Raw genomic sequence first — 57223 nt, 5'->3', positions numbered from 1 at the left:
GCATCCCTTCCCACCTCCGCCGCGCCGCGCGGGACACCTGGCTGGGCCTCCGGCACCGCGACCACGTCGCGTACTACCGCGCCGTCATGGCCTCCGACACCGCGCGCAGCCCCGAGCGTGCCGTCGGCAGCGGATCGGAGGCCGGCTGGCTGGCACTCGGGCAGATGCAGTTCGACTACCTGCTCGGACACGGGCTGAAGCCGCAGGACCGGATGCTGGAGATCGGCTGCGGGAACCTGCGTGCGGGGTGGCGGTTCATCGGCTACCTCGACCCCGGTCACTACTACGGGATCGACATCTCGCCGGACATCCTCCTCGAGGCGCAGCGCACCCTCGTCCGCCGGGGCCTGCAGGACCGCCTCGCCCATCTGGTCCTCGTCGAGAACCTGAAGCTCGACTTCCTGCCCTCGGGCTGGTTCACCGTGGTGCACGCCCACAGCGTCTTCTCGCACTCGCCGCTGGAGGTGATCGAGGAGTGCCTGACCAACGTCGGGAGGGTGCTGGCCCCCGGCGGCTTCTTCGACTTCACCTACGACCGCACGGAGGGCCCCGAGCACCAGGTGCTCCGCGAGGACTTCTACTACCGCACCGAAACCCTCCTTTCGCTGGCCGAGCGGCACGGCTTGACCGCCCGCTTCATGGACGACTGGGAGCGGCGCCCGCACGGCCAGTCGAAGATCCGGGTCACGCACGAGGTGGCGGTGTAGCGGTTCAGCGACACCCATCGGTCTCCATGCGTCCGCATTTGGCGAGCAGATGCATCAGACCTGGTGAGAGGCCAGTAAAACCGAGTCCCTCGGCACAGTGCACGACAGGCAGGCGCGCGCCTCGCACCCACAGGCACCCTGACAAACACGCGCCGTCCCGGCGTCGCAGCGAGAACGCCCGCGTAGTGGAACTCCCGCATCCTCGCGGTACGGGTCCGGCCGACCGGGGCGCGGCCGCGTCGGCCGGTGCAGGCAGCCGCGGTGGCCGGGCACGGCCGGTGGGACGGCGTCCTGCCCGAGGCGCGAATGCTGGCCGAATGGCCGAATGGCCGGACGGCGAGGACGAGCCGACCCGGCTCTGGCTGTGCGATGTGCGATGTGCGATGTGCGATGTGCGATGTGCGATGTGCCCGAGGACACCCCGATCTCGGCCGATCCGGCGGTGGAGTCATGAGGTGGTCCCCAGGCAGCTCTCGAATGGTTCTACGGTGAGCTCGAACAACTCGGCGTCGCTGCCCCACACGTCAGGTGAGTCGAAGCGCACCGAGTAGACGTACTGCGGGTTTTCGCCCAGGAAGTGCGCGTTGGTGTCCGGCAGCACGCCGGCTCCTCCTGCTCGCCGCGGAGGTTGTGGGCGCGGGCGTTACCGCGCCAGGTGCCAGGACGGAGCTGTCGAGGAGTCTCAGCTCTCCGGCGTTGAGCCGGCGCCCGTCGTAGCCGTCGTCGATGTAGTGCGGTGAGAGGAGTTGCGTGTGGGTGGTATCTCTGGCGTCACGGTGTGAGCCGCGCTGCAAGCCCCTGGTTGCGGTGCCTGCCGCGGATGCGTCGGGCTCATTGCCCCGCGTGCCCGCAAGTGGCGGCGGGGCGGCGAGCGGGCCAGGCCTTGGACGCATGCCGATCTCTTCGCCGGCAGCAGCATGTCGTCGACCGCCGTGGACGGACTCACCCGGATCACTGCCCGCGCGGATCCGATCGTCTCAGGGGCAGCGTTCCCTGGGGTGGTCGGTCCGGGGGCTGGACGTCACCCCGGTTGCGTCCTGGTCGTGCGGGCCGCAGGCTGCCCGCATGGACTACAGCGGGGAAGCAGGCGTGCGGCCCATTCTGGTGACCGGCGCTGCGGGCAGCGTCGGGGCTGTCGGCAGGACCGTGGTCCAAGGCCTTCGGCGCCGGGGCCTCCAGGTCCGTGCTCTGGTGCGCCGGGATGACGACCGTGCCCAGGCGCTGCGCGCGACGGGCGCCGAAGTCGTGGTCGGAGATCTGACGCGTGCCCGTGATGTCGCCGACGCCCTCGACGGCTGCGGGCGGGTGTATTTCGGCATGGCCGTGTCGGCACAGTATCTGCTCGCCGCCGTGACCACAGCCGCGGTCGCGCGCGCCTACGGAGGGCTGGAGGTGTTCGTGAACATGTCGCAGCTGACCGTCTCCGAGATGGACGCCACCAGCGGCTCCGAGTCGCATCAGCATCGTCAGCAGTGGCTGGTCGAGCAGGTCCTCGACTGGTCAGGCCTGCCCGTGGTCCAGGTCAGGCCCACCGTCTTCATGGAGAACCCGCTCTTCCGGACCGCGTTTTCCTCGATCGCCGAGGACGGCGCCATCAGGTGGCCCTTCGGCAAGGCGAAAACCTCCCCGATCGCGGCCGGTGACGTGGCCGCGGTCGTCGAGGAGATCCTGGCCGATCCGGCCCGGCACATCGGCCGCATCTATGAACTGACCGGTCCCCGATCACAGGACGTCGCCGCTTTGGCCGCGGAGATTTCCGATGCCTTGCACCGCACGGTCGGCTACACCGACGTCCCGTTGCAGGAGTGGCTCGACAACGATCTCGGAGCGCTGGGACTGCCGGACCATGTCTTCCAGCACATCTCCACCATGGCTCGCCTACACGTGGCCGGCCGCTATGACCGCCAGGCAGACGGCATGGCAGAGGTCACCGGGCGGTCCGCTGCAGGAGTGGCCGATTTCGTCCGCAAGAACCCCGAGCTGTTCACTCGCTGATGCGCTTGACCTGCCAGGCCGTTTGGTGATGGCGATATCTGAATCTTGAATCCGGCTCTGTCCGCAGCTCCGTGAATCCCCAGGTCACTGAGGTTTTCTCAGAGGCCACTGAAATTGAATTCGTGATGTCGGCCTTGCAGGGCCAAGCAGCGTCACTCAACTCTGGGGGGTCGGACGCCTTCGCGGGTCATGTCCCCTCATCCCGGCCGGCCGTGGGGCCCGGGCCCTCCTCGAGGTTTGCGCGAAGGATGGCCAGGGTTGAGGCGATGCGGGCCAGGTCGTCGGGGGGAACCGCCGCGGTCAGTGAGATGAGCTCGCTTTCGACAATGGGGCGGGAAGCGGACAGCTGCTTCTCACCCGCGGATGTGAGGCGGAGGACGGACGAGCGGCGGTCCTGGGGGTGTGCGACCCGCAGGCACCAGCCCGCAGCCACCAGCCGGTCGACCGCCTTGCTGACGGCCCCCACGGTGATCGCCAGTTCGCCGACGATGTCGAGCACGCGGCACCCCGGCACGCGGTCGATGATCTCCAAGAGCTCGAACTGTCCCAGCCCCAGGCCTTGTTCGGCGCGCAACCGGGCGCTCACCGCGTTGTAGAGCCGGGTCTCGACGCGGACCAGATCGGAGAAGATCGGGGTGATGTGGCTCACATTAGCTCCAGTAGATTCCCGGGAATCATCTTCCTTGGAATCCGGTTGGGGGCAGGCAGATGGATTCCAAGGAATCCATCCTCGCACCCCGACCCATGGAGGCCCCGCATGTCCCGACAGCAGCGCGACGCCCTGGACGCCATACTCCGTTCCGCCCCTCGCAGCGAGATACGGCCCACTCCCGAGGAGCAGCGCAGTGGTTTCGCCGCGGCTGTCACCCGCCCCGCGCCGCAGGGCGTGGTCACCCGCAGGACCGTCCTGGGCGGGCGGCCGGCCCTGGAGCTGGAGCCGGCCGAAGCCTCCGGCCGCGGCCGACTGCTCTACCTGCACGGCGGCGGCTACGTCATCGGCTCACCGGACACCCACGCAGGGCTGGTCGGTGAACTGGCCCGCCGCGCCGGGCTGCACGCGACGTCGGTGGAATACCGGCTGGCGCCCGAGCACCCTTTCCCCGCGGCTGTCGACGACGGGCTCGCGGCCTACCGCGAGCTGCTGGCGTCCGGCACCGACCCACGGAACCTCGTCATGGCCGGTGACTCCGCCGGTGGCGGATTGAGCATCGCCACGCTGCTCGCCGCCCGGGAGGCCGGGCTGCCGCAACCTGCCGCCGTGGTCGTCTTCTCCCCCTGGGCCGACCTCACCCTCGCTGGAGGAAGCATCCGTTCCAAGGAGAGCGCCGACCCCATTTTCACAGAGGCCGACTTGCGCGCCTACACCGATCTCTACGTCGGCGCAGGCGACAGGGCGCATCCCCTGGCCAGCCCGGTCTTCGCCGACCTCACCGGACTGCCCCCACTCCTCGTCCAGGTCGGGGCGAACGAAGTGCTCCTCGACGACGCGGTCCGGCTGGCCGGCCGCGCGGGCGCCGACGACGTCGAGGTCACGCTCGAAGTCGGCCCCGGCCTCCCCCACGTCTTCCAGCACCACTACGGCCGCCTCGACGAGGCGGACGCCGCACTCGACCGCGCCGCCCGCTTCCTCACCGCCCACCTGAGCGCCGGGCGCCCGGGCGCCGACCATCTCGAACCGCTCCGCTGACACCGACCCGGCGGCCTCCACATGATGGCGACGACCGCCGCAGGAGCACCATCCACCGCCTTCACGCGGCGACGTCGGCGGCCAGGAACGGCTGGATCAGGGCGAGCAGGGCCTCAGGGCGGTCCAGCGGGATGATGTGACCGCAGTCCTCGATGACATGGCCGGTCAGGTCGTCGGCGATCGGGCGCAACTGCTGTTCGAGCGCGGCACCGACAGGGTGCGCCCCGATGGCCATGGTGGGCATCGTGAGCCGGGCGGTCATGGTGGCATCCCTGATCTGCCGGGCGCTGCCCGGCAGGGCGCGGTAGTAGGAGAAGGCGCGGCGCAAGGCGTCCTCGCCGGTGTAGGCGGCGATGAACGCCTCACGGAGCGCGCCGGGAACGCCGCGACCGAGCGTGCCGTTGTCGAGGAACCAGCCGATGTACCGGTCCTCGTGGCCGGTCAGCACGGATTCCGCGAGACCGGGCTCGGAATGGAATCCGAACCACCATCGGGGTCCGCCCGCCGTGGTCTGCCCGCCGCCCGGCAGGCCGCCGAGAAGCGCCTCCATCAGCACCAGGCGCCGGACGAGGCCGGGACGCCGCAGGGCGAGCAGGAAGGCGGGAGGGGCTCCCGCGTCGATGCCGGCCACCGCGGCGTCCGTCACGCCGAGCGCCTCCAGCAGGCATTCGGCGTCCCGCGCGAGCGTCGCGGCGTCGTAACCCTCTGCCGTGGGCTCCGTGACGGACGCAGCCTTGTCGGTGCGCAGCCACCGCATGTCCGGCGCGATCACCCGGTGGTGCCGGGCCAGCGGGCCGATGACCGCCCGCCACACTTCCCAGGTGTGCGGGAAACCGTGCAGCAGCAGGAGAGCGGGGCCTTCGCCGGCGAGGGCCACCTCAAGGGTCATGCCGCCCGCCGTGACGGTCCGTATCTCCACGTCCGGATCGAGGTCTGGACCGGTGGTACGGCGGGCGGGCGAGGACGTGTGAGGTGTCACATCTGCTCCCTTGCAGTAACTATTGGTTACAAGATGAAAGTAGGTGACTACACTCGACGTACCAAGACGGCACTTTCCCGTAAGGTGGTGAGCTCCGGGTGACCACCCCACCCACGGGCCCCGTCGCCGCACGCGGGGACCTCTTCGATCCGAACTGCCCGACGCGTCGGCTGCTCGACAGGGTCGGTACGAAGTGGACGTCCATGGCGATCAAGGTGCTGTCCGAGGCCGCTCCGCAGGAGGTGCGGTTCGCCGAGTTGCAGCGCAGGATGCCCGGCGTGTCGCAGAAGATGCTGTCGGCCACCCTGCGGAGCCTCACCCACGACGGCCTGGTCTCCCGCCGTGTCGAGCCGACCGTCCCGCCGCGCGTGCACTACCGGATCACCCCACTGGGGCTGTCTCTGGAGGTGCCGCTCGCCGCGCTCCGCTCCTGGGCTGAGGAGCACATGGCCGAGATCGACGCCAACCGACGTACCGAGACGGACGGAACCGGCGAGGGCTGAACCGGTTCCGTCTCACGACGGGTTCCGCGGTGTGACGGCACCCTCCCTGCCGAGGCTCGGGCGCTTCGCCGCCTGCGCTTCAGCATCGGGGCCGCGGTCCCCCGGAAGAACCGCGCTAAGACGTGGTCGAAGTCCCCTGAGGGAAGGGACTCGGCCGGGTCGGGGCGCTGCCAGGCGATCCGCGACCGAGCAGCGTCCATCGGCGTATCCGATGACGCGGTGTCCCCTGGTCAGCGCCATGCGTCCGCAGTGCGGGGCGCATGGCTGGCCGGGCCGTCTCTGTCGCCCTCTCCCCCCGGCGGTGTCAGGCCGTGTGCTGGTAGGCCGGATAGGTGAGGTAGCCCATGTCGCCGCCCTGGTAGTACGTGGCCTCGTCGGCGGGGGCGATCGGCAGGCCGGTGCGGAGACGTTCGACGAGGTCGGGGTTGGCCAGGAAGCCACGGCCGAAGCTGATCAGGTCGGCGCCCAGGCCCAGCCAGTGGTCGGCTTCCGCCCGGCCGGTCTGCTTGGGGCCCATCGGGAGGACCGGATTGACGATCAGGGTGCCGGGCCAGGCGCGGCGCAGGCCGATGAGCACCTCCTCGTCCACGGTCATTTCCAGGTGGACGTAGGCGAGTTGGAGCCGGGCCAGTTCGGTCAGCAGCGCGGTGTTGAGGGCGAGTGCGTCGCTCTCCTCGACGTCCCAGAAGCCGCCCCCCGGGGAGAGGCGGATGCCCGTCCTGGCCGCGCCGATCGCGTCCACGGTCGCGGCCACGGCCTCCACGGCGAACCGGATCCGGCCCGCGATCGTGCCGCCGTAGCGGTCCGTGCGCCGGTTGGCGTTGGAGGAGAGGAACTGGGAGATCAAGTAGCCGTTGGCGCCGTGGAGTTCGACTCCGTCGAAGCCCGCGTCGATCGCGTGGCGAGCGGCCTCGGCGTAGGCGTGGGCGTGCTGGGGCACCTCGGCGGTGTCCAGTGCGCGGGGCGTGGGTGCGGGCTGCGGGCCGGTCGGGGTGAAGACGTCGCCCACTGCGGCGATCGCCGAGGGGCCGACGGGCTGGTGGCCGGTCGTGTCGGGGTGCGAGACCCGGCCGCCGTGCATGAGCTGGGCGAAGATCCGTCCGCCGTTGATGTGTACGGCGTCGGTCACGGCGCGCCATGAGGCGGCCTGCTCCTCGGTGTGCAGTCCGGGCGTGCCCGGGTTGGACTGCCCGACGAGGCTGGGCTGCACGCCCTCGGACACGATCAGTCCGGCCGTCGCGCGTTGCGCGTAGTACGCCGCCATGGACGGTGTGGCGAGGCCGCCGGCCGCGGCCCTGACGCGGGTCATCGGGGCCATCACCATCCGGTTGGGCAGGGTCAGGTCGCCGAGTCGGTAGCTGCTGAACAACGTCGTCACGTCGGGCTCCTCCGTCCGTATCGCGTACCCGGATGCCGGGCACAGCGCTACGCTAAAACCTGACATGGATGTCAGGGGCAAGCGATGTGGCGTGGTTCACCACGGGAGGCAGTCGTGCGGATCGGCGAGCTCGCGGCGCGTACCGACGTCAGCGTCCGGTCGCTGCGCTACTACGAGGAGCAGGGGCTGCTGACCAGTAGCCGTAGCGCCAGTGGCCAGCGGCATTACACGGAGGCCGAGGTGGAGCGGGTGCGATTCATCCAGCGCCTGTACGCGGCGGGTCTGTCCAGCCGCACGATTTCCGAGCTGCTGCCCTGCGTCGACGCGCCCAGCGAGGGCAACTCCGATGCCGCTCTCGAGCGGATGGCGCAGGAGCGCGACCGGCTTTCCGAGCACATCGACGAACTCGTGCGGACCCGGGCCGCATTGGACGTCCTGATGGCCACGGCCCGGGCCCATCGGGACAGCGAGGCACGCGCGCAAAGTGTCCGAGCGCGCCATGGGTCAGGTGAGGGGACGAGCGCGCCACGCGTCCTGGAGAGCTGACCGCACGCCTTCCCCAAGAACGGGACGGCCGACCAGGGTGGGCGCCCCCCGAAGGCCGCGTGTGCCGGCAGGACGTTTTAGGCAGTGGCACAAAGGGTCCACTACGCAGGCGGTGCGAGGGCTCCGTGCAGGCACAAGTATGGATGCCGTGTTTCTCATTCATGCTCGCTTCAGGAATGTCCGTGACGGCCTCCCTCCTCCGGAGGGACTGACCGTACTCCTCAGGGCGTGCGCCCGGCCGGACGATGGTCTCGAGCACGCGGTGCTCCACCGGGTCGGCGTGGGCCGGGAGTTCGTGGTGGGGCTGTATCTGGTGGCGGAATCGCTCGCCCGAGCCGAGCAGGTTGCGGCCGAGGTGGTCGCACGTGCCCTGAGCAGTGGTTCCGAGACGGCGGACATCGCGCTCGTCGAGTGCGGCGCCGTACTGCCGTTGCCGGCGTTCGAGAGTCTCGCCGCCCGGCGCCCGTGCGACCCGGAGTGAACCCCACACAGGCCGCTTTATGCCAGGGACGCTTTAGTCCAGCCGAATTGGCTTCCCGCCCGACGGGCGCCCCGGAATCATCTGTGGCACGGAGGCGACCAGCTGTTGCGCTGATGCGGCGGAACGAATCAGAGAGGGCTTTCCCATGCGCGTCAACCGTATTCTCGCGATCCTCACCGGCGCTCTTGCCCTGGCGGTCCTCGCGGGTGCCCACGCCGGCACGGCCGCGCCGCGTCCGCCGGCGGCCGGTTCCGGTGCCCTGGTCCAGGCCGGCACGGTGAGCCTCGACGATCTGACCTGGGGTCAGTAGTGGAGGCCGAGAACGCGGTGCTGTCCCGGCTGTCCGGGAACTGGCACCGGCGGGCGGCGGTGCGACGGGACGAACCACCGCTGGATGCCTTCTACGAGGTGGGACGCCCGGACTACCCCCTCTCGCTGACCCCCTTCCACCGCCACCCCGGGGTGTCCGACATCGACCCCGTCGCCCTGGACAAGGCGCTGTTCCTCGCGGGTCTGGCCTTCCACCGGCACACCATGGTCATCGAGCAGTACATCGTCGGACCGACGTTCCAGCGCGCCCTCGACCGTTGGTTCTCGGGCGCGGACGGCTCGGTGTTCCAGAGCACCGTGCTGCAGGCGGCCGTGGACGAGCAGTACCACACGCTGATGCACTTCAACGCCGCGACGACCATGCGGCGCAACCGGGCGTGGCACGTCCGGGACAGCGACATCCCGCTGCCGCAGCTGATCGCCCGCCACCGCGAGCACCGCGAGGCCCACCCGCTCCCCTGGCAGCGGGACCTGGTGAGCCTCGCGTTCACCACCGCGGTGGAGATCTCCATCGCCACCCGGCTGGGGGTCTCCCCACGCACCGCACGACGGCTGGCCGCCGAACTGATGGACCGCCTCGACGCCCGCAGCCGCTTCGAAGCCGGTGTCCACGCCGTCCAGCGAGGCTGGCTTCCCCCACGGGACTGACTCGAGTCGACCCCGGGCCAGGCGGCCCGACCACGTGTCACCACTCGACGCCTTCATGCCACTGCACGGCCGGCCCCAGGTACCGGGACGGCCGCGGGCCCGCCCACCACGGCCCCGGGTCGTAGGGCCTGACGCCGCTCGTCGGTCCGCGCGACGTCCCTGTCGGCCACGGTCTGTTCTCCTGGGCGTGTGGTGGCGGTCGCGCGGGAAGATGCGGGCTGGACGCGGAAGGTTCACCGGGCCGAACGTTCCCTGCCGTCGGGTCATCCGGTGTTGCAACCGCCTTTCCGGGTGCTGCGTCTCCTCGGCTGCGAGGACTCGGCGTGCCGGACGGAACGGGAAGAGCGGTCGATGTCGAACGGAACTACGGGCGCGGTGCTGTGCGCTGCGGCGGCCGTGCTGCTCTTCGCCGTCGCGTGGCGGGAGGCGGCTGTGGTGCGGCGGCTGCGGCGGGACGGCATTCACACGCGAGGCGTCGTGGTCACCAACACGCAGGTGGCCGAGGACGACGGGCACATCTGGGTGCCGGTCATCGCCTTCCACGACCAGCAGGGACACCGCGTGGAGTTCTCACCCCGGATGCGGGGGACCGGAATGGGCCTGGAGACCGGGCGTGAGGTTCCGGTGGTGTATGAAGGTCGGCATCCCCAGACGGCACGGGTGCACATGTGGCGGCACATGATGGGGACGGCGGTGTCCCTGCTGTTGGGCGGAATGGCCTTTCTCGGGGCCGGCGTACTGATCGTCCTGACGACGTGAGCGCGTCATCCGGGCAGCGGCCGACGGCGGTGCCGCGTGCGGCCCCGGTGTCCTCTGGCGACCCCCTTCCTCTCCGGCCGTGAAGCGCCGCGTCAAACCAGGGCAGTCGAGTCGCCCGGATCGCTGTCGGCGTCCGCGGCGGGTCATGCCCCCTCCTATCTGGAGCTTGTCGACCATGCGTAATCAGATCTTTCCCCGTCGCTCCGCTGTGGCTTGCGCGGTGTCGGCCGCCGTCGCCTCGTTCCTCGCCACTGCTTGTTCGCACGGCGAGGATACGGAGCAGGCGGTTTCCTCTTCCGCGACCGCGTCGACCGGGACCGACGCGGCGTCGGGGAACGCGGTCGAGGGATCGTCCAAGGTGATGCTTCCGCCTGTGCGCGCGGGCTTCGACTACCAGCTCGGCGGTCCCTACACCCCGCCGGCCGGGGTGTCCGTCGTCGTCCGTGACCACACGGCGCCGCCCGCACCGGGGCTCTACAACATCTGCTACGTCAACGCCTTCCAGGCCCAGCCGGGCGCGGAGAAGGAGTGGGATGCCGATCTGCTGCTCCGGGACAGGGCGGGCAAGGTCGTCATGGACAAGGACTGGGGGGAGGCCATGCTGGACGTTCACACCGACGCCAAGCGCAAGCGGATCGCGCGGAAGGTGAACGCCTGGATCGACGCATGCGCTGCCAAGGGCTACAAGGCCATCGATCCCGACAACTACGACAGCTACACACGCGTGCCCCACGGACTGCTCACCGCGAACGACGCGAAGGCGTTCCTGTCCCTGCTCGCCGCCCACGCGCACGCGCGGGGCCTGGCCATCGGTCAGAAGAACACGGCGGCGCTGGCTCCGTACCGCAAGCAGGTCGGTGTCGACTTCGCCGTGGTGGAGGAGTGCGGCCAGTACGACGAATGCGAGGACTACGCCGCCGCGTTCGGCAACCACATGATGGTGATCGAGTACACCGAGCAGGGCATGAAGAAGGCGTGCCGGGGCTGGGGCGACACGATCAGCATCGTCCGGCGGGACCTGGACCTCGTGCCCGTCGGCCACAAGGACTACCACCGGGAAACCTGCGGCGAGTCCTGACGCACCGGCATTCGCCGCCCGGCTCGATCCATGCCTGCCGGCCGCACTTCGGCAAGCGCCTGCGGGCCGACGCGTTCGCCATGACCGGGAACCATCACGGCGAACTGCCTGGCGAACGGCCCGTCGGCGTCCGGCACTTCGACCACCTGGTCGCCCTCGCCGACGGACACGGTGCCGGCCGCGTGGTGGGCGCGGGAACGAGGGCGCCGCGAACCCGCTGACTGCGACGGCAGTCTCCCCGGACTGAGCCTGACGCCCTCCTCATCCGCGGGCTGCGGCGACCGCCTCGTCGAAGGCCCGCTCCATGTCGATCGTGCCGCCGCTGCCCACCCAGCCGTCCGGGCGTAGGGGCCGCGGTCATCCCCCTCGACCCGAGCCTGCCCGCCGCGGGGCAGACCCTCGCCGAGGAGGTGGCGCGCCGCGGCCTGGAGGTGACCAGTGTCGTGAACAACGCCGGATTCGGTGCCTTCGGCCCGTTCCACACCGAGGACCCCAAGCGGCTCGGCCAGCAGGTCAGAGTCGACATCGCGGCGGTCGTCGACATCAGCCGGGCATTCATCGAGCCGCTGCGGACCGCCGGCGCCGGAATGTTGGTCAACGTCGCGAGCACGGCCGCGTACGTCCGCGTCCCGAACATGGCTGTCCACGCGGCGGCCAAGGCCTTCGTGCTGCACTTCACCGAGGCCTTGTGGCACGAATCCCGCGGGACCGGGCTGCGCGTGCTCGCGCTGTCGCCCGGTGCGACCAGCATCGAGTTCTTCGACGTCGTCGGCGCGGATGCGGCAGACGGCGGCAGCAAGCGCCGGTCCCCGCAGGATGTCGTTGCCACGGCACTGCGCACGCTCGACCGCCGCACGCCACCGCCGAGTGTCGTCTCCGGCCGCCTCAACCGCGCGATGGCGGCCCTGGCCCGCACGGCCGGCCGACGCCGCACGGTCCGGTTCATGGGATCCACGACCTCCGCCCGCCAGCCGGTGCCGTGACCGCGCACACCGACGGGCTGCCGCTCTGCGATGTCATCCGGCAGGGCAGTAACGCCGGTGAGGCCGGAGGCCACCCACGGTGGCGATCTTCGACGCGATCCGGTTCCGGTTGCTCGGAGGGCATCAAGTCGAGGTATCTGCCTGCGGATTCCCTTCCCCCGCCATGCTCAGCGGCTTCAACCGCAGTGGACGGCAGCCGGGGTCTTCAACGTGATCCACGACGAACGCGCCGCCCGGTCCGGCCCGCCATGAAGAAGTCCCCGTACGCGGTGGCCACCGTGATCGACAGCCGGTCTGTGCGGGCCGCGGAGACCGTCAGCCGGGCTTCTCAGAGCTTCGATGACACCTCGTCAATGAGCGGGCAACTCGAATCCGAGGGCGGCCAGGGCCTCCTCGGCGGCCTGCTGGTCCTGCTCGTAGCTGCCGCCTGAGATGCCGAGGCCGCCGACGCACCGGCCGTTCTCGATGATCGGGTAGCCGCCACCGACCGCCATCAGACGCGGGTGGCCGGACAGCGGTGCGATCTGCGGGTTGGCGAGATAGTCGTTCCACGCGTGCGTGGGGATGTGGAAGGCGGCCGCGGTCCACGCTTTGTCGAGGGCGACCTCGGCTGTGAGGAAGGGCGCGTCGTCGGCCCGGTCGAATGCCTTCAGATGTCCGCCCGGGTCGGTGACGGCGACGGCCGCCGCGAAACCGATCCGGGCGGCAGCCGTGTGCACGGCCGCTATGAGTGCGCCGGCGGCGGCTTGGGTGATCGAGGAGGCGGGGGACGACTTCTGGATGGTGTCTGTGCTCATGAACTTTCCTTTGTTGCTGGGCTGTGCTCGTCTGCTCTGTTGCTCTGTGCGGGTGGCGGAAAGCGGTCGGGGCCGCGTCAGCGCAGCGGTGAGGCGGGGGTGGGGACCACGCGGGTGACGACGGTCTTCTCCGGAATCAGCAAGTCGTGGACGACCGGGCCGATTTCGTTCCTCCAGCGGCCGTGGTCGTAGACCGCCGCGTACAGGGCCTTGCTGTGGGCCTCGTCCTCGAAGCGGCGGATCCAGATGTAGCCGTCCTCGTCCTGCTCGTCGACGAAGGAGGCGGTCACGTCCATGCCCAGCGAGGTCTGGAAGGGGATGACGGTGTCCTCCATGTAGCGGACCCACTCCTCGCGGCGTCCGGGCTGTGCCTGGTAGCGGCGGATCTCGTAGTACACGGTGCTCTCCAAAGTGCGTGCTGGAATCGTCAGTTGGCGACGGTGAGGACGAGCTTGCCGCGGGTGCGGCCGGCCTCGCCGCGGGCGTGGGCCGCGCCGGCCTGCTCCAGCGGGAAGGTCTCCTCCACCTCTACGGCGACGTGGCCGGCGTCGATCAGGTCGGCGATCGTCGTCAGGGCCGCACCGTCCGGCTCGACCAGGAACGGGGTGACCCGCACGCCGGCCGCCTCGGCAGCCTGGGCCAACTCGGGAGAGACGCCGGCCGGGATGGCGACCAGCAGGCCGCCGGGGCGCAGGACCTTCAGCGAGCGGGTGCTGGTGCTGTCGTGGGCGTCGCCCACCAGGTCGATGACGACGTCGACGTCGTCGGCGGCGTCCTCGAAGCGGGTGGTGGTGTAGTCGAGAGTCTCGTCGGCCCCGAGTTCCTTGAGCCAGGGGTGGCGGGCGGCACTGGCGGTGGCGATCACGTGGGCGCCCAGGTGCCGGGCGAACTGGACCGCGAAGTGACCGACCCCGCCGGCCGCGGCGGTGACCAGGACGCGCCGGCCCGCCCGCACGTGGGCGGTGTCGACCACGGCCTGCCAGGCGGTCAGCGCCGCCAGCGGCACGGCGGCGGCGTGCACATGGTCGAGGGTGGCGGGCTTGCGGGCGAACTGCCGGGCCGGCGCGGTCACGTACTCGGCGTAGGCGTTCGCCGCGCGCGGGAACCACGGCATGCCGTACACCTCGTCGCCGGCCTTCAGCGTGGTCACACCGAAGCCGACCTCCTCCACCACCCCGGACACGTCCCAGCCCAGGGTGAACGGCGGCTCACCCAGCACCCCGGCCATGCCGGTCCCGCCGCGGGTCTTCCAGTCCACCGGGTTGATCCCCGCCGCGTGCACCCGCACCAGCACCTCGGTGGGCAGCGGCACCGGGCGCGGCACCTGCTGGACCCGCAGCACCTCCGGACCGCCGAAACCGTCCTGGACCACCGCGCGCATCATGTCTGCGGACATGCGTCATCTCCTGAGAAGGCAACCTGAAAAGGGCATCATGCGGGGGCCGTTGGCGGCTCTCCCGCTGACGTCGACGACGCTATCCCCGGGGATATGGTTACCTTCAAGGTCTAGTACTTCCCATTGGGAAGTGACCTGGTGAGGAGAGGGAGCGAGCATGACGACCACCTGCCCCAGCGGCCAGCACGCGCACCACGACGTCTACGCCGCCCAGTGCCCCTGCCGTGCCCTGCTCGACCTGCTCGCCAACAAGTGGTCCGCGCTGGCCATCGGCGCCCTCGAGGACGGGCCCCAGCGCTTCGGAGAGCTCCAGCGCAGGCTCCAGGGCGTCAGCCCCAAGGTCCTCACGCAGACGCTGCGCCGCCTGGAGGACTTCGGCATCCTCGACCGCACGGTCTACCCCGCCGTCCCCCTGCACGTCGAGTACGCCCTCACCCCCCTCGGCCAGAGCGCCGCGATCCCGCTCAACGCGCTCCGCGCCTGGGTCGAGGAGAACATCGACCACGCCTTCCGGCCCGAGCCGGCCGCGCCATAGCGAGGCCGCGCCCGTACAGTCCGCGGCGTCGGCCGGCACCCACCACGTTGCCGAGGGCGGGCTCCGCGAAACTGCTCATGACAGGCGTGCGGTGGTGCGGTCGAGATCGCTGCGGCGAAGCCGGTCGAGCACGGACGGGCGACCGATGCCGACCGGCGTGGGCCGAGCGATCTCGACCCGAGGTCACGCCTGGACCTCCTCGACCGACGAGATCGCCGCGGCGGGTGTCGGCACCGTCTGGACGGTGAGGTCCTCGCTGACGTCGTCGAGGGCGAGCCCGTTGGGCTCCCGTACCAGGAAGGTCGTCGCGATGCCTGCCAGGAAGCAGCAGGAGGCGATCAGTGTCACGACGCGGAGGCCTCCGTCGGCCAGGACGAGCGGCACGATGAGCGCTCCGGCGAACGCGCCGACCTTCGCGATCCCGGAGGACAGGCCGTGGAAGGTGCTGCGGACCGGGGTCGGGTAGGACTCCGCTCCGAGGAGCATGGTCGTGTAGTTGGTGAACCTGGGCCGGGGGTTGAGGTCGCGCGGCCCTGTTCATGGGATCCATGAACGCCGCCTCTGCCTCTTTGATCAGATGGCTCGGCGTGTTGCTGTGCTCAGCGGGACGCCTGACCGACGGCGAGCGGGCGGCACCGGAGTCAAGACTGCACAGTCCTGCTCAGGTGCCTTCGGGATCCAGCTCGAACGTGAAGTAGATGCTCAGGCAGTAGGGCTCGGGCTCGTCGTGGAGGAAATCCCATGACACGTCCGACAGCCGGATTTGTTGGTCCTGCACCCACTCATGGGCCTTCTTGAAGGCCTCCGCGGCGGTTGTGGCGAGGAACAGCTTCCTGGCCATGGCATGCACTCCGGTCTCCGCGTCCGAGTCGTCAAAACCCTCCGGAACGTCCAGGCAGAAGTCGGGATGCAGCACCATGAAGTGCGCCCCTTTCCAGTCGGTTTGCCAGTACGAACAGTACGAATGGACAGAGGCTGATCCTCTGGGCTCGACGCCTGGTAAGACCGCCGCACACCCGGGAAGGGTTGCTTCCGCCGGCCGCGCGGCCAGGTGACGCGATGGGGCGTGACCGTCACCCGGCCGGCCGTGGTCAGCCTTGGTCGGCCGGTTCCTGAGGCGTGTGCGAGCAGAGGATTCTGCCGGCGAAGTCCCCCAGGCGTGCCCGCATCTCCCCGATCTGGAGTGGCGCGTCGAGGCGCCCTGCGGTGAGATCGACCGGGCGAGCGGTCAGCGCACACCGTCCCACAGGGCTCGCAGGTGCTCGCGAGGGGCGCGGACGAGGGTGGGCGTTGCGCCGAAGAGGCGGACGGTGCGGTCGGGTACGTGGTAGGCGGGCCAGCCGGGGTCGCCGGTGGTGGCGAAGGCGACCCAGGCGGCGTGCATGCTGTCGGCGATGTGCTGCGGAGGCGTGTCGCCGAGGAGTGCCGCGAAGCCGGGGTCGGCCAGGTTGTCGAAGACGAACGGGACGTCGGCCGCATGACAGGCACCGAGGTCTCCACCGAGGACCGGGGACGGCCAGGCGAACTCGTAGACGAACGCGCGGGCGCCCCGGCCTGCCCGGGCCTCGGCCAGCCGCAGGGCGGGGACCCGGTAGAACCAGTCCGTGGCGATCTCCGCGAACAGGTCGCCCGGACTCGCGTCGGGGAAGGCCGCGCGGTAGACGAGCACCCCCTGTGGCGGCAGACCATAGGCCGCTGCCGTGCTGTCCAGGAGGTCGTCGGTCACCAGCCGGGCCAGCCCGGTGGGCACGGTGAACAGCCGGAACTCGTCCCGGGTGCAGCCCACCAGCACATCGACGTCCGCGGCCGTACCGTCCGTGATCGCCTCGATGGGCGGGCGCGGCAGGGTGCTGCTGTCGACGACGGGTTCGAAGGGCATCAGATTGAGGGCCGCCTCACCCCACAGTGCCGGGTCCGGGCGCGCCGAGATCTCCGCGCGCAGTCGCTGCTGCGCGGCCAGCAGCCGCTGCAGCGGTACGGCGGCGAAGTCCGCACGGGTGGGCGGCACCCCGAGCAGGGCGGCCAGCCGTCTCCCGACCCGTGCCGCGGAACCGGGGGACAGCACGTGATGGGCCGCTCCGCTCTGCAGTACGGCGCGGTGGAAGAGGCCCTTGGCCGCGGGCATGGCGAGAAGCGCGCCGATGCTCATGGCCCCGGCCGACTGGCCGAAGACGGTGACGCGGTCGGGATCGCCGCCGAAGGAGGCGATGTTGTCGCGCACCCATTCCAGGGCGGCGATCTGGTCCAGCAGACCGAGGTTGGCCGGGGCGGTGTCCTCGGGGCCGAGGTGGAGGAAACCGTGCGCGCCCAGGCGGTAGTTCAGCGTCACCAGCACCACGCCATCGCGGGCGAACGCGGCGCCGTCGTAACCGGGGACGGAGCCCGAGCCGTTGCTGAACGCGCCGCCGTGGAGCCAGACCATGACGGGCAGCCGTCCTGCGGGGTCGGCGGTCCAGACGTTGAGGTTGAGGAAGTCCTCGCCCGGGATGTCTACCTCGGGGATGAGACGGTCCATCGGTGGGGGGTACGGGGCCTTGGGCGCGGTGGGGCCGTGGATGCCGGCGTCGCGCGTCCCGTCCCATGCGGCCGGCGGGCGGGGCGGGGCGAAGCGGAGCGGTCCGGTCGGGGCCGCGGCGTACGGGATGTTCTTGAAGCAGGCGATGCCGTCCGGACCGGTGGTGCCGCGGACGGCACCGTGCCGGGTGCCGAGGACTGGTCTCACGGTCGCTCCTGGGCTCGAGGGGCGGACGGGGCGAACGCTCAGCGGTGGACGCCGGCCATGCGCAGCGCGAACTGCGCGTACTGGTCGGCGACTTGTTCGCGGGTACGGTCGAGGGCGGGCCCGAACCACTGGGCGACCTGCACTCCGAGGCCGCCGATCGCGGTCACCGCCATCACCGGGTCGTCGAGGCTGAACTCGCCTGATTCCACGCCGAGTTCGAGGACATCGGCAAGCATACGGCGGCACCGTTCGCGCAGTTCGAGCGAAGGCTCGGCGAGATCGGGGGCGAGGGCGTGCAGTTCGCTGTTGGTGACGACGGCCAGCAGCGGATAGTCGGTGTGGAGCAGCACGTGGGCGCGGACCAGGGCGGCCAGCTGCCGGCCGGCACTGTCGTCCCGGGTGGCGTCCGCGGCCTCGGTGAGGCGGGCCAGCATCTCCTCGTGGCCGATGCGGACCAACGCGGCGAGCACGTGCCCTTTGGAGGGATAGTGCGCGTACAGAGTCGCGGAGTTGATGCCGACGATGCCCGCGATCTGCCGGATCGAGGCGCCGGCGAAGCCGGACTCGGCGAACAGTTCCAGGCCCGCCTGCAGGATCCGCCCGCGCGTACCGGCCGGCGTCACCCCATCGGGCAGGACGGCGCCCATCGCCACGACCCGGCGGGGCTCCCAGGCGGGAAGTTCCACTGCTACTCCTGCGAGTTCCAATACTCCTGCGAGTTCCAACCAATCGATTGGTTGACACCCTAGCGCAGAAGCCGGAAGGTAGCTCGCAACGAAGCTGAAACAACCAATCGATTGGTTGGCAATCTGACCGAACTGTCCGACCGGCAGCCGAGCGTGACACCCGAGGGACCTTCCGGTGACCAGCCCCGCCCCGCATCCCGCAGCAACCGTCCGACGGCTTGTCCGGCGGGACGCCCAAGGGCTCCAGGACCGGCCGCCGTTCCGTCGCCTCGGGCCCGCCCGCACCGGCGGCACCGTCCTTCACCCACACGGAGTGTGCACAATGAGGTTCCGCTCCCTGCGCAGAGCCGTCCGCGCCGTTGCTGTGCTCGGCACCGCGGCGACCCTGTCCACCCTCGGCCTTTCCGCTCCCGCCGAGGCCGCCGCCCCACCGCTGCCGAGCCTGGACATCACCGGCACCTACGTCACCGGCGTCTCCTCCGGCGGCTTCATGGCCACCCAGCTCCAGGTCGCCTACTCCGGCACCTTCGACGGTGCCGGAATCGTCGCCGCCGGTCCGTACGACTGCGGCCAGGGCAAGGTCGTCGACCTTGTCACCTGTGATCTCGGCCTCGGCGTCGGCCAACTGGAGCAGCAGGCCACCGACTGGGCGGCCCAGGGGCGCATCGACCCGGTCTCCAACCTGGCGGGCAAGCCGGTCTACACCTACCACGGCTACCTCGACCCGGTCGTCAACCCGCTCGTCTCCCGGGCCGGTGTCGACTTCTACGAGCACTTCGGCGCCCACGTCACGTACCACAACTGGGATCCGGCCGGGCACTCCTGGCCCACGCCCGACGGCGTCGTCCCCTGTGCACTCACCCTGCCCCCGTTCCTGAACAACTGCCATGACGACCCGCAGCGCGAGATGCTCACCACCTGGCTGGGCACGGTCAATCCGCGGAACACCGGCACTCCGCAGGGCTCGCTCACCCATTTCGACCAGAACGCCTACGTCCCCGGTGGCTCCGCCCGCGCCGTGTCCATGGACGACACCGGCCAGCTGTACGTCCCGCCCAACTGCGCCCAGGGCGCGCCCTGCAAGCTGGTGGTCGCCCTGCACGGCTGCCTGTCCGCCCAGCAACTCCTCGGCACCGCCTTCGCCGAGAGGGGCAACCTCGATACCTACGCCGACACCAACGACCTCGTCGTCCTCTACCCGCAGGCGGTTTCCAGCGTCTGGCCCCTCAACCCGCAAGGCTGCTGGGACTGGTTCGGCTACACCGGCTCCGACTTCGCGGTCAGAAGCGCCCCCCAGATGACCGCCATCGTCGACATGGTCCACGCCCTCGGCGGCTGATCGGCGCGCATGCTCGCCGATCCCTTCGGTTCCACGGTCCGGTCGTGGTCACCGATCGGCTGACCGCCGCTTCCGAACGTCCATGGTCGCGGCCGACGCGCCAAGCGGGATCACGGAGACCACCGTGACTCCCGCGCATCGGCCGGTCCGTCCGGAACACTCGCGATGCGCACGCGCCGACGACACCGCCCGCTCGAGCACCCATCGCCGCGCTGCTGCCGCAGCGACCCGAGTTTGCTGCGACCCACCCGCTGGGCTGCCACCGACGCCGGATCAGCGACCGGATCGTCTTCGACAGGCTGCTCCAATTCCTTCCGGGGCCGCCGGCACGAGTGGATACGCCTGGGGATGTTCGCCCGGCTGAGGCAGATGTCGCTCGACGCCTACGACCGCATCGTCGGTCTCGTCCTGGACCAGATCGCCGTGGACGGCGCCATCAGCAAGGCCCCAGGCGGCGGTGAAGCGGCCGGTGGCTCGCCGGTCGACCGGGGCAAGCAAGGCATGAAGCGGTCGGGCGTGACCGACGGCTACGGCATCCCACTCGGCCGCGTCCTGCTCGGCGCCAACTGCCACGACTCGCCGCTCCTGGCACCAACTCTGGGCCTACTGACCGAACTTGGGCCACTACCGGACGAGATCACCGTGCACCTCGACTCCGGATACGATTCGGCGAAGTCACGCACCCTGCTCGGCGAGCGCGGGCCGCACGGCCGGATCGCCCGCAAGGGGACGGCCTTCCACCGGATCGCACGCCGCCACGAACGGCAGATCCGCGTCATCGAGGCGTTCTTCGACCTCGCCGACACGATCATCATCATCCGTAGCCTGATCCGCCGGGCCCGGACCACCCACCGCTGGGACACACGCCCACAACGCCCACCATGACCAGCCGCCCGCCTGCGCGGCCCCCGAGACCAAAGACCGGCGGGGGCTCGCCGTCCGCTACGGCGGCACGTCCGTAGGTGTAGGCGTCGGTGCCCAGCAGCAGACGCAGCGGGGGTTCGTCGAGGTCGGCGACGGTGAGTACGACCTTGGCGACCTTGGCGGGGTCGCCGTTCGCTGGGAACGTCACGCCACGACCGGCAGCGGACGCAAAAGGCGACGGAGAGGCCGGCAGTGGAAGCGGCCCATGAGCGCGTCGTATCAGCCACGCCACTCGCAGAGCCCCACTCCAGTGCGCCGGGCAGACCGCGGCGACCGGACAGGGAACGACGGTGCGCGACAACGGTGTCAGCAAGCGCCGTACTCGGCCGGGCCCTTCTCTCTGCTCCGGTCCAGCTGGTCCAGTTCTCCCGGCCCTTGTGGCGGTGCTCAGGGCACGAGGCCTTCTATCGCCACGGGAAGGTGCCGGGGGCCACGCAGCACCGCGTTGGCGCGGTACGGCGGCGGGTCCTCCAGCAGTCCGGAGAACTTGACCCGGCGGAACAATTCGGGGATGGCCGCGTGGAGTTCGATGCGGGCGAGCGGGGCGCCGAAGCAGTAGTGGATGCCGGTGTACATGCCCAGGTGCTCGTTGTCCTTGCGGTCGGGGTCGAACCGGTCGGGGTCCCGGAAGCGTTGGGGGTCGCGGTTGGCCGCGGCCAGCATGAGCCAGACCGGCGAGCCGGCCGGGATCGTGGTGCCGGCGACCTCGATATCGGCCAGGGCGGTGGTGAATGGGATGAACTGGACCGGGGACTCGTACCGCAGCACCTCCTCGATGAGCGGGACGGCCAGCTTCGGCTCCTTCTGGAACCGGTGGAGGACGTCGGGGTGGCGCAGCAGGGTGAGGGTCGTGTTGCTGATGGCGTTGACGGTGGTCTCGTGGCCGGCGACCAGGAGCAGCACCGCGGTGGCCTCCAGGTCGGCCGGTGTCATGTCGGGGGCGAGCGCGCTGAGTATCCCGGGGCCGAGGTGACGGCGTTTGGTCTCGATCAGATCGGCCAGGTAGGCGCCCAGCTCCTGGCGGGCCCGCTGTCCCTTTTCCTGGCCGCCGTCGTCGCCGGGGTGGGGATCGAGGGACGAGGCCAGGGCATCGGCCCAGCCGTGGAAGCGCGGTTCGTCCTCGCGCGGGACGCCGAGGACCTTGCAGATGGCGGTGACGGGGAGGGGGTAGGAGAAGTCCTCGACGATGTCGACCTGGTCCTTGCCTTCGAAGGCGTCGAGCAGCTCGGTGACCACCTTGGCCAGCTCTCCGCGCAGGCCGTCGAGGAACCTGGGGCTGTGCGGGGGACCGAACGGCCGGTTGATGGTGTCGCGCAGCCGGTCGTGCACGGGCGGGTCGGTGAAGATGAAGCTGGGCGGCAGACCGGTCTCCGGATCCGGTTGCCCGACGCGGGCGTAGCCGGACGGGCGGTTGCTCGTGTCGTTGCTCAGCCGCGGGTCGTTGGCCAGGCTCCGCACCTCGTGGTAGGTGCTGACCAGGTAGGAGCCGTCGTCCTCCCGCCTGACCGGTTGCTTGCGCAGTTCCGCGTAGAGCGGGTACGGATCGGCCCGATTGGCGTAGTCGGTGATCTGCGCGACGAGCGTGCCGGACGTCATGGTGACTCCTGAGGGCTCCGGGCGGTACAGGGCGATGGTCAGACATGCGCCGGAACGAACGCGACACGCCGCTCGCTCGGCGAGTGACCCGTCAGCGTGACCGTGGCCCCATGGGTGGGCAGATGGGGGTCAGGGAAGGCCGGGTCGACCGGCTGCAGCGTCTCGGTCCGGCGGTCGACCGTGCGGTACTGCGGCGGGAACGGCGCGCCGGACGCGATCTGCTGCTCGTAGAACCCCAGCCACTTGGCTCCGTCGAAGGACGCCGCGGCGATGACGCGGCCGCGGTACCCGTACACCGCAACGAACCGCTCCTCGGCGAGCGACCCCTGGGCGACCACCAGTTGGTCGCCCAGCGAGGGGACACCCACCGACTTGATGTTGACACCGAACTGGGAGGACCAGAACATCGGCAGCCACAGGTGCGGACGGCGATCCGGACCCGCACAGATCATGTTGTGGGCGGCGATCTCGGCCTGCTCGACCGCGTTGCCCCAGTGCTCCAGCGCCAGGAACTGGTAGTCGAACAGCGGGTGCGGGCTGCGGGCCACGTCCCCTGCGGCGTAGATGTCGTCGGTGACGATGCCGTTGACGTCGAACACCCGGCACCCGGCGTCGCACGCGATCCCCCGGGGACCCGCGGCCACCCCCGAGCCGGCGAGCCATTCCGTGTTCCGCATGGCACCGAGCGAGACGACCGCCACCTCAACGTCGACCGCCGAACCGTCGGACAGATGGGCGCGCCTGAGCCGTCCCACATCGTCGCCCTCCAGGGCGGTGACGCTGACGCCGCAGCGCAGGTCGACCCCGTGCTCCCGCTGCAGCCTGTCCGCGACCGCGCCGATCACTCCGCCGAGCGCGCCCACCAGCGGCGCCGGGCCGCGTTCGGCGACCGTGACATCGAGGCCCAGCTCGCGGCAGGCGGAGGCGACCTCCGAGCCCGTGAAACCGGCGCCGATCACCAGCACCCTGGACACGCCCCCGGTCAGCTTCCGGCGCAGGCGTGCGGAGTCGTCGCGCGTACGCAGCACGAACACTCCGTCCAGCGCGGCCTCTTCCGGGTGGAACCAGGGCCGCGCCCTGGTCCCGGTCGTGATCAGCAGGCGGTCGTAGGGGACGGTTTCGCCGTTCGTCAGGCGTACCTGCTTGGCGGCCCGGTCGAGGCTCTCGGCCGCGATACCCAGACGCCATTCCGCGTCGATGTCGCGCCGCCGCGGCAGCGCGGTGTCCTCGGGCCGGGCGCGCCCGAGCAGTGCCTGCTTGGACAGCGGCGGCCGGTCGTAGGGCTCGTACGGCTCGTCGCCGATCATGGTCAGCGATCCGGTGAAGCCCTGCTCGCGCAGGGTCTCCGCCGCGCGCAGACCGGCCAGCGAGGCACCGACCACGACGATGCGACCCTGACGCCGCAGGACCTGGACGTCCGTGTCAGCCGACATGGGGCTCGACCCGCTTCGTCGGCTCGTCGGAGTAGTCGACCAGGATGGCCTGGACCGGGCAGGCGGCAGCGGCCTTCTCCACCCGGTCACGTTGTGCCTCGTCGAAGCGAGGCGAGAACAGCAGCGCTTCTTCCCCGTGGAGGGAGAAGACGTCCGGGGCGAGAAAGACGCACTGTGCGAATCCCTGGCACCGGTTGAGATCGACGACAAGCCTCATCAGGAACCCGCTCCCTGCACGGGCCGCGGTCGCCGCCGGGCCCGCAGCCGTCTGCGCTCGGTCCATACGGTGGTCGGCATGCCTCTTTCAGGATGGGCCCGTGCGCAGGGCGCTCGCAAGGCGAAGGCTGCCGGGCACGCCGATGCGTACCCGACCGGCCAACCGCAAGGGAGACGGGGCGCTGTCGGCCGCCTGAACGCCGGACGGACGGGCAGGGGCGCGACTCGGGCGGCCGTAGGCGCTGGCTCCCCTCCGGCCGCCGCGACGCCCTTCACATCTGGCCTGGCTCCGGTCCCGATGGCCCGCCTCGTCGAGGTGGACGTTCGCAAGCACCAGCCCGACCCCGGCGGAAGCAGCCGGTGGCGGGCGGGCTTGCCGGGTCCGCAGTCTGAGTGGGGCGGTTCCGCGGGAACTCCGGACGGGCGCCGAACGATCCCTGTCGGGACAAACCGGCCGCTACTGGGGTCGGGCTGTGGTTACGGGCGGCAGGGTCTGCTCGGCCCAGACGGACTTGCCGTCGAGCGTGTAGCGGACGCCCCAGTTCTGTGCGAGTTGGGCGATGATGAACAAGCCGCGCCCGCCTTCGTCGATCGTCTTCGCGTGGCGCAGCCGTGGCGCGAGGGAATTGCTGTCGTGGACCTCGCAGGTGAGGGTGCGGTCCTTGATGAGCTGCAACCGGACAGGCGGGGTGCCGTAGCGGATGGCGTTGGTGACCAGTTCGCTGACGATCATTTCGGTGGTGTAGGCGGTCTCCTCATCGACTCCCCAAAGGATGAGCTGGTGGCGGACGTGGGTACGCGCCGCGGCAACGGCTTGGGGGTGGTGGTCGAGATGCCACGTGGCGAGCTGGTCGGCGGGGAACGGGTGGGCGCGGGCGAGGAGGAGGATGACGTCGCCGTGGCAGGTGTCGTTCCGCAGCCGGTAGAGCACGTCATCGCACAGATCCTGCAGTGGCCGCTCAGGGTGGGCCAGGACCCGTTGGAGGGTGTCCGGTGACGGGGAGGTGTGCAGCAGTGACGCGGTGTAGAAGGCGAGGACGCTGCCGTCGGCGACGGAGATTGTGGTGGCGGCGAAGGGGGGTCCCTCGGCGGTGCCCAGGGGAGGTCCGGCGGGCAGGTCGGGCATCTCGGTGGTCCCGTCGGGATGGGCGATGACGGGTGGAGGATGGCCGGCCAGGGCGATGGTGCAGGTCTGGGCGAGCGGGTCGTGGACCGCGTACACGCAGCTTGCCGTGAGTGGCACGGGCTCGCCGGGCGGCAGGGCTGCGCGTTCCTCGGCGAGACTGATGGCGGTGTCGTTCAGGCGGGCGAGGAGCTCGTCGGGCTCCAGGTCGAGAGCGGCCAGGGAGCGGGCGGCAGTCCCTAGCTGTCCCATGGTGGTGGCCGCGTGGAGGCCTTGGCCGGCGACTTCGCCGACCACCAGTGCAGTGCGGGCGCCGGACAGGTCGAAGGTGTCGAACCCGCTGCCTCCCCCCACCTCGGACGGCACGTGCAGGTGCGCGGTTTCCACGGTGGTCCGCGTGTCAGGGTGGGACAGCAGCAGGTGACGCTGGACCGTCAGAGCGATGGTGTGTTCGCGGGTGTAGCGACGGGCGTTGTCGATGCACAGCGCGGTGTGAGCGGCCACCGCGCGGGCGAGGGTGACGTCGTCCTTGTCGTACGCGTCGACACGGTTGGTGCGGTACAGGCTCAGCAGTCCCAGCACGGTTCCGCGCAGCGTCAAAGGTGCGGTGATGAGAAGGCGGGCACCAGATGCGCGGATCGCCTCGGCGCGTGGCGGGTCCGCTGCCAGCCAGGGCGTGTCGGGTGTCAGGGCGACGAGGCGGGGTTTGAGGTCGGTCAGCGTCTGGGCGTAGGGCGTGGGGGCTGGCAGAGCGCGCACGTCGCCCACCGGATGGGCCCCGATCTGCTCCTCGCCGCCGCTGTGACCGAAGGCGGCACGGCGCAGTGGCACCTCCGGTCCCAGAGGGCATGGGGGAGGTTCCTCGCCGCGTACCACGGCGTCCACCACTTCCACCACGGCGATGTCGGCGAGGTCCGGCACCACTGCCTGCACCAGTTCCTGGCAGGTGGCCACCACGTTGAGGGTGCGCCCCACGTGCTCGCGCACCGAGCTGAGGACACGTATGCGGGCGCCCACCTTTTCGCGTTCGGTGACATCGAGCATCTGCGTCAGCACCCCCCAGATCCTCCCCTGCGAGTCCTCCAGCCGAAATGCTGAGACGGAGAACAGGTACTCCGGCCCCGGTGCACCCTTCGGACGCACCGCCACGAGGCGCCCCCCTTCGGGGGTGCCGCTCTCCAGCACGCTGTGCAGCATCGCCTCCACCTCACCAGGTGCGGAAAGGTCGTACACGTCGGTGACGTGTCGGCCCACGATCTGTTCACCAGGCGCCTCGTGCAGAGCCGGCCTGGTGAGGTTGATCCGCAGGATGCGCAGCTCCGTATCCAAGATCAACAGGCCTGTGGGCGACTGGTGGAACAGAGCCTCCAGTACTGCAGCGCCCTCGCCCGGCGAGACGGCTTCGTTTTGGGCCACGGCAACCCACCTCCACGATCCAGCCTGCACCTGGCCCCTGTACGCCGCTCCCCGTCTCGCGAGACGTCTCGGACGTGGCGCCCCAGCGCGCTCGCCGCACCGCGGCCGAGGCACTGCCCGGTGCCCGGTTCGACATGCGGCACGCCGCGTGCCAACAGCGCGATCGCCTGTGCCGCGTGGCGCGCCCGGTCCGCGGGCAGGGCCGTCGGCCGCACGAGGTGTCCCTGGCGGGCGGCGATCAGTAGCACGGCGACCGCCAGGGCCGAGGTGTCCGAGACGTCGGGTCGTTCGGCGGCGCGACGCACCCGCGCCCTCGCCGCGCTCACACGCGCGCCGAGCGCGGCGGCTCCGGCACATTCCTCCTCGACAGGCTGCAGCGCTTCGGGGCCGAGCGACTCCGCTCACTCCCAGGGCGGCCGCTCACGGAAGGCCGCGCCGACGCGACGGAGCACCTCGTCCTGCACCATGCCATGGGACTGCCCACCGCCACATGGCACAACGCGGTCGTCGGACAGCTCCAGCCGCCGCGCGACGGCGAGTTCGAACAGCGCTGCCCCGACGACGGCGCGTCCGGCTTCGGGCCGGGACCGCCAAGGCCAGGATCCGTCCTCACCCGTACCGCACCGCACAGGACGAGCAGGAGAGGCGCCGACGTCACCCGGTGTTCCCCTCCTCCAGCGCCGCGGCGAGGGCCCCGACGCCCGTGAACAGGTGGCCGCGCATGCCGACCCGGCGGGCGGCCTGAACGTTGTCGGAGCGGTCGTCCACGAACAGGATCTCCTCGGCGGGCAGCCCGAGTTCACGGCTGCACCACTCGTAGGCGGCCGGTTCCGGTTTGGCGCTGCCGATCCGGCAGGACAGTCCGACCACGCTGAAATGGCCGAGCCACTTTTGGGTGTCCTCGTAGTGGGCGGCGAGTTCTTCCGGGATGTTGGAGAGGAGTCCGAGACGCGTTCCACCGTCGGCCAGCTCGGCCAGAAAGTCCACGCTCTCCTGGTCCACCTCGCTCCAGCCGGCCAGGTCGGCGGCGATCAGATCCTCGACCTGCCGGCCGGTGAAGGGCATGCCGAGGCGTTCACCCACGCGCTGCCAGTAGGCGGAGCCCAGGATGTCACCGCGGTCGTACGAGTGACGCAGTGACCAGTAGGCGTCCCAGAAACGCTTTCCGCTCACACCTGCTGTTCGTTCGATCGCGGCTTGTGACTCCGGGGACTGGACTCGGGCCAGGACTCCGAACATGTCGAACAGGACGGCTTTCACGCCTGTACCTCCGAAGGGCTTGTGGTCTCGGCTGAGCCGGGGCTCGATGCGGGCAGCCCGTCGGGATCGGGGGCATTGCGGCGCAGCCAGAAGCCGAGCAACAGGCAGCTGCCGGCCAGGGCGAACAGGACGACCGGGAGCGCCTTGACGTCCAGACCGTCGATCACCACACCGAGCAGGGGCGGGAAGGCGACGCCGCCGATCATCGACGCGGCCATCACATAGGCGCCGGCCGCGGCGACGCTCGGCACCGCCCGGTTCAGCCAGGGCAGACACGTGGGGAAGATCGGCGCGATGGCGAGGCCCACCCCGAAGTAGGCGTAGGGCGCCACCGAGGGAAGTGTCGCCAGCAGCAGGAATCCCGCCATGCCCGCGCAGCACGCGGTGAGGATCGCTGGTGCCGAGAAGCGCAGGCAGAGCGGGACCACGACGAAGCGGCCGATGGTCATGGCGGCCCAGTACGCCGACGTGGCGGTGGCGGCGGTAGCGGCGGCATAGCCCACGGTCTCCAGATGGGTGGGCTCCCATCCGCCGACTCCGGTCTCGATGGCCACGTGCAGCACGTAGACGCCGATGAACGCGGCGATGATCGGCGCGACGCGCGCACCCGTGCCGGCAGCGGCCTCGGCGACGGGCCGGGGTTCCCGGGAGGGCACGCCGCGGAGTGTGAACAGAATGAGCACACAGACGGCGGCGACGCCCAGGAAGATGCCCGGGTAGCGCTCGGCACCGAGCCATCCCACCAGGGCGGGCCCCGCGATCGCACCCACGCCGAAGTGGCCGTTGAGCAGGTTGAGCATCGCGGTGCTGCGACGGCCGAAGGCCATGGCGAACAACTGGTTGAGACCGTAGTCGACACCGCCGAAGCCGAGGCCGATGACCAAGGTGCCGACCAGGGCCAGGGGCCAGTCGGGCGCGAGGGCGAAGCCTACCGCTCCGATCGCCATGAGCAGGTAGGAGGCGCCGAGCAGTATCCGATGGCCCAGTCGCGCGCGCAGCAGGTGGTAGAGGAGCACGCCGACCACCGCGGCAGCGAAGTGTCCACTCAGGCTGAGTCCGGCCACGGCCGGGCTGATGCCGTAGTCCTTGCGCAACGCAGGGATCGCGGGCCCGTACAGGGCCTGAAGGGCTCCGATCACCACGAATGCCACGCAGGAGGCGACGATCGCCACGGTCGTGAGCGGTGGTCGCGAGGCCCCGGGCGGATCTGCTCTTCGGGCTGTGGACATCGAACTCCTCAAGGGACGACTGGTGAACGCACATCCGACCCACCAGAAAAGTGCAGTTCACATGAGATCAGCACGCCAACACTCTCATACTTTATGACCACTTGAACAGGATAGGTGTTCGCAAAGCGCCATCCCGCTGGCCCGGCCGATACCATCGCTGGCGTGAACGTGATGGAGAGACACAACTTCGTGATCGAGCTGCTCATGCGGGAGAACCGCGCCACCGTGGCGGACCTCGCCCGGGAGACGGGCGCCTCGGAAATGACGATCCGCCGGGACCTGGAGCTGCTGGAGTCGCGCGGTGCCCTGCGCAGGGTGCGCGGCGGCGCGGTGAGCAACCTGCCGGGCGGGGTGGAACCGCCGTACGCGATCCGCGCCATGTCGGGCATGGAGACGAAGGAGCGACTCGCGCGCAAGGTGCTGTCGCTGCTGACGGACGGCGAGACGATCGCCCTGGACACCGGTACGACCCTGGTGGCCGTCGCGAAGGCCATGGAGCACCGGCAGTTCACCGTCACCCCGCTGTCGCTGCACGCCGCCTTCGCCCTGTCCTCGTACCCCGGCATCCAGTTGCTGCTGCCCGGCGGCCAGGTCCGGTCCGGAGAGCTCTCCTTCTACGGCCACACGCCCACCGAGACCTTCAAAGACCTGTGCTTCGACACCTTCGTGCTGGGCTGCTGCGGGGTGGACCCGGCCCGCGGAGCCACCGCGTACAACCTCGACGACGTCCGGGTGAAACGGGCGGCTCTCGATTCGGCTCAGCGGGTCATCCTGGTGGCCACGGCCGAGAAGCTCGGGCGCACGGCGCTCGGGCGCGTCTGCTCACTGGAAGAGATCGCCCTGGTCGTCACGGACGCGGCACCGGACAACCCGGTCGTGGAGACGATGCGGGAGCGCGGCGTACAGGTGGTCCATGCGCAGCCCTGAGCTGCCCGGGTCGTACGTCACGGCCTGCCGCTATCAGCTCAGACAGTCGATGTTGCTGCGACCGATTGAATCTGGGCAACACACATCGTTCAAGCTCGCCCCACCTGACCGGTGTGCGCATCCCTCCCGGCGCTCCGCAGTTCCTCGTCCGTCATCGCGTCGATGTCTGGCACCTGGTCCGGGGCGGCCGGCTCCTGCCTCGCGCAACGCCTTTCGTTTCGGCTGCCCACCGCCCGGCTCGAAGGCCATCAAGGAGGGGCTGCGCCCCGATCCGCAGACGCTGGGGGATGACTCCCATCGTCGGCGCATCCTTGGCAGACGTTCCGGCCCGGTCGCCGGGCATACCCCGCAGGACCGGCCGCAACCGCCGTACCGTATCCGTAAGGCTGGTTCCCCCCAGCACGGCGACCGGGCGGGACCAACCGCGTGCTAGGGGGTACGGCACTGGGCGTGGCCGGCCTGATCAACCACCCGACCGGCGGTGACACCGAACGGTCGGCGATTCCCACGGGGCCCTGGCAACGGCCGCACCAGTCACGCCATGCCGGCCCTGGGACTCCGCGTCCCCGAACCTGCCACGGATTCGCGGGAGTTCTAGGCGGCGAACGCGTTGACGCCGGTGAGCTCCGCCGACACCTCCCACAGCCGAGCCGCCTGCTCCGGGTCGATCGCCCAGTCCTTCACCCCAAAGCGCTCGGCGTCGTCCTCCGGCGCGGGCTCGGCGATGTCGCAGTCCTCCAGGTAGACGCCACCCAGCCCGTCCAGCTGCGGCGAGGTCGCAGCCCACACCTGGGTGGCCGCACCCTGCGGCGGGGTCTTGAAACCCTCGGGGTTGAGCACGTTGCCGTCCTCGTCGATCCAGCCGCGCTCGATCATCTCCTCCTTGGGCAGGTGCCGTTGGAGCGGGGTGATGATGCCGCCGGGGTGCAGGGCGAAGGCCCGGACACCGGCATCGCGGCCGAGCTTGTCGAGCTGCACGGCGAACAGGACGTTGGCGGTCTTGGCCTGACCGTAGGCCTCCCACTTGTCATAGCCCTGCCGCCAGTGGATGTCGTCCCAGCGGATGCCGGAGAAGTGGTGCCCGCGAGAGGAGACGGAGACGACCCGGGCGCCGCCCGGCGCGATCGCGGGCCACAGACGGTTGACGAGAGCGAAGTGACCGAGGTGGTTGGTGGCGAACTGGGCCTCCCAGCCGGGCCCCACCCGTGTCTCCGGGCATGCCATGATCCCGGCGCTGTCGATCACCATGTCGATGGTCCGTCCGGAGGCGAGGAACCGCTCGGAGAAACCGCGCACGCTGTCCAGGTCGCCGAGGTCCAACTCGTCCAGCTCGACTCCCGAGATGCCGGACAGCGCCTGTTCGGCCGTGGCCGGGCGGCGGGCGGGCACGACCACCTGGGCCCCGGCCTTGGCGAGCGCCCGGGTGGTCTCCAGGCCGATCCCCGAGTAGCCGCCTGTGACGAGGGCAAGCTTTCCGGTCAGGTCGATGCCCTCCAGGACGTCGTCGGCGGTGCTGGTGGCGCCGAAACCGGATCCGATCTTGTGCTGTGCAGTGCTCATACCCGGAACGCTACGAATTCGAGGGCACTCGAAGTCAAGCGGCGCCCTGAGCCTCCGCAGGAAGAGAGTTCATGCCGCAGACGGCCTGTCCCTGGGCGAGTACGCCCACGTGCGTCGAACGGATGCGAGGAGACCCGGAACAGGCTCACGCGCTTCAGCCCGGACCCCTTCCCGGACAGCGAGCGCGCTCCGGTTCGCGATGTGCTCCGTTGCCGACCTGGCGGCATCACCGCACGATTGTCCTCCCCTGCACCCGGCAGAGCAGTGACGATGGCTCCCCGGCACGATGCCCCCTTCGCGGTCCGCCCCGAGCCGATCCGGCTGACCTCTCTTCAGCGTGCGCCGACCAGGGATTCAGCCTCCCGCTCGTTCAAGGTTCGGCAATGACTGGCGCGGCCGTTGAACCGACCGGGAGCACGGCACGTACCGCGATGGGATCCGTCGTGCGGGGCGATCCGGTTGCTCGTCCTCCGCCACGCCCAGAAGGGTCCGCACTGTCATGACCGTCGTGCGCCCGCGCGACCGTGGGCCACTCCCCACGGAAGGACGCACAGTGAGGAGCACCGCAGTGGCCCGCAAGGACCTGACACAGTCGTCGCGTACTGCGCGGCGGGAGCACGCCCGGCACCGGAAGCTGTCGAAGGTGTCACTCGCGCTGATCGGCGGCCCCGTGATTCTCGCCGTCGTCGCGGGGTCGGTGTTCGCGGCGGAAGTCCGTGCCCAGCACCACCCGCAAAAAAGCCGGGCAACCGCCGCGCAGTCCGACGCGGCGGCCCGCAAACCCGATCCCAACTGCACGCTGCTGGTGCCGGACAATCCGCTCAGCGCCCGCGGCCTGGCCACGCCGTACAGACTCGTCGCGACCGACCCGGCGCAGGGACCCTGCCACGAGGCCAACCCCGACCAGTCGGCGTTCGTGGAAGCCGCGATCGTCACCCCGAACGGCAAGCTGACCCTCTACCACCCGTTGGTGATCGACAAGGGGACGAAGCCGGCCGCGCCCACCGCCCGGCCCTCGGTGCCGCGCGGCTCGACCGTGGGTATCTGGTTCGGTTTCAACAGCGCCGAGCTGACCTTGCGGGCAAGCGGACGTCGGGACGGTCCGGCCCGGGGCCAGTGTGTCAACGGCCTGCCGGGATCGGTCTTCGGCCAGTTCGCGTACTGCAATGCGCCGGCCTTCTTCCGGGCCGCCAACGCCCAGATCGCCAAGGGGCACCTCAGGATTCCGGCACTCGGGAGAGCCAAGGACGGCCTGCCCTGCCCGACCACGCGGGACTTCTCCGTCGTGGACCAGGACGGAAGCGACAACGTGGTGACCCACTACCTCGCCGACGCGCACGGCCGTATCGCCCAGAACAACGCCGCGAGCAGGGCCGCGCTCAAGGATGCCGCCCGGCTGACCAACCGCGGCGACCGGCACCACCGGCACAACGGCGGGGCCAGGTCGGCGACCACCCGCGCCCCCAAGGATCTGGCCAACGGCAGCGACAACCTGTTGCTGACCCAGTTCATGGACCCTGCCCTTGGCTGCAAGCCCTTCACCGCGCCCGACCAGTCGGGCGACGGCCGTGCCACGTCCGCCCTCGCGCTGGACGAACTGTCCGCCGCGGCACACCAGAAGGCGCCGATCGCGCTGGTCCCGCGGAACGACCCGATGACGCTCGTCGACGGCCGTAGCAGCGTCGCGAAGACCAACGCGTACCGCACCGGAGTCGACATGCCCGCGGTCGGTGCCGGCGCCGACGGTGACGGAGCGGGCTTCTGCACCACCCTCTTCCGCGATCCGGCCGGCATCCAGCGCGTCTTCAAGGACAAGCCGCTCTTCGAGAAGGCGCCCTCGCCGGACCCGGCCATGGCGCCGAACCTCTTCGGTTTCCTCGCGGCACGGGCCAACCAGACGTTCACGAACCTGGGCTGCGATCATCTGCTCGGCGCCGCCGACCCCATCGTCCTCACCACGAACGCGGACGGAGTGGTCACCGACGCCGTGTTGACAGTGCTCGGCCGGACGCCTCCCTCGGCCGGCACCTCCCCGTCCACGTCGCCGAGCACACCGTCTGCGTCACCGAGCACCCCGTCGGCCGGCAGGGGCGCAGCTCCGACCGCCACCAACCAGGCCACCGCGCCGACCAGCGCCTCCGCCCCCCCCGTCCCCGGCAACACAGCAGCCTCAAGGCCACCGCTACGGCTCCCCGACAGCCACGGCGGCTCTCGCGTCCCCCGGCCGCACAGCTCTCGACGGTGCTTCCCTGCACCCAGCACTCCGGTACACCCAACGCCCTCTACACCCGACGGAGTAGTCACGACGGCTCCCCAGCACGATGACCCCGGGTGTGCCATGGACGAGGCCGTGGGCTGCGACGGCTGAACTTCGCCGAGCCGGAGACGGAGAGCGAGCCGGAGGCGGGGCCTCCCTCCGGCGTCCACTCCGCCGTCAGCTCCTGCCGAGCGCGCGCACCGGCCACGCCGCTCCCGGCCGCGGCGGCGTCTGCGACGCGCCGCGCCGCCTGTCCCGCGTGAAAACCCGAGTGCCCATACAGAGCTGGAGCAGCTTCTTCGTCACCCCAGCGACGCTGCTGCGCCGGCACCGAGAGCTGATCGCCGGCAAGTGGACCTATCCCCACAAGAGCCCCGGTCGGCCGCCGATATGATCATCTCAATTGACTGATCGGCTCATTGGTGCAGGTGAGCCAGGCCCCCTTCACTCCCGGGGTAGGGGCGTTCACGGGGCAGCAGTTGCCGTGCGGCGTTCAAGTCTCCGTTCTCCACGTCAACGTGGATGGTGTGGGCGAGTGACGTGATGTCGGTGATGGAGACGGTTCACTCATCGGCGTAGAGGCGTGAGGCGTGTTTCAGAGCCCACGCGAAGCCTTCACGGGAGATCTCGACGGCGAGGTGCACGCCTTGCGCAGTGTCCGGTCCGTTTCGAAGAGAGTTCGGTTTCTCGCGACGGACGCCACCTGCCTCCTCGTAGAGCAGACGAAGGCACCACCTGTACCGCTGCGCACCACCGCCCTTGGTCCGACTCGCGAACCCACGAGGTACCTGTGGCTCTCCTCTCGACGCTCCGTCTTCACCACCCCCTGCGGTCGCGGGGGCGTCTCGCCGTCGGGTTGCTGGCACTCATCGCCGGAACTCTGCCGAGTGTGTCGGCCGACGCCGCCACCCCGTCCTCCGGATCGGTCAGCGACACTGGGCCCACGACCACGTGGAGCGCCGGTCCCTTCGCCGTCCCGAACGTCACCGGCGCTGCCGGAACGGTGAGCTGCGGCAATGCGCAACTCTGCGACGACTACACCCTGAAGGTGTCAGTGCCCGTGGGCTACGACGCCGGTCACAGCCTGCGCGTCGACGTCAAATGGCCGGACTCCGCCGCCGACTTCGACCTGTACGTCCTCGACGCGGACGGCCGCGAGGTGGCCGCCTCAGCCTCCTCCAGCGACCCGGAGACCGTGCTGCTTCCGGCGGTGACGGCGTCGTACACCGTGCGCGTGGTGCCGTACGCGCCGCTCGGTGACAGCTTCACCGGCACCGCGAGCCTGGTCGCCGATCCGGCCGATCCGCCGCCGAGTACGGCGACCCCGCCGACGTACGCGAACTCCTCGGCGCCCGACAGCATCAAGGACGCGCACAACGCCGGCGAACCCTCGATCGGCGTCGACCGCGCGACCGGTGCCGCGATGTTCCAGGCGTACACTTCGACGCTCAAGGTCACCTACGACGGCGCCGGCGCCGCCACCTGGCAGGACAAGAGCGCGAACGCGACCAACGGCTGCCCCCAGGGCAGTACCACCAGCCTCGACCCGATCCTGTTCACCGACCCGGCCACCCACCGCACCTTCGAGTCGCAGCTCGCCGGAAAGACCGCCCTGACCTGCTACACCGACGACGACGGCGAGACGTGGACGCCGACAGGCGGCTCGGGCGTCAACTCCGGAGTGGACCACCAGAGCATCGGTGGCGGCCCCTTCACCACGGGCGAGCCGGGCGCCGTCACGTCGTACCCGAACGCCGTCTACTACTGCTCCCAGGACATCGCCGACGCTTCCTGCGCGGTCAGCCGGGACGGCGGTCTGACGTACGGGCCCGCCGTTCCGATGTACTCGCTTCTGGACTGTGGCGGCCTGCACGGGCACGTGAAGGTCGCCCCGGACGGCACGGTGTACGTGCCCAACAAGGGTTGCGGCGGCAACCAGGCCGTGGCCGTGTCCGAGGACAACGGGCTGACGTGGACCGTCCGCAAGAACCCGTCCAGCACCCCCGGTGACTCCGACCCGAGTGTGGGAATCGGCGCCGCCGGGACCGTGTACATGGGCTACCAGAACAGCGACGGCACCGCGCGGATCGCCGTCAGCCACGACAAGGGCAAGACGTGGCTGTACGACCAGAACGTCGGCGCGTCCCTCGGAATCAAGAACATCGTCTTCCCCGCCGTGACCGCGGGCGACGACAACCGCGCCGCCTTCGCCTTCCTGGGCACCACGAGCGGGGGCAACTACCAGGACACGGCCGACTTCAAGGGCGTCTGGCACCTGTACGTGGCCACCACCTACGACGGCGGCCAGTCCTGGGTCACCGTCGACGCCACCCCGACCGACCCGGTACAGAAGGGGTCCATCTGCACGGGCGGCACCACCTGCGGCCAGGACCGCAATCTTCTGGACTTCATCGATGTCACCCTCGACGCCCAGGGCCGTGTGCTCGCCGCCTACGCCGACGGCTGCACCGGCACCTGCGCCACCGGCGGCGCGCAGAACTACGACGCACTGGCCTCCGTCGCCCGCCAGTCCTCCGGCAACACGCTGTACGGCGCGTACGACGCCGTGGTCGCCGGCAAGCACAAGAAGTCCAGGGGAGGCCGCTAGGTGAAGCCGTTCGCCCCGGCTGCCGTGCTGGTCGGCGCCGTCCTCGGTCTGGCGGCCGTCACCGGATGCTCGCCCGCACCCCGGAACGCCGGACCCTTGCGTGCCACGCCGTACACGGCCGCCTCCGTGCCCGACGGCTGCCCCACCGCAGCCTCACTGCCGCTTCCCAAGGACTTCCCGGAGGATCTGCCGACGCCCGAGGGCACGGTCGTGACCTCGGTGGAGCACCGCACCGGCGGCCGGCTGATCGTCGCCACTGTCGTACGGAGCGGCTTCGACGCCACCCTGGCCTTTCTGCACAAGCAGCTCCCCAAGGCCGGATACGCCCCGAAGGACGGTGAGGTGGAGAAGGACGACGCCGAGTCGAACTTCTCCTCCGCGACCGTCCGGGGCCGCTGGACACTGCGGAAGATGCCCGACTGCGAGGGAGGGGTTTACCTGACGTACCTGACGTCTATGGTCTCCTGAACTCGGCCCGGCCGAGGCCTCTTCCCGGCCGGTGGAACCGCGAGTGGCCACCTTTCGCGGCGAGCGGCACCGCGTGCGACGCCGGCCGAAGGGTGGCCCCTCGGACTGGAAGACCGCTGGTGAACGGGGACACGGCGAGCCCGACCGGCCGGCCTGCCCAAGGACGGTTGGTATGAGAATGGGGTGGTGTCACACCCTGTGGATCAGCGATGCGGCCGAAGTGAAGCCTGCGGGCTGGATTGTTGACACCAACCCTGATAAATCACTTGTCATGGTCATGCGTGCGATTGAACTGCACAGTATCAATCGTTGGGAGGCGTCCTTCCTGCGCGAGGAGGTGGGCGGCTACTTCACCCACGGCGTCGAGTGCACGCCGGGCGCGACGGTACTCGACGTGGGCGCCAACATCGGTGTGTTCTCTGCGGCCGTCTATGAGCGGCTCGACGGGGACGTGCGGATCTACGCCTTCGAGCCGGTGCCGCCACTCCACGCAACGCTCGAACGCAATGCCCGCGAATTCTTCAACGGACGTCTGACCGCGCTCCCTTACGGCCTGGCGTCCCGCGATGACGAGCTCGACTTCAGCTACATTCCGGCCGCCACGATCTTCTCGTCCTCATCGCGGGATCAGGGGAACATCGAGGCTGAGCGGCGGCGGGTCACCGCCAGCGTTGTCGAAATGATCCGCCAGGGCGGCCTGGGAGCGGTCCTGCGCCGCGTACCCTCTCCCATCCTCACTCTTCTCGTCAGCCGCAAGCTGCGGGTGATGCGGCGGCTTGAGACGCACCGGGTGAAGGTCAGGCCCCTGTCATCAGCGCTCGACGAGCAGGGCATCGACCACATCGACCTGCTCAAGGTCGATGTGGAAGGCGCCGAACTCGATGTACTCAGAGGCATCGAGGAACGGCATTGGCCGCTTGTCCGCCAGGCCGTCGTCGAGGTGGAGCGCTGGCAGCAGAACCGCGGCACAGTCTGCGAGGTCCTCCTCGCGCACGGCTTCACGGTCAGTACCGAGCAGGACCCGGTGCAGCAGGCCGGCGACATCGGCATGGTGTTCGCGGTCAGGCCCTAAGACCGTGTCCTGTGTGGTGAGGCGGACGTTGACCCGGTATGGCGGCGTCGCCCTGCTCCACGGCGAGCGGCCCGTACGACGGTCTTGGACCCGTGGGCCGCTTCACCATCGCCCGCCGGCGCAACGATCGCTGATCGCACGGGCCTCGGTGGAGCCTGGCACCGCCTCAATGCAAGGGATGCGGCGACAAGACCGTCAGCCAGAGCAGGGCGATGGTCCCGGCGCCCATCAGCGGCGTCAGTATCTCGGTCTCCAGCTTGTTGCCACTGCTCTTGATCAACACGATTTCGTAACGGGTCTTCAGCGGCCACAGCCAAGGAGCGCCCTGCTTGGTGATGGAGTCACCGAGCAGGTGGGCCAGGCAGCCCAGACCGACCGCGTAAGGCAGCCAACCCGGCGCGGAGGGGATGAACTTGGCGATCGCGGCGGTGCCCAGTGCTGCCATCGCCACGATGGTGCCCCAGGCATGGAAACCGTGGCCGGGTGGGCAGAGATTGAGCGCGCGTACCGCCATCGCCAGCAGGAAGAAACACATCCCTAGTGTGAACGGCCTGCCCAGGTAGGCGATTCCGGCCCAGGTGCCCACTGTCATGAGGGCAATGAAGAACAGGGAGTGCGTGGCATGGCGGTGACCACCGGAGACCCAGGCAACGAACCGGCACAGCAGCCGGGAGACCGGACCGAGGAAGTTCGCGATCGTTCCGTCATGGTGGTCGAGGTCGGGCAGCAGTGCGGCACCCGCGCACAGCACCGTGCCCATCAGGATCTCCTGGGGCTGCAGATGCGTGTGCAACAGTGCGGGTGGAAGGTATACAGAGGTGCCGGCGAACAGCAGCGCGCCGCTCACGGCATGCGAATGTCCCATCATGATGAGGTGGTTCTCCCCCGATCAGGCGCCGTCCCAACGGCGCGTCGAATGTCCCAGCGTCACAGCTGTACTGCGTCCGGGACGCACATATGTCAACGGGCTACGTGCGTCGAAAAGGTGCGTGCGTCAGAGATTGCCGAGCTGTTCGCTCCTGCGGTCCTCGATGATGTGGTCCACACACACCGCGAGGACGATCAGCAGCAGCCAGTCGGGTTCGTACATCACGTCGACCGCGTAGGCGTCGCGGATGCTGAACCAGCGGCGCGAGATGTGCGCCAGAGTGGTGCCGTTGTCCGCGATTCCGAACTCGCGGTCCCACAGGTCGCCGGCTATGCGCAGCCGGCGCCCGTCCCGCAGGGTCACCTTGAAACGGTCACCGAAGAGGCGAAACCTCCGCTTGCTGATGCGCCCGACGGTCTCGCCGTTCTGCTTGATCAGGATCGTGTGATGAAGAGTCAGGGCCTTCTTCACGATGCTCGCGACCTGGTCGCCCCGGGTGTCCACGAAGTGAAACGTCGTACGCAGCCGCATCAGTTTGCGGTCGACCCTGAACAGCTTCTGCCGGTCCTCCGTCTCGACCCAGGCCTCCTCGTGGAACGCCAGCATGCGATCGCGTACCAGGTAACGCATGGGAAACCCCGTCCAGATCCGGAGATGGGAAGAAACGTCTGTCCGCGATAATAGTTGCGCCTTTACGCAAGGCAGCAACCGCATCCACATCCGAAACGGGGAGTTGCACATGACCACCACGAACTGCCACAACTCGAAGGGCCGCTTGGCGGCGCTGCTCCTGACGCTGCTCCTCGGACTGGGCCTGTCGGTGACATCGGCGGCCGCCGCGACCGACGCGCAGCAGCGGACGGCAACGGCCGTCATCACCGCACGCACCGGGCCTGCGTCTCCGGACACCGCCTCCGACGTCAGCCTCCGCCACCGCACATCCCGGCATCACGCCGCATCGGCTCGACTCCACACCACGAGGGCCAAGAAGAAGAGCGGCTTCTTCAAGAAGCTCGGCATCTTCCTCCTTGTCCTCGTCGTCCTCGTCGTCCTCTTCATCGCCCTGCTGGTCTGGTTCGTGGTCCGGCTCGTCCGCCGGGCCTTCGGCCACGGTCGCCGGCACTGAGCCGTCCGCGCCGTCACCGGCGCGGACCGGCTGCTCACACCGGGGTCCTCGCCGCTGGTGTCCGCGATGACTGGCCGGATCTGGGCGGGGAGTCCGTCCAAGCGGCCAGGACCGGCCGCGGCGGCCACGGCAGGGGCTGTCTCGGCCAACCAGATGCGAAACCGCTCGGCGGCTTCGTGGCAGGGGACTTGCGCCAGGACACGGTGCTCGCCGGAGGGGCAGAAGTCGACGGCGACCGTGAGCAGGCAGGAGCGGGGCGCGTTCTGACTGCCCGTCCAGGACACACGCAGGACACCGCAGGGCTTGCGCCCGCGGCGGGGCGCGGTGGGTCGGGCGCAGCGATCGGCAGGCTATGTGGGCGGTCCATGCGGCGAGGTGCGGCAGGGGCAGGGTGGCGCGTGCGCGGCAGCCGGGGCAACGGTGCCAGTGGCGAAGCCAATCGTCGGTGTCGGTGTCGAAGAGGCGTGCGTAGCGGTTCGCCACGCGGATGTCGTTGCTGTACAGGTGGTCGGGGCGATCCTGTGTGTTGCAGGACTGACCGCCGCTCGCCCTGACCGTCGCCACCACATGGCTGCCAAGCGGGACGTACCCCACCCGGACACGGGCAGGAGAGCAGGCGAATGCCCCAGAAGCCGTCGGCACAGCACTATCGGCCGTCAAATCGACCCACAGAGCGTCCGCAGCACCCAGGGCGGGCGATCAGGCCGTCCGTGCGACCGGGCATGACACGCTCCGACATACCGACAGGCCAACGATCTGCAACTCGCCAACGGGTCTCCACGCGCCCCGGTCAGCCGGGCCGCCGCCCGCAACTCCTTGATCCTGAGCGTCGGGCCTGGGTCTCCCTGGAGTGCGGACTCACCGGTCCGGCTCTCGCCGACGGTTCGGACGTTTGGTACCAATTAGTTACTAAACAGACACAGGAGGTAGATATGTCCATGCTGCTCATCACCGGCTCGTACCGGATCATCGGCGACCGGCCCGACGGCGACACGGTCCACTTCACCCCGCGCGACCCGGGGTTCTGGTGCGAGGTCCCCGGCCAGCACCGGGTCAAGCGGGACGAGAACGGCGGCGCCTCGCTCCGGCTGGACGGGATCGACGCCACCGAGACCCACTACAAGGGGGTCGGGCCCGATTTCGTCCACCAGCCGCTGCGCCTGGGCGCACACGCCGCCCGAGACGAGCTGCTGAGCTGGCTGGGCTTCGACGACGTCGAGCAGGACACCGAAGAGAAGGTCGAGGCTTCGACCCCAGAGACCGTGCCCGGCTACATCCTCACCTCCGGCGCCGACGTCTACGGCCGCTGCGTCGCGTTGATCGGCCGCGGCGACCCGCCGGAGACCGGCAACCCTCCGAAGCCCGCGAAGAGCGGCGAACGGGTCGACGTCACCGTGGACATGCTGCACCGGACCGCCAATCACCACCTGCTGTCCCGCGGCCTGGTGTACCCCACCTTCTACAGCGGCCTCCCCCGGGAGCTGCGGGCGAACATGACCACGACCACGCAGGAGGCCAGGGCGGCCCAGGTGCCGGGCGGTGTCTGGTCGTACGACGTGACGACCAGCGGCGCGAAGATCGACAGTCTTGCCTCGCTCACCGACGAATTGGTGATCGTGCCCAAGCTGTTCCGCCGCCTCGCCGACCACATCCGGCTCTTCGGCCCGTCTCTCGCCTGTCTCCCCGCCTATCTGGCCGGCGGCGCCGACGAGTTCTATGTCCCCGGACAACGCGACAGCATCGTCGGCCTCCAGCACGTGGTCGAGGTCACCAACGGCAACACGTTCCGGATGACCCGACCGATCGAAGACCTCGTGTTCGTCGAGAAGTAGACCGGAGAACGAGCCGCACCCGATCCCCCACCCACACCTGGCATCGCCCAGATCGGCTCCGCCCTCGTGCCCGATTCCCACCAGGTGGCCCCTGGCGATCGCCGGCGACGAGCGGGAGGTCGTCCTTGCGCGGCAACAGGCTCTGACTGCGGCGGGGAACCTGGTCGTGGGCCGACCGCAACCGGACCGGCGCTACACCTTCCAGGCCGTCACGAGCCTGGTGGTCGGCGACGAGTCCGACAGCTACCTGGGCGAAGTACCCACGGACAGCCCGCACCCTCTGAGCGCGTTCCAGGTCAACATCGGGTCGGCGTCGCTGCGCGGCCCCGCGCTCATGTTCGCCGCTGCAGCGGCCTCCAGTTCTGATGAGCACGCGTGGGGCCGCGACCAGGCGACCGAGTTGCCAGGCAGCCGCGACGAGCACGATGTCCACGAGGCGGCCGCTGCGCTGTGCAGGCTCCCGAACGACATCGCCGGCATCGTCGACCCCGGGCTGCTCGCCACCCACCACCACTTCGGCGTCCGCCAGGCCGGTGTCGTCCTGTGTATGCGGTTCCCCGCCCGCCATCACAAGACCGCCCTGCACCTCGCCCGCGACCCCGACTTCCGCGTGCGGCGGGCCCTGGCCGATGCCGCCGCGAACGCGGCCGTGGATGGCCCGGAAATCGATGCGATTCGCCAGATCCTGCGCGGCGACCCGCGCCACAGCATCCGGTCCCGCGCGGGAGCGCGTCGGACGACTTCTGACCGGGCCGGCGCCCCCGGCCGGACACCGGCCTGATCCGGCAGCGGGGCGGACCCCGCTCTTCAGCCTGACGACCCCCTTCGTCACACTGACGCCGTGCCTCGAATAGCCACCGCCACCTCGTCCCGGCAGGTACGTCGCCTCACCACGATGGCGTTTTTCGGTCCGCCGTTGATCATCGGGCTGTCGTTGCTGGCCGCCAATCCGGACTGGAGCGGGCTCGGACTGGTGCTCGGGACCTTCGCGCTGATCGCGACTCTCTCGCTGATGGTCATCGCAGCGCCGAACGGGTGGTTGATCGTCGGCGGGGTGATCGTGGGGATCGCCGCGCTGTCCGGGCCAGGGCCGGTGCTGCAGGCGGAGGTGATGGCGCACCAAGGGCAGCGGGTGGAGGTGCGGGTCACCTCGGTGAAGACGTACCAGGGCAAGCACGGGCCGGAGTACACCTGCCTTCTGGGACGGGTGGACGGCAAGCCGCTCAAGCACGCCGAGCTGGGCAACGACTCCTGCGACGGGCCGATGGAAGTCGGGCAGACCGAGGAGGTGCTCGTCGACCCGCACGGCTGGACGGCGCCGGAACTGGCCGAGACGGACTACAGCGGGATCGACATCGCCGCGTGGGCCCTGCCGGTGGTACTGGTGCTCTTCGAGCTGCTGGTCTGGCTGTCCCGGCAGGTCGGGCTGCGCCGGTTCTAGGGCCGCTGATGGCGCCCGGGTCCCGGAAGAACGGGGCCTGGCCCCCGCACGTGGTGCGGCGGCTCGCCCGCATGGCCGCGCTCGTCCCTCTGCTGATGGTGGGCATCGGCGTGCTCGGCACCAGCCCGGACTGGTTTCCGGCGGCGCTGATCCTCGGAGTGCTGACCGTGGCCCTCGCGATCGCGGTGCTGACGGCGACCGCGACCACCTACTTCTTCTTCCACTCCTTGACCGTCAGCCCGCCGGGGACCTTCAGCTCGAAGGCGCCGCCGATCGCGGTGTCGAGGGCGGTGGCCGGATCGTTGCCGCTACCGAAGGCGCTGACCGCGAGCAGCTCCTTGAGTTGCGCGCCGGTGCCGCGGAACGCCTTGGCCGTCTTCATCGTCTCTCGGGCCGCGTCGGCGTCCATGGACTTGTTCATCTTCTCCAGCAGGTCCGGGGAGATCCAGCAGTCCGAGATCTCGTCGAGGTCCCACTCCGCGTACCAGTGCGTGTTGTTGAGCCAGTTGCGCTGGGGCACCTTGCCGTCCACGGCCACCAGGTAGAACGTGAACTTGATGTTGCCGAGCGACCGCCAGTCGGCGACATTCGTGTGCTCGCTCGCCCGGCCGGCGGCCGCGTTCTCGTACGTCGACGCGATCTCCGTGAAACTCGGCGGGTTCTCCGGATCACGGCCCGTGTAGTGACGGATCGTCCACCGCTTGGCCAGCAGCTCTCCGGCCTGCCTCCTGCGGACCGGGGCAATCCGCTGCTGCGAGGCCTGCTTGATGCTGTCGAGGATGTCGAACTCGCTCTGCCCCTCACCGGGCCGGAACTGCTGGGAGGTCATGTACTGCATCAACTGCCAGGCGTCGTCGTCCGAATGGCCCGACTTCTTCAGGGCGGCGAGGATCTCGTCCGGCGTCTTGGCGTTGCGCAGGTCGTCGTCCTCGGTCCGCTGGACGGGCGAGGCCGCGTGGGTCCGATGGCTGCCGGTGGGGTGGCCGCTCGTGTGCTCCTCGGCCGTCCGCTGCACCGGCGCGCCGCCGCTCATCACCCTGCGCGCGTTGGCGACCGCGCGGCGCTCTCCCGCGTCGGCGGGATCCGAGACGCGCAGGCCCGAGCCGTTGTCCGTACCGGGAACCGGGCCGGCCTGCTGGTCCAGGTAGTGGGTCAGCTCGTGCGCCCAGTCCTCCTTCGTCATCCGGCCGCCGTCGACCACATGCGCTCCCGAGGTGTACGCCTTGGCCTGGATCTCCACCGCCGAGCGGCGGGCGACCTCGTCCGAGTGGACGCGCACACCGCTGAAGTCGGCGCCCCCGAACCGGGCCTCCATCTCGTCACGCAGCCCGGCGTCCATCGGCCTGCCCGGAGAGCGCAGCACATCGTGCACCAGGGAGCGACGCTGCACCTGCCCGTCCCGCTCCCGTGCGACGGCCCGCGTCACCGCCTCGTTGCCCACCGCTCGCTGCAGCGCCTCCAGCCCGGCGGGCGCCGGGCCGGCCGGCCGACGCGGCGCGGACCGCGTGTCGCTCTGCTCGTTCTCCTTGTCGTGCGCGCGCACGGGCGCTCCCCTCCAAGCCGGACACACCTCAACACCACAGCCTGCCCGGCCCCGCCGAGCCGCGGAATGAACGCGAGGGCAGCCTTGCGGGCAAGGGGATTGCCGTCGGACGGGTACCGAAGAAGCCGGGTGTGCTGCCGGCCGCCGAGCGGGCAACCGAACTCGCCGGTCCCCGACGGCATTGCACTCGACGCGCTCGGGGACCTGCGGTGGGTCGGGTTACCCCGCCCGGGCAGCCCCGCCCGGTACGACGAGCCGACCGCGTTTCGGTCGCGGCCCACAAAGTGGTGTAGCGATGCGGAGTGGGCGAGTTCGCAGGTCACGCCTGCACTGGGGTCGCCGTCCCGGCGGAGCGCCGCTTCCGCCGCTGCGAGCGGCGCGGAAGTGGCCGGCGAACTCCTGACGGCGTCCACCACGGAGCCGGTCGCTGGGGCGCAACAGTCCAGATTCCTACACCACTTCGCGGGACGCGACCCGCGCTTCTGCGCGGCAGCGGCAGGACCTGGGTCCGCAGGCGCCCGAGGGACAGGCGCTCATCACGGACGTGAAGCCGGCGACGGTCGCGTCCGGGCGGGCCTTCACGCTCGCTCCGCCGGGCCGGCAGCAGCCGCTGCAGGCCCGCGTGACCTGGCCACCCGTGGTCGGGCACCCTCTCTTGCGGCGCATCCCGGGCGGTGCGGCCCGCCGATTCCCGCCGCCGTCTGCGGCGGCTCATCGCAGCGCTCGACCGGACGGCGACCGGGTGACCGGCGGACCGGGCACCTTCGCGGGCCGCGTATCGGCACTCCGCCGGCAAGGGACGCGGGGGCCGGTGCCCCTCCGCGACAGGGCGCCGCGGCCAGGGGCCCGGGCACGTGCGGCGCCTTCGCCCCCCTGTCGGGCCGGTCGGACGGCAGTGCGGCCGCCGTCGACGCGCAGAACCACTCCCTGCACGAAGCCACCGCGTCGCCCGCCGGACAGGCGATCATCTCGACGATCTCCCGGGCCTAGGCGGACCGTCCGGCGGGGGCCTGCGCCGCGAGGGCATCGAGGTCCTCGCCCATGCCGGCCGTGCCCTCCGTGCGGGTGGCTCCGTACTCCACGGCGTTGACCCGCACCGCGTGCGGGCCGGACTCGACGCACGCCGACGTGGCGCGCCGCCTTGACCCCCACTCAGGATGCCTTCGCACCTGCAAGGCATGGCATCAGGTGCCTGAACCGGCCAATCGCTGAGAGCAGTTGCACTCGCCCAAGCCCAGCGGAAGCCCGCCGGAGGCCCACGTTTCCGGGCTTCCGGCATTCTGCGAAATGCGTCGGAAACCATCCCGCGCTCTGCCGGTTTTCGGACGGAGTGGGATTCTCCTCTTCCGATCGTGCCCTACGGGGCGAACGATGTCCGGGGGAACGATGTCACCGGGTGACGTCGCTGAGTACGCCACTGACGTTCAGGACCTCATGACACTGCTGTGCCTGCTGGCCGGTTGCCGGAGTACCGGGCTTCGCACATGTCACCTTCACAGCGACCTTGGCGTCCTCAGGGATCTTGATGGGGGTGACCCAGTGGTAGTCCTGATTGCGGAAGGTCTCCAGAGCGATCGTGGTGATCTTCCGGTCGCCGAAGGTGATGGTCATGACGCCTTCGTCGCCCTGGAAGTTGGCGACCACGATGTCCGTGATCCCGAACACCTTGCCCTTGGGCACCACATAGGTACCGGTCTTGTCCTGCCCGCCGGACGTCTGTACGTCGATCGTGGCCGAACTCTGCTGACCGGTGCCGCCATCACCACCGTCTCCGCCCGTGCCGCCACCGCCGCCACCGCCGCCGTTGCCCGACGTCGAGCCCTTGCCGCCCTGGGTACCCGTACCCGCCTTGTCCCCGGAACCGGACCCGGGAGACTGCCCGTTCTGGCCGCCGGGCGTGGGCCGCGGCTGGACCACCTCGTTGGCGGCCTGCTTCGCGGCGCTGCGCACCGCCGGACGGACGAGCGCGAACCATGCGAGCAGCAGCGCGATCAGGGCCGCGAGCACCGCGAGCAGCCACTTGGGGAAGACCGGGATCTGAACGAACTCGGCTTCCAGCGGCGGCCGAACGAGAGCACCGGGCCGTTCGGCGCGCTCAGCGGCCGCGGTGTCCGTCGCACGTACGGTGAACGGCCAGACCACGGGCTTGCCGAACCAGACCGGCTTGCCGGTGCGCACCCGCAGCCGGGTCTCCACCGACTCGCCCGGCTCCAGCGGCAGTGCGGCGGCGGTGAACGCGAACCGCAGCTCCTCCCCCGGCTGTTCCGGTGTCAGGGCGATCCGGGCCGGGGCGTTGCCCTCGTTGCGCACCGCCAGCCGATAGCGGCCGCGGAGCCAGCCACGCCGGCGGCGCGGCAGGATCTCGGTGCGCAGCTCGTGGAACTCCTCCACGTGCACCGTCGTTTCGGGCACAGTGACGGCCTCGGGGTGCTCCGCCGGCAGCACGCGTACGGCCAGCGGCACATCGCCCGCGCGGACCTCGGGCGAGCGGGGCGGGTCCAGCCGGATGGTCACCGTCTCGGAGGTGCCGGGATACAGCGAGACCCGCTCGGGTTCCACGGTGGCCCAGGCCGCACAGTCACCGACGACCTCCAATGTGTACGCCTCGACGATGTCACTGTCGTTGCGTACGGTCAGCCGAGTCGAGGCGGTACCGCCCGGGGTCACTGTCACGTCGGGCATGTCGAGCCCGGGCAGTCCAGGGCCGGAAGAGGCTGCAGAAGGCGTCACGCGACGACCGTAGAACCGCCTCCGGACGGCCACGAGAGGTGCGAGGGCAACATCCGGGCAGTGCGCGTGCCCCGCGCGGTCAAGGACAACTTGCCGGACCAGCAGGCCTGTTGATGACTCATGCACCGGCCCGCGGACCTCCGGCGGGCCCCGCCGCCGTCCCCTTTTCAGCTCCCGCGACCTTCCGCGCCCCTTCGCCACTCCGACTGGAACAGGACTCCGCATGTCCCTCTCCGCAGCAGAACATCAAGCCGGTACGGCCGGCCGGCCGTACCGGGTCTCCGTCGCCGTCTACGCCCAGGACCTGGTCCTGCGCGTCGGTGTCGTCCATCAGCTCCGCCAGCGTCCCGAGGTGGAGCTGCTGGACGACACCGACGCGGAACGGGCACACGCGTCCCTCGTGGTCGTCGACTCCGTGGACGACGAGGTGATGGCCCTGCTGCAGCGGTTGCAGCGCAACCGTGCGACGCGCACCGGACTCGTGGTCGGTTCCTTCGAGTCCGCGGCGCTGCAGCGGGTCGTCGAGTGCGGTGTCGCGGCGGTGCTGCGGCGCGCCGAGGCGGACCAGGACCGGCTCCTTCATCTGGTGCTCGCGCTGGCCAACGGCGAAGGCGTGCTCCCCGGTGACCTGCTCGGCAAGTTGCTGAGCCATGTCGGCAACGTGCAGCGCGCGGCGCTCGATCCGCACGGTCTGACCCTGTCCACGCTGACCGCGCGCGAGGCGGACATGCTGCGCCTGGTGGCGGACGGGTTCGACACCGCGGAGATAGCGCGCAAGACGTCGTACTCCGAACGGACCGTCAAGAACGTGCTGCATGAGATCACCACACGTCTGCAGTTACGCAACCGGGCTCATGCCGTCGGCTACGCACTGCGCAACGGACTTATCTGAGTGGACGTCACCTACTGATTCAGGAGCGTGGTGTTGCCCGAAAGCGCAGCCCGCGCTTCCCTCTGGCAGGGCCCCGCCGCCCTGCCGCGCGACGCCCGCACGGACGCAGAGTGGCGGGGCGACCCATGTGTTCCGAGACTGCGAGGTGGACCGTGAACGGCACCGCTGACCCCGGCGGGCGGCGTCGGCTGGGGAGATTCGGAGCCTCGTTGCTCCTGCTGGTCCCGTTGCTCGCGCTGACGGCGGCCTCGGGACCGGGCAGCGCCCAGGCCCAGCCCAAGGCCGTCGACGCCTCCGCCACCCGGATCGCCTACGCCGGCACCGGGCACCGCAGCCTCGGCAAGGTGATCGACACCAAGGACAGCGAGCCGCTGTTCGGGGCGGGCCCGGCGCACTACGACGTCGAGCCGTCGGCCCTGGGCGACACGATGGTGTTCGCCGGCCGCCGCGACGAGAAGAACCCACAGATCTATCTACGCGCCCCCGACGGCTCGGTGCGCAAGCTGACCAGCGGCCGGGACGCGGCACACCCCCGGCTGACCCCGGACGGCAAGTCCGTGGTGTTCGACTCGGCGGAGCCCGGCGGCCCGAACGGCAGGAAGCAGCGCGACCTGTGGCTGGTGCGCACCGACGGCACCGGGCTGACCCGGCTGACCGACACACCGGCGAACGAGGAGAGCCCGACGGTGTCGCCGGACGGGCAGCGCCTGGCGTACGCCTGTGACAGCGACGCGGTCCTCGGGGAGCAGATCTACGTGCGCCCGCTGGCCGGCGGCACCCCGACCCGGGTGACCGGCACGCTGGGCAACAAGGCGACGGAACCGGTGTGGAACCCGGTGAACGACCCGGCGCACCGGGACCTCATCGCGTACACCTCCACCCCCACCGCCTCCGACAACTCGACGGGCCCCCGGCTGCGGGTGACCGGCGGCACGGCCGGCGACCAGCCGCTGCTCACCGGCGCACCGACCGGCTGGCGGACCCATGGGGCAGCGTGGACGCCCGACGGGGAGGGCGTGCTGTTTCTCAGCCCGGACCGCACCTGTGGCTGCGAGGGCGACTGGGACCACGTGTACCAGGTACAGAACCGCGCGTCGGGCCCGAACCTGGTGCTCATGGAGGACCGCGCCGTCGGCACGCCGACCTGGGTCGGCCCGCAGAACGGCGGGTATGTCGTGGTGGACCGCACCTCGGCGAAGGGCAGCAACACGGCGAACGGCGTGCACGGTCCGCATGTGGTGACCCTCCAGGACGTCCGGGCGGACGGCGCCGACCCGCGTGACCTCGGGCTGACCATCCTGAACGAGGACCCGGCGGCCGACAGCAACACCGATCCGGCCAAGGACCCCCTGTTCAACCCGGCGGCCGGGTACGACCCGTGGACCGAGCGGCAGAACTACACGCCCGACGGCCGGCGCATCGTGGTGACTCGGTTCGAGGGTGACACGGACAACCGGATCGAGCGGATCTGGACGGTGGACGCCGACGGCTCCAACGCCGCGCCCATGCCGCTCGCCGGGCGCGGACCGAAGGACTGGGACACCGACCCCACGTTGTCGCCGGACGGCAGGTTCATCGCGTTCACCCGGACGTCGCCGGGCGGGGTCGGCTCCGCCTCCGGTCCCGGGCACATCCTGATCGCCGACGCGTCCACCGGTGCGATCGTGCACGAGATCGTGCCGCCGGCCGGCCGGCAGACGGGCGGCGACGCCCAGCCCACCTGGTCCTCCGACGGCACCACGCTCGCCTTCACCCGCAACATGACCATCGACGGGAACGGCGGCAACAAGCACATCTGGACCGTGCCGGTGGACCATCTGGACCAGCAGCGCGATCTGAGCGCGACGATCTGCCCCGGCACCTGCGCGGTCATCGACGACAGTCCCGCGTTCTCGCCGGACGGCCGGCAGATCGCCTTCAACCGCAAGAACGGCGGCGGCCAGGTCGACGAGCACAACGGCATGGTGCTCACCTCCGTGTCCGGCGACACCTGTCAGGTGCTGCTGCCCGAGTCGGCCCGCGGCGACGCCGACGCCTGCCGCCGGGAGCTGCCCGACAGCTCGGTCACCGGACCGCACCAGCCGCGTGACGCGGCCTGGACCGCGGACGGCACCGGAATCGTCTTCAGCGCACGCACCGACACGCCGGTCAACTGCCCGGAGAGGCTGCATCGGTTGAATGTGGCCACCGGCCATCTGAGCGCGCTCACCCTGGAACTGCCGGGGCGGCAGAAGGAGCCGAGCGTCCAGCAGTCCGTGGACCTGGCCGTGCACGCCCCGGGCACCGTGCCCGCGGTCACCGTCGGTCACTCCGCGGACGTCCGCGTCGACGTCGTCGACAACGGCCCGGCCGCCTCGCCCGGCACCCGGCTGACCATCGCGCCGCCGGCCGGGGTGAGCGTGAGCAGGATCCGCCGGCCGGGCGGCACCTGTGACGCCGCCTCCCTGCAGTGCGACATCGGTGTGGTGCCGCCTGGCACGACCGTGCCGGTGACCGTGACGCTGACCGGGCTCACCGTCGGCGACCAGCCGTTGGACTGGTCGGTCACCGGGAGCGTGATCGACCCGCGGCCCGACGACAACACCGCCCGGACCGTGGTACCGGTGCACAGGGCCAACCCTCCCACCCCGCCTCCGACGCCGCCGACACCTCCGACGCCTCCCACCCCACCGACGCCGCCCGCCCCGAAGGCCGGCCCCGGCGTCCGGGTCACCGCCCAGCCCGACCCGGGCTATGTCGGCGGCCGGGTCGTGGTGACGTACACCGTGCGCAACGGCCGTAACGCCCTGGCGACCGGGCTGCGGCTGCGGATCGGCCTGCCCTCCGGGATCCCGGACGGCGGGCCGCCGGCCGGCTGTGACACCCGCTGGGTGTGTGCGCTGCCGGACCTGGCAGCGGGCGACTCCACCGTCGTACGGGTGGTGCTCTCCCCCGACCACGCGCTGACCGGCCGGGTCACCGGCACCCTCACCACCACCGGCACGGACGCCGACCCTCGGGACAACAGGACGCACACCACGCTGCGGATCCTGCAGCCGAAGATCGTCGCCGTCCCTCCGATCGGCAAGCCCGGCTTCGTCACCTCGGTGCGCGGCAAGGACTTCCCGCCGGGCGTCCCGGTGCGCTTCAGCTGGAACCCGGGGATCACCGCCGCCGCGGCACCGACCGTGCCCCAGCCGGACGGCACGTTCATCGGCCAGCTGCTCATCCTCACCAAGGACCAGACGGGTCCGCGGACGATCACCGCGAGCGGGCCCGGATTCTCCCCGGTGAAGACCGACTTCCTGGTGGTGAACGGCAGTGTGCAGCCGCCGGACGAGGTGACCCGCCGGTGATCCACGAGGTCGACGAGGCACTGCGCGGTCTGCTCGCGGAGTCTGGGCTGGAGGCGTCCGGGGTCGAGATCGTCCTCGACGCGCCGACCCGGGACTGGGCCGCGCGCCGCAACGCCCCCACCGTCTGTGCGTTCCTGTACGACATCCGGGAGGACCCGAGCCGGCGTGGCAGCGGCGCCGGGGAGGTGTACGACGCGGACGGACATGTGGTGGCACGCCGCACCCCGCCCCGCTGGTTCGAGCTGACGTACCTGGTCACGGCGTGGGCGAGCCGCCCGCAGGACGAGCATCGGCTGCTGTCCCAGGTGCTGGCCACGCTGGTGGCCGTCGACGCGCTGCCGGAGCGGCTGCTCACGGGCTCGCTGGCCGAACTGGGCCTGACCGTCTCGCTGGACACCGCCGGAGCGGGGCCCGACGGCCCGTCCGCCTCTGATGTGTGGTCGGCACTCGGCGGCGAGCTGAAGGCATCGCTCGGTGTGCGGGTGCGCGCGCCGCTCGCCGGGGCGAGCAGGACGGCCGCGCCGCCGGTGACCGAGGGCCTCGTGGTGCGGGCCACGGATCACCGGCAGGACGGGGTACACCGGCAGGACACGGATCGCAGGCAGGACGAGGATCCGGTGCCGGGGCGACGGCTGCGCTACGAGGGCGTGAGCGACCCGGGTCCGGACGGTTTCGCCGGTCCGCGCGAGCGGCACCCGGCGCCCGCCCGCCGCCGCAGAGGGGGCCGCCAGCCGTGACGTACCCCGCCGATGTCGTCACCGCGGCCGGCACGGATCCCCTGTGGGAGCGGCTGCGGCTGGTCGAGGAGCGGGTGCGCCACGCGGTGGCCGCCCGTCGTGCCGTCGATCCCGACCCCGACGACCCCTACCGCGGCCAGTACCTCTCCCCCGAGGCCGTGGAGCGGATCCTGAACGATCCGGGCGGGCTCGACGTGCCCGGACACGAGCCGCTGTCCCCGCCGCCCGATTCCGTGCTCGGCACGTTCGCCGCACGGTTCGGGCTGTCGCCGCTCGACACCGACCTGCTGCTGATCGCGCTGGCACCGGACCTGGACAACCGCTTCGAGCGGCTCTACGGCTATCTCAACGACGATCTGACCCGCCGTAGGCCCACGGTCGCCCTGGCACTGGAACTGTGCGGGCTCGCCTCGGCGTCGGCCGCCCGCTTCCACTTCTCACCGGGAGCGCCGCTGGTCGCGGGCGGACTGCTGGAGGTCACCGAGCCGGAGCGGCCACCGCTGTCGCGGGTGCTCGCGGTACCGGACCGGGTGACCGGCCATCTGCTGGGCGGTACGGACCCGGATGCCCGGCTCGCCGGAGTGCTCGGCGAGCCTGCGGACGACCCGACGGCCGACGTGGACGAGGTGCGCCGGGCGGCGCGTGCCGCCCGCACCGGAACGGGGTCGGTGCATCTGCTCGACCGGGGTGGTGACGCGCCGGGACTCGCCGGCGCGGCTCTGCGCGCAGCGGGGCTGGGCGTGCTGGTCCTCGACCCGGCGGCACTCGCCCGACGCCCCGGCGAGGTGCCCGCGCTCGCCCGGGTCGCGGCGCTGGAGGCCCGCCTCACCGGCGCCGGAGTCGTGCTGGGCCCGCTGGAGGCACTGCCCGGGGCACCGGCCGAACGGGCCCGTGCCGTCAGCGCGTTGTGCACGGCGCTGCGCGGCGTCCCGCTGTTCACCCACGGCAGGGAGGGCTGGGACCCGGCATGGGGGCCGGACACCCCGGTCGTCCTGCCGGTGGCTCCGCCCTCCCCCGAGCGGCAGGCCGCGCGCTGGCGGCACGCTCTGGCCTTGGCCGACGCCGAGGGTGACGTAGCGGGCGACGCCGACGCCCTCGCCCGGGCCGTCGCCGCGCACCGTCTGGACGGCGGACAGCTGCGGCGCGCGGCGGACGCGGCGCTGCGCTCCGCCGCGCTGGCGGGCCGCCCGGTCCGCCCCGACGACCTCAGGTCCGCCGTACGCGCGCAGAACGGCGCGGGACTGGCCCGGCTGGCCCGCCGGGTGGAGCCGGCGGTCGGCTGGGACGACCTGGTGCTGCCCGAGGCGACCCACCGCCGGCTGCGTGAACTCGCCGTCCGCGCCCGCCATCGCGAGCAGGTGCTCGGACAGTGGCGGATGCGGCCCGGCGGCGGCCGGGGACGCGGCGTGATCGCGCTGTTCGCGGGCGAGTCGGGCACCGGCAAGACGATGTCGGCCGAGGTGGTCGCCGCGGACCTCGGCATGGATCTGTACGTGGTCGATCTGTCCACGGTCGTCGACAAGTACGTCGGCGAGACCGAGAAGAACCTGGAGCGGATCTTCACCGAGGCGTCCGCGGTCAACGCGGTCCTGCTCTTCGACGAGGCCGACGCGATCTTCGGCAAGCGCTCGGAGGTCAAGGACGCGCACGACCGGCACGCCAACATCGAGTCGGCGTATCTGCTGCAGCGCATGGAGTCCTTCGACGGGATCGCGGTGCTGACCACCAATCTCCGGGCCAACCTGGACGAGGCGTTCACCCGCCGACTGGACGTGGTGGCGGAGTTCCCGGTGCCCGACGCGGCCCAGCGGCTGGCCCTGTGGGACAGGTGTCTGGGCACCCGGCTGCCCCGCGCGGACGACCTGGACCTCGGCTTCTGCGCGGACCGGTTCGAACTGGCCGGCGGCTCCATCCGGGCCTGCGCGATCACCGCCGCCTATCTGGCCGCGGAGTGCGGGGGCCCGCTGACCATGCGGCAGTTGGTGACGGCGGTGGTGCAGGAGTACCGCAAGCTCGGCCGGCTGGTCCTGGAGAGCGAGTTCGGGCCGTATCTGGCGGACGTCCTCGGCGTCTGAGGGGCCTCGCCGGCCGGCCCCGTGCCGAAACGCGGGCGGTCCGGGACGCCGTTCCCTTCCCCAGCGGTCCGCGCGGGCGTCCGGAAAGGCAGTGCGGTTGCCCCCGGCAAGGTACCGGCGCCCCTGCCGCCGGGCCTGATCCGCCCCGGAGACTCGGCATCGACGCAGGTGATCCGATGGAACGTGAAGGAGCGAGCATGCCGACGTACCTCACCCCGGGCGTGTACGTGGAGGAGGTGCAGTCCGGTGCCCGCCCTATCGAAGGGGTCGGCACCGCCGTCGCCGCGTTCGTCGGGTTCACCCAGAGCGGGCCCTTCCACGAACCGACCCTGGTCACCAACTGGGACCAGTACACCCAGCTGTTCGGCGGGTTCACCGAGGGCACCTACCTCGCGCACGCCGTGTACGGCTACTTCTCCAACGGCGGCGGCGCGGCCTACGTGGTGCGCATCGGCGGCTCAGCCGACGGCGCCGCCACGTCCGGCGGCGACCAGGGGCCCCGGGACGTCCGGGCGGTCCAGCCGCTGACGCTCGGCGGATTCCAGATCACGGCCAGGCCCGGCACCTCCGGAGTGTCGGTGGAGATCGCCGACGCCGACGGCGAGAACCCGCCCGAGGACCGCTTCAAGCTGCTGGTCCGCCAGGGCGAGCAGGTGGTCGAGACGTACGACGTCTCCACCCGCAAGAACGTCAAGGGCTATGTGGTCACCCAGCTGCGCGCGTCGAAGCTGGTCGAGGTCACCGAGCAGCGTGACGCCACGCAGACGCGGCCGGCCGGCCAGACGGTGACCGTGCCCGACGCCCCGGCCGCGCCCGCGGCGCCCGTCGCCGGCGCGGTGTCCCGGATCGACCCGGCCGAGTACGTCGGTGACGCCTCCGCCCGGACCGGCTTCGCCGGCCTGGAGAGCATCGACGAGATCACCATGGTCGCGGTCCCGGACCTGATGGGCGCCTACCAGCGCGGTGACATCGACGCCGAGGGCGTGCGCACCGTGCAGCTCGCGGTCATCTCGCACTGCGAGCAGATGGGCGACCGGGTCGCCGTCCTGGACTCTCCCCCCGGGCTCACCGCGCAGCAGGTGCGGCACTGGCGCAACGAGGAGGCGGGCTACGACTCCCGGTACGCCACCCTCTACTACCCGTGGGTGCGGGTCTTCGACCCGGCGGCCGGCCGTAACACCACCGTCCCGCCCAGCGGTCACGTCGCGGGGGTGTGGGCGCGCAGCGACGCCGAGCGCGGGGTGCACAAGGCGCCCGCCAACGAGGTGATCCGGGGCGCGGTGGACCTGGAGGTCCGGCTCAGCAAGGGCGAGCAGGACCTGCTGAACCCGATCGGCGTGAACTGCGTACGTGCCTTCCCCGGCCGTGGCATCCGGATCTGGGGCGCCCGCACCCTGTCCTCCGACCCGGCCTGGCGCTATCTGAACGTGCGCCGTCTGTTCAACTACCTCGAAGAGTCCATCCTGTTGGGCACCCAGTGGGTGGTCTTCGAGCCGAACGACGACCGGCTGTGGTCGAGCATCCGGCGCAACGTCACCGCGTTCCTCACCGAGGAATGGCGCCGGGGCGCGCTCTTCGGCCGCACCGCCGAAGAGGCGTTCTACGTCAAGTGCGACCGCGACAACAACCCGCAGACCTCCATCGACCAGGGACGCGTCGTCTGTGAGATCGGCGTCTGTCCGGTCAAGCCCGCCGAGTTCGTGGTGTTCCGGCTGGCCCAGTTCTCCGACAGCACCAGCCTCATCGACGAGTGACCCGCGGGTCTGCGAAGGAAAGGTGACAGACAGTCATGGCAGAAGGCGATGCTCTCTCCACTCACGTCTTCGGCGTGCAGCTCGGCGGGTACATGGTCGAGTCGATCCAGGAGATCAGCGGCTTCTCCGTCGAGGAGGAGGTCGTCGAGGTCAAGCAGGTCACGTCGACGGGCAAGCAGATCATCCGCAAGCAGCCCGGGGCGCGACAGGCCGGCGAGATCACGATCACCCGGGGACTCGACAAGAGCAGCGAGTTCACCAAGTGGATCAAGGAGACGCTGAACAACGGCGCCGTCGACACCGCCCGGCAGAACCTGACCATCGAGATCAAGGACACCAAGGGCGACACGGTCCGCCGTATCCAGCTGATGAACGGCTGGGCCTCCAAGTGGGAGGGCCCCTCCCTCAAGGCCGGCGAGTCCTCCGCGGCCACCGAGACCGTCACGATCGTGTTCGAGGAGATCGTCGTCGAATGAGGCGCCGTACCGTCACGGCCGGCAACCTGGAGGAGTTCCTGGAGGCGACGGCACCCGCTCAGGCGGCCGACCAGCCCCAGGCCCCGCCGCAGGCTCCGGCCGCCCGACCCGCGACCTCTCAGGACCACGGGCTGCGCACGGAGTTCGAGTTCGAGCTGCCGCGCGGGTACGTGGACGAGGCGGGCACGCTCCACCGGCACGGCGCGATGCGTCTGGCCACCGCCCGGGACGAGCTGCGGCCGCAGATCGATCTGCGGGTCAAGGAGAACCCGGCATATCTGAGCGTGGTGCTGCTGAGCCAGGTGATCACCCGGCTCGGCACCATCACCGATGTGCACGCGGGGATCGTGGAGCGGATGTACGCCACCGACGTCGCGTTCCTCCAGGACTTCTACCGCCGTGTCAACAGCGAGGGCCACACCCGCGCGGCGGTGGTCTGCCCGCACTGCGAGGGCGGCTTCGAGGTCGACCTCTCGGGTGGGCGCCTGGGGGAATCGTGACGTACGCACTCCCCCGGCTGCGGGAGGAACTCGCGTACATCGCCTACCACTTCCACTGGCAGCGCGAGGAGATCCTCGACCTCACCCACGCCGAGCGGCGGCAGTGGGTGACCGAGATCGCCCGTATCAACACCCGTGTGAACGAAGGTGGTTGAGCTCATGGCATGGCGGGACAGACTGCGTCGCCGGGCCACGGCGCCAGGTGCCGGCGGCACCCCGGCAGGTCCCGGCTCCACGCAGCCGGCCGCGCCGCGTGCCATGGGCGCGCCCGGGGCG

At 70.5% G+C, this 57223-nt stretch carries 54 protein-coding genes and 2 pseudogenes (1 of these 56 cut by a window edge); 32 read left to right on the top strand and 24 right to left on the bottom strand.

Going from position 1 to position 57223, the window contains the following annotated elements:
- A protein-coding gene (locus tag ABT288_RS19560; RefSeq protein ID WP_351609139.1) for a class I SAM-dependent methyltransferase crosses the window boundary here: on the top strand, positions 1 to 707 show its 3' portion. Its footprint begins 76 nt before the window's first position; only the last 707 of its 783 coding nucleotides appear in the window; its start codon lies beyond the left edge, outside the window; its stop codon occupies positions 705 to 707.
- A 448-nt stretch (positions 708 to 1155) separates the two neighbouring features.
- Here ABT288_RS19560 and ABT288_RS19555 read toward each other — a convergent pair whose 3' ends face one another.
- On the bottom strand, positions 1156 to 1308 hold the full coding sequence (locus ABT288_RS19555; RefSeq protein WP_351609089.1) for an SH3-like domain-containing protein: 153 nt from the start codon (positions 1306 to 1308) through the stop codon (positions 1156 to 1158).
- A 464-nt stretch (positions 1309 to 1772) separates the two neighbouring features.
- Here ABT288_RS19555 and ABT288_RS19550 point away from each other — a divergent pair, with 464 nt between their 5' ends.
- A complete protein-coding gene (locus ABT288_RS19550) occupies positions 1773 to 2702 on the top strand; it encodes an NmrA family NAD(P)-binding protein (protein WP_351609086.1) in 930 nt (309 codons plus the stop codon).
- 187 nt (positions 2703 to 2889) lie between these two features.
- On the opposite strand, the gene ABT288_RS19545 is transcribed toward ABT288_RS19550, so the two are convergent.
- A complete protein-coding gene (locus tag ABT288_RS19545) occupies positions 2890 to 3351 on the bottom strand; it encodes a MarR family winged helix-turn-helix transcriptional regulator (RefSeq protein ID WP_351609083.1) in 462 nt (153 codons plus the stop codon).
- Positions 3352 to 3459: 108 nt separating this feature from the next.
- On the opposite strand from ABT288_RS19545, the gene ABT288_RS19540 reads away from it, so the two are divergent.
- Positions 3460 to 4389: an alpha/beta hydrolase gene (locus ABT288_RS19540; RefSeq protein ID WP_351609080.1), complete on the top strand. Its 930-nt coding sequence runs from the start codon at positions 3460 to 3462 to the stop codon at positions 4387 to 4389.
- 61 nt (positions 4390 to 4450) lie between these two features.
- Here the strand turns inward: ABT288_RS19540 and ABT288_RS19535 are convergent, their stop codons facing one another.
- Entirely contained in the window at positions 4451 to 5278 is an 828-nt protein-coding gene (locus ABT288_RS19535) for an alpha/beta fold hydrolase (protein ID WP_351609137.1), read from the bottom strand.
- A gap of 188 nt (positions 5279 to 5466) precedes the next feature.
- Here ABT288_RS19535 and ABT288_RS19530 point away from each other — a divergent pair, with 188 nt between their 5' ends.
- Entirely contained in the window at positions 5467 to 5871 is a 405-nt protein-coding gene (locus ABT288_RS19530) for a winged helix-turn-helix transcriptional regulator (RefSeq protein WP_351609077.1), read from the top strand.
- 304 nt (positions 5872 to 6175) lie between these two features.
- Here ABT288_RS19530 and ABT288_RS19525 read toward each other — a convergent pair whose 3' ends face one another.
- Positions 6176 to 7249, bottom strand: coding sequence for an alkene reductase (locus ABT288_RS19525; protein ID WP_351609075.1), 1074 nt, complete (start codon positions 7247 to 7249; stop codon positions 6176 to 6178).
- A 114-nt stretch (positions 7250 to 7363) separates the two neighbouring features.
- On the opposite strand from ABT288_RS19525, the gene ABT288_RS19520 reads away from it, so the two are divergent.
- The 8 genes from ABT288_RS19520 (at position 7364) to ABT288_RS19485 (ending at position 12074) form a co-directional block, all read left to right on the top strand.
- On the top strand, positions 7364 to 7795 hold the full coding sequence (locus ABT288_RS19520; protein ID WP_351609072.1) for a MerR family transcriptional regulator: 432 nt from the start codon (positions 7364 to 7366) through the stop codon (positions 7793 to 7795).
- A 262-nt stretch (positions 7796 to 8057) separates the two neighbouring features.
- A complete protein-coding gene (locus tag ABT288_RS19515; protein WP_351609069.1) occupies positions 8058 to 8276 on the top strand; it encodes a hypothetical protein in 219 nt (72 codons plus the stop codon).
- Positions 8277 to 8421: 145 nt separating this feature from the next.
- Positions 8422 to 8586 carry a hypothetical protein gene (locus tag ABT288_RS19510; RefSeq protein WP_351609066.1) on the top strand — a complete coding sequence of 55 codons (165 nt, stop codon included), beginning with the start codon at positions 8422 to 8424 and terminating at the stop codon, positions 8584 to 8586.
- Positions 8586 to 9254: a diiron oxygenase gene (locus ABT288_RS19505; protein ID WP_351609063.1), complete on the top strand. Its 669-nt coding sequence runs from the start codon at positions 8586 to 8588 to the stop codon at positions 9252 to 9254. The genes ABT288_RS19510 and ABT288_RS19505 overlap by 1 nt, the downstream gene beginning before the upstream one ends.
- Positions 9255 to 9605: 351 nt before the next feature.
- The gene (locus ABT288_RS19500; protein ID WP_351609061.1) at positions 9606 to 10013 is read left to right on the top strand and encodes a DUF3592 domain-containing protein; all 408 of its coding nucleotides are present in this window, start codon (positions 9606 to 9608) and stop codon (positions 10011 to 10013) included.
- A 175-nt stretch (positions 10014 to 10188) separates the two neighbouring features.
- Positions 10189 to 11091 carry an endo alpha-1,4 polygalactosaminidase gene (locus ABT288_RS19495; protein WP_351609059.1) on the top strand — a complete coding sequence of 301 codons (903 nt, stop codon included), beginning with the start codon at positions 10189 to 10191 and terminating at the stop codon, positions 11089 to 11091.
- A gap of 80 nt (positions 11092 to 11171) precedes the next feature.
- Complete coding sequence (locus tag ABT288_RS19490) at positions 11172 to 11312, top strand: hypothetical protein (protein ID WP_351609056.1); 141 nt, start codon at positions 11172 to 11174, stop codon at positions 11310 to 11312.
- Positions 11313 to 12074 carry an SDR family NAD(P)-dependent oxidoreductase gene (locus ABT288_RS19485; protein WP_351609134.1) on the top strand — a complete coding sequence of 254 codons (762 nt, stop codon included), beginning with the start codon at positions 11313 to 11315 and terminating at the stop codon, positions 12072 to 12074.
- A 350-nt stretch (positions 12075 to 12424) separates the two neighbouring features.
- On the opposite strand, the gene ABT288_RS19480 is transcribed toward ABT288_RS19485, so the two are convergent.
- The 3 genes from ABT288_RS19480 to ABT288_RS19470 all read right to left on the bottom strand — a co-directional run bounded on the left by ABT288_RS19480 (position 12425) and on the right by ABT288_RS19470 (position 14267).
- Positions 12425 to 12871: a GlcG/HbpS family heme-binding protein gene (locus ABT288_RS19480; protein WP_351609053.1), complete on the bottom strand. Its 447-nt coding sequence runs from the start codon at positions 12869 to 12871 to the stop codon at positions 12425 to 12427.
- Between the two features lie 77 nt (positions 12872 to 12948).
- Positions 12949 to 13269 (bottom strand): NIPSNAP family protein, encoded by a 321-nt coding sequence (locus tag ABT288_RS19475; protein ID WP_351609050.1) that lies wholly within the window; start codon positions 13267 to 13269, stop codon positions 12949 to 12951.
- A 29-nt stretch (positions 13270 to 13298) separates the two neighbouring features.
- Positions 13299 to 14267, bottom strand: coding sequence for an NADP-dependent oxidoreductase (locus tag ABT288_RS19470; protein ID WP_351609047.1), 969 nt, complete (start codon positions 14265 to 14267; stop codon positions 13299 to 13301).
- A 157-nt stretch (positions 14268 to 14424) separates the two neighbouring features.
- Between ABT288_RS19470 and ABT288_RS19465 the strand changes: the two genes are divergently transcribed.
- A complete protein-coding gene (locus ABT288_RS19465) occupies positions 14425 to 14802 on the top strand; it encodes a winged helix-turn-helix transcriptional regulator (protein ID WP_351609044.1) in 378 nt (125 codons plus the stop codon).
- A gap of 183 nt (positions 14803 to 14985) precedes the next feature.
- On the opposite strand, the gene ABT288_RS19460 is transcribed toward ABT288_RS19465, so the two are convergent.
- The 4 genes from ABT288_RS19460 to ABT288_RS19445 all read right to left on the bottom strand — a co-directional run bounded on the left by ABT288_RS19460 (position 14986) and on the right by ABT288_RS19445 (position 18210).
- Positions 14986 to 15288, bottom strand: coding sequence for a hypothetical protein (locus tag ABT288_RS19460; RefSeq protein WP_351609041.1), 303 nt, complete (start codon positions 15286 to 15288; stop codon positions 14986 to 14988).
- 175 nt (positions 15289 to 15463) lie between these two features.
- A complete protein-coding gene (locus ABT288_RS19455; protein WP_351609038.1) occupies positions 15464 to 15721 on the bottom strand; it encodes a hypothetical protein in 258 nt (85 codons plus the stop codon).
- Positions 15722 to 16030: 309 nt separating this feature from the next.
- Positions 16031 to 17524, bottom strand: coding sequence for a carboxylesterase/lipase family protein (locus ABT288_RS19450; protein ID WP_351609035.1), 1494 nt, complete (start codon positions 17522 to 17524; stop codon positions 16031 to 16033).
- Positions 17525 to 17562: 38 nt separating this feature from the next.
- Positions 17563 to 18210, bottom strand: coding sequence for a TetR/AcrR family transcriptional regulator (locus ABT288_RS19445; RefSeq protein ID WP_351609032.1), 648 nt, complete (start codon positions 18208 to 18210; stop codon positions 17563 to 17565).
- A gap of 322 nt (positions 18211 to 18532) precedes the next feature.
- On the opposite strand from ABT288_RS19445, the gene ABT288_RS19440 reads away from it, so the two are divergent.
- Positions 18533 to 19549, top strand: coding sequence for an extracellular catalytic domain type 2 short-chain-length polyhydroxyalkanoate depolymerase (locus ABT288_RS19440; RefSeq protein ID WP_351609029.1), 1017 nt, complete (start codon positions 18533 to 18535; stop codon positions 19547 to 19549).
- 203 nt (positions 19550 to 19752) lie between these two features.
- A pseudogene (locus tag ABT288_RS19435) lies at positions 19753 to 20434 on the top strand (transposase family protein).
- Between the two features lie 426 nt (positions 20435 to 20860).
- Here the strand turns inward: ABT288_RS19435 and ABT288_RS19430 are convergent.
- The 6 genes from ABT288_RS19430 to ABT288_RS19405 all read right to left on the bottom strand — a co-directional run bounded on the left by ABT288_RS19430 (position 20861) and on the right by ABT288_RS19405 (position 28746).
- Positions 20861 to 22069, bottom strand: a complete 1209-nt coding sequence (locus ABT288_RS19430) for a cytochrome P450 (protein ID WP_351609026.1) — start codon at positions 22067 to 22069, stop codon at positions 20861 to 20863.
- A 38-nt stretch (positions 22070 to 22107) separates the two neighbouring features.
- On the bottom strand, positions 22108 to 23502 hold the full coding sequence (locus ABT288_RS19425; RefSeq protein ID WP_351609023.1) for an NAD(P)/FAD-dependent oxidoreductase: 1395 nt from the start codon (positions 23500 to 23502) through the stop codon (positions 22108 to 22110).
- Positions 23492 to 23719, bottom strand: a complete 228-nt coding sequence (locus tag ABT288_RS19420) for a ferredoxin (protein ID WP_053659297.1) — start codon at positions 23717 to 23719, stop codon at positions 23492 to 23494. The genes ABT288_RS19425 and ABT288_RS19420 overlap by 11 nt, the downstream gene beginning before the upstream one ends.
- A gap of 456 nt (positions 23720 to 24175) precedes the next feature.
- Positions 24176 to 26257, bottom strand: a complete 2082-nt coding sequence (locus tag ABT288_RS19415; protein ID WP_351609020.1) for a SpoIIE family protein phosphatase — start codon at positions 26255 to 26257, stop codon at positions 24176 to 24178.
- Between the two features lie 654 nt (positions 26258 to 26911).
- A complete protein-coding gene (locus tag ABT288_RS19410; protein ID WP_351609017.1) occupies positions 26912 to 27517 on the bottom strand; it encodes an HAD family hydrolase in 606 nt (201 codons plus the stop codon).
- On the bottom strand, positions 27514 to 28746 hold the full coding sequence (locus tag ABT288_RS19405) for an MFS transporter (protein WP_351609015.1): 1233 nt from the start codon (positions 28744 to 28746) through the stop codon (positions 27514 to 27516). Before ABT288_RS19405 ends, ABT288_RS19410 begins: the two co-directional genes overlap by 4 nt.
- A 171-nt stretch (positions 28747 to 28917) precedes the next feature.
- Here ABT288_RS19405 and ABT288_RS19400 point away from each other — a divergent pair, with 171 nt between their 5' ends.
- Positions 28918 to 29673, top strand: a complete 756-nt coding sequence (locus tag ABT288_RS19400) for a DeoR/GlpR family DNA-binding transcription regulator (protein ID WP_351609132.1) — start codon at positions 28918 to 28920, stop codon at positions 29671 to 29673.
- Positions 29674 to 30267: 594 nt separating this feature from the next.
- On the opposite strand, the gene ABT288_RS19395 is transcribed toward ABT288_RS19400, so the two are convergent.
- Positions 30268 to 31233 (bottom strand): SDR family NAD(P)-dependent oxidoreductase, encoded by a 966-nt coding sequence (locus ABT288_RS19395; RefSeq protein WP_351609012.1) that lies wholly within the window; start codon positions 31231 to 31233, stop codon positions 30268 to 30270.
- A 553-nt stretch (positions 31234 to 31786) separates the two neighbouring features.
- On the opposite strand from ABT288_RS19395, the gene ABT288_RS19390 reads away from it, so the two are divergent.
- Complete coding sequence (locus ABT288_RS19390) at positions 31787 to 33601, top strand: hypothetical protein (protein WP_351609009.1); 1815 nt, start codon at positions 31787 to 31789, stop codon at positions 33599 to 33601.
- A 305-nt stretch (positions 33602 to 33906) separates the two neighbouring features.
- On the opposite strand, the pseudogene ABT288_RS19385 reads toward ABT288_RS19390, so the two are convergent.
- Positions 33907 to 34155: pseudogene (locus ABT288_RS19385) on the bottom strand (DUF4291 family protein); the annotation flags it as partial.
- A gap of 224 nt (positions 34156 to 34379) precedes the next feature.
- Between ABT288_RS19385 and ABT288_RS19380 the strand changes: the two are divergent.
- From ABT288_RS19380 to ABT288_RS19370, 3 genes are all read left to right on the top strand, one after another.
- Positions 34380 to 36098, top strand: a complete 1719-nt coding sequence (locus ABT288_RS19380; protein ID WP_351609006.1) for a sialidase family protein — start codon at positions 34380 to 34382, stop codon at positions 36096 to 36098.
- Positions 36099 to 36566 (top strand): hypothetical protein, encoded by a 468-nt coding sequence (locus tag ABT288_RS19375; protein ID WP_351609003.1) that lies wholly within the window; start codon positions 36099 to 36101, stop codon positions 36564 to 36566.
- A gap of 172 nt (positions 36567 to 36738) precedes the next feature.
- Positions 36739 to 37638 (top strand): FkbM family methyltransferase, encoded by a 900-nt coding sequence (locus ABT288_RS19370; protein ID WP_351609000.1) that lies wholly within the window; start codon positions 36739 to 36741, stop codon positions 37636 to 37638.
- Positions 37639 to 37804: 166 nt separating this feature from the next.
- On the opposite strand, the gene ABT288_RS19365 is transcribed toward ABT288_RS19370, so the two are convergent.
- A complete protein-coding gene (locus ABT288_RS19365; RefSeq protein WP_351609129.1) occupies positions 37805 to 38503 on the bottom strand; it encodes a metal-dependent hydrolase in 699 nt (232 codons plus the stop codon).
- 129 nt (positions 38504 to 38632) lie between these two features.
- Positions 38633 to 39136, bottom strand: coding sequence for an LURP-one-related/scramblase family protein (locus tag ABT288_RS19360; RefSeq protein ID WP_351608997.1), 504 nt, complete (start codon positions 39134 to 39136; stop codon positions 38633 to 38635).
- A 109-nt stretch (positions 39137 to 39245) separates the two neighbouring features.
- Between ABT288_RS19360 and ABT288_RS19355 the strand changes: the two genes are divergently transcribed.
- The 4 genes from ABT288_RS19355 to ABT288_RS19340 all read left to right on the top strand — a co-directional run bounded on the left by ABT288_RS19355 (position 39246) and on the right by ABT288_RS19340 (position 42905).
- The gene (locus tag ABT288_RS19355; protein ID WP_351608995.1) at positions 39246 to 39632 is read left to right on the top strand and encodes a hypothetical protein; all 387 of its coding nucleotides are present in this window, start codon (positions 39246 to 39248) and stop codon (positions 39630 to 39632) included.
- Between the two features lie 932 nt (positions 39633 to 40564).
- A complete protein-coding gene (locus ABT288_RS19350; RefSeq protein WP_351608994.1) occupies positions 40565 to 41464 on the top strand; it encodes a nuclease in 900 nt (299 codons plus the stop codon).
- A 166-nt stretch (positions 41465 to 41630) separates the two neighbouring features.
- Complete coding sequence (locus tag ABT288_RS19345; protein WP_351608991.1) at positions 41631 to 42245, top strand: hypothetical protein; 615 nt, start codon at positions 41631 to 41633, stop codon at positions 42243 to 42245.
- A gap of 60 nt (positions 42246 to 42305) precedes the next feature.
- The gene (locus tag ABT288_RS19340) at positions 42306 to 42905 is read left to right on the top strand and encodes a hypothetical protein (protein ID WP_351608989.1); all 600 of its coding nucleotides are present in this window, start codon (positions 42306 to 42308) and stop codon (positions 42903 to 42905) included.
- Positions 42906 to 43113: 208 nt separating this feature from the next.
- Here ABT288_RS19340 and ABT288_RS19335 read toward each other — a convergent pair whose 3' ends face one another.
- The 3 genes from ABT288_RS19335 to ABT288_RS19325 form a co-directional block, all read right to left on the bottom strand.
- Complete coding sequence (locus tag ABT288_RS19335; RefSeq protein WP_351608986.1) at positions 43114 to 44448, bottom strand: eCIS core domain-containing protein; 1335 nt, start codon at positions 44446 to 44448, stop codon at positions 43114 to 43116.
- 986 nt (positions 44449 to 45434) lie between these two features.
- Positions 45435 to 45617: a hypothetical protein gene (locus tag ABT288_RS19330; protein WP_351608983.1), complete on the bottom strand. Its 183-nt coding sequence runs from the start codon at positions 45615 to 45617 to the stop codon at positions 45435 to 45437.
- Positions 45618 to 45837: 220 nt separating this feature from the next.
- A complete protein-coding gene (locus ABT288_RS19325) occupies positions 45838 to 47130 on the bottom strand; it encodes a COG1470 family protein (protein WP_351609127.1) in 1293 nt (430 codons plus the stop codon).
- A 271-nt stretch (positions 47131 to 47401) separates the two neighbouring features.
- On the opposite strand from ABT288_RS19325, the gene ABT288_RS19320 reads away from it, so the two are divergent.
- The 8 genes from ABT288_RS19320 to ABT288_RS19285 all read left to right on the top strand — a co-directional run bounded on the left by ABT288_RS19320 (position 47402) and on the right by ABT288_RS19285 (position 57102).
- Positions 47402 to 48070: a helix-turn-helix transcriptional regulator gene (locus tag ABT288_RS19320; RefSeq protein ID WP_351608981.1), complete on the top strand. Its 669-nt coding sequence runs from the start codon at positions 47402 to 47404 to the stop codon at positions 48068 to 48070.
- A gap of 152 nt (positions 48071 to 48222) precedes the next feature.
- On the top strand, positions 48223 to 51405 hold the full coding sequence (locus ABT288_RS19315; protein ID WP_351608980.1) for a TolB family protein: 3183 nt from the start codon (positions 48223 to 48225) through the stop codon (positions 51403 to 51405).
- Positions 51402 to 52142, top strand: a complete 741-nt coding sequence (locus ABT288_RS19310) for a Pvc16 family protein (protein WP_351608978.1) — start codon at positions 51402 to 51404, stop codon at positions 52140 to 52142. The genes ABT288_RS19315 and ABT288_RS19310 overlap by 4 nt, the downstream gene beginning before the upstream one ends.
- Positions 52139 to 54217, top strand: a complete 2079-nt coding sequence (locus tag ABT288_RS19305) for an AAA family ATPase (RefSeq protein WP_351608976.1) — start codon at positions 52139 to 52141, stop codon at positions 54215 to 54217. Before ABT288_RS19310 ends, ABT288_RS19305 begins: the two co-directional genes overlap by 4 nt.
- 197 nt (positions 54218 to 54414) lie before the next feature.
- Positions 54415 to 55971, top strand: coding sequence for a phage tail sheath family protein (locus ABT288_RS19300; protein ID WP_351608973.1), 1557 nt, complete (start codon positions 54415 to 54417; stop codon positions 55969 to 55971).
- Between the two features lie 35 nt (positions 55972 to 56006).
- Positions 56007 to 56447 carry a phage tail protein gene (locus tag ABT288_RS19295; protein WP_351608970.1) on the top strand — a complete coding sequence of 147 codons (441 nt, stop codon included), beginning with the start codon at positions 56007 to 56009 and terminating at the stop codon, positions 56445 to 56447.
- Positions 56444 to 56947: a hypothetical protein gene (locus ABT288_RS19290; RefSeq protein WP_055709820.1), complete on the top strand. Its 504-nt coding sequence runs from the start codon at positions 56444 to 56446 to the stop codon at positions 56945 to 56947. Before ABT288_RS19295 ends, ABT288_RS19290 begins: the two co-directional genes overlap by 4 nt.
- Positions 56944 to 57102 carry a DUF6760 family protein gene (locus ABT288_RS19285; RefSeq protein WP_167528457.1) on the top strand — a complete coding sequence of 53 codons (159 nt, stop codon included), beginning with the start codon at positions 56944 to 56946 and terminating at the stop codon, positions 57100 to 57102. The genes ABT288_RS19290 and ABT288_RS19285 overlap by 4 nt, the downstream gene beginning before the upstream one ends.
- The last annotated feature ends 121 nt before the right edge of the window (positions 57103 to 57223 follow it).

It is taken from the genome of Streptomyces sp. NPDC001093, from assembly GCF_040298985.1.
Taxonomy (GTDB): domain Bacteria; phylum Actinomycetota; class Actinomycetes; order Streptomycetales; family Streptomycetaceae; genus Streptomyces.
Note: the sequence above shows the minus strand (reverse complement) of the source record. Positions and strands in the feature narration are given on the sequence as shown.

Coding starts and splice junctions, on each gene's coding strand:
- ABT288_RS19550 (WP_351609086.1), top strand. CDS start 1,773: ATGGACTACAGCGGGGAAGCAGGCGTGCGGCCCATTCTGGTGACCGGC.
- ABT288_RS19540 (WP_351609080.1), top strand. CDS start 3,460: ATGTCCCGACAGCAGCGCGACGCCCTGGACGCCATACTCCGTTCCGCC.
- ABT288_RS19535 (WP_351609137.1), bottom strand. CDS start 5,278: ATGACCCTTGAGGTGGCCCTCGCCGGCGAAGGCCCCGCTCTCCTGCTG.
- ABT288_RS19510 (WP_351609066.1), top strand. CDS start 8,422: ATGCGCGTCAACCGTATTCTCGCGATCCTCACCGGCGCTCTTGCCCTG.
- ABT288_RS19500 (WP_351609061.1), top strand. CDS start 9,606: ATGTCGAACGGAACTACGGGCGCGGTGCTGTGCGCTGCGGCGGCCGTG.
- ABT288_RS19495 (WP_351609059.1), top strand. CDS start 10,189: ATGCGTAATCAGATCTTTCCCCGTCGCTCCGCTGTGGCTTGCGCGGTG.
- ABT288_RS19490 (WP_351609056.1), top strand. CDS start 11,172: ATGACCGGGAACCATCACGGCGAACTGCCTGGCGAACGGCCCGTCGGC.
- ABT288_RS19480 (WP_351609053.1), bottom strand. CDS start 12,871: ATGAGCACAGACACCATCCAGAAGTCGTCCCCCGCCTCCTCGATCACC.
- ABT288_RS19470 (WP_351609047.1), bottom strand. CDS start 14,267: ATGTCCGCAGACATGATGCGCGCGGTGGTCCAGGACGGTTTCGGCGGT.
- ABT288_RS19465 (WP_351609044.1), top strand. CDS start 14,425: ATGACGACCACCTGCCCCAGCGGCCAGCACGCGCACCACGACGTCTAC.
- ABT288_RS19460 (WP_351609041.1), bottom strand. CDS start 15,288: ATGCTCCTCGGAGCGGAGTCCTACCCGACCCCGGTCCGCAGCACCTTC.
- ABT288_RS19455 (WP_351609038.1), bottom strand. CDS start 15,721: ATGGTGCTGCATCCCGACTTCTGCCTGGACGTTCCGGAGGGTTTTGAC.
- ABT288_RS19440 (WP_351609029.1), top strand. CDS start 18,533: ATGAGGTTCCGCTCCCTGCGCAGAGCCGTCCGCGCCGTTGCTGTGCTC.
- ABT288_RS19430 (WP_351609026.1), bottom strand. CDS start 22,069: ATGACGTCCGGCACGCTCGTCGCGCAGATCACCGACTACGCCAATCGG.
- ABT288_RS19425 (WP_351609023.1), bottom strand. CDS start 23,502: ATGTCGGCTGACACGGACGTCCAGGTCCTGCGGCGTCAGGGTCGCATC.
- ABT288_RS19420 (WP_053659297.1), bottom strand. CDS start 23,719: ATGAGGCTTGTCGTCGATCTCAACCGGTGCCAGGGATTCGCACAGTGC.
- ABT288_RS19405 (WP_351609015.1), bottom strand. CDS start 28,746: ATGTCCACAGCCCGAAGAGCAGATCCGCCCGGGGCCTCGCGACCACCG.
- ABT288_RS19400 (WP_351609132.1), top strand. CDS start 28,918: ATGGAGAGACACAACTTCGTGATCGAGCTGCTCATGCGGGAGAACCGC.
- ABT288_RS19395 (WP_351609012.1), bottom strand. CDS start 31,233: ATGAGCACTGCACAGCACAAGATCGGATCCGGTTTCGGCGCCACCAGC.
- ABT288_RS19370 (WP_351609000.1), top strand. CDS start 36,739: ATGAGAATGGGGTGGTGTCACACCCTGTGGATCAGCGATGCGGCCGAA.
- ABT288_RS19365 (WP_351609129.1), bottom strand. CDS start 38,503: ATGGGACATTCGCATGCCGTGAGCGGCGCGCTGCTGTTCGCCGGCACC.
- ABT288_RS19360 (WP_351608997.1), bottom strand. CDS start 39,136: ATGCGTTACCTGGTACGCGATCGCATGCTGGCGTTCCACGAGGAGGCC.
- ABT288_RS19355 (WP_351608995.1), top strand. CDS start 39,246: ATGACCACCACGAACTGCCACAACTCGAAGGGCCGCTTGGCGGCGCTG.
- ABT288_RS19350 (WP_351608994.1), top strand. CDS start 40,565: ATGTCCATGCTGCTCATCACCGGCTCGTACCGGATCATCGGCGACCGG.
- ABT288_RS19325 (WP_351609127.1), bottom strand. CDS start 47,130: ATGCCCGACGTGACAGTGACCCCGGGCGGTACCGCCTCGACTCGGCTG.
- ABT288_RS19320 (WP_351608981.1), top strand. CDS start 47,402: ATGTCCCTCTCCGCAGCAGAACATCAAGCCGGTACGGCCGGCCGGCCG.
- ABT288_RS19300 (WP_351608973.1), top strand. CDS start 54,415: ATGCCGACGTACCTCACCCCGGGCGTGTACGTGGAGGAGGTGCAGTCC.
- ABT288_RS19295 (WP_351608970.1), top strand. CDS start 56,007: ATGGCAGAAGGCGATGCTCTCTCCACTCACGTCTTCGGCGTGCAGCTC.
- ABT288_RS19290 (WP_055709820.1), top strand. CDS start 56,444: ATGAGGCGCCGTACCGTCACGGCCGGCAACCTGGAGGAGTTCCTGGAG.